We start from the raw sequence: 57,671 nt of genomic DNA on the forward strand, positions 1-57,671 counted from the left end.
GCCGTCGAGTTCGTGCAGGTTCGAGTACGTGACACCGCGACCGCCGGTGAACTCACTCCAGTCGAACGACTGCTCCGGGCCCCACTTCCGCGGATCGCCCGGCTCGCTCACCCGCCACCGCGTCAGGTTGTCGGTCTTGTGCTTCGTGTACACGGCCAGCCAGCGCCCGTCGCTGCGTCGCCACAACGCCGGCACATCATGGTCGTCGGCCTCGAACCGCTCATGCAGTACGACGACCTCCGCCGAACCGGTGCGCAACTCCACCACGGTCAGCTCGACATTGCCGGCCCGTGCGTCTCCCCCGGGCCCCTCCGGAGCCGCGATCGACCCGACGACGAGCACCCCGCCCTCCGGAGCCACCACCGCCCGCTCATCCTGGAACCAGCACCAAGCACCGTTGTCGTTGATCACCCGAGCCGCATCCATGGCCACCCAGTGTGGCAGGGAACCTGGTGCATGGGTAAGCGCTTGCCAGCATGTGGTCAGCTGAGACGACGGCTCCCCGCATCGCGAGCGGTGCGAGGATCGGGAGTATGCCGATCGACCAGCACCTTCTGCTCGCGTTTCTGCTGACCACGACGATCGCGATGATCACGCCCGGACCGGACATGCTGTTCATCCTCGGCTGCGGGATGCGCAGCGGGCCGCGGGCCGGTCTGCTGGCGACGGCCGGCGTGGCGACGAGTGAGGCGGTCCATGTCGCGGTGGCCGCGGCCGGGTTGGCCGCGTTGTTCGCGGCGGTGCCGGTCGCGTTCACCGCGGTCCGGATCGTCGGCGCGGCATACCTCGTCTATCTCGGCGTGCAGATGATCCGGCACCGCAACGACGCCGTCGACGACGGGCCGGCCGGCGACGCCGCGATGTCCGGACGGAAGGCGTACCTGACCGGACTGACCACGAACCTGCTGAACCCGAAGATGGTCACGTTCACGATCGCGTTCCTGCCGCAGTTCGTGGTGCCGGCCCGGGGGCAGGTGTGGCTGCAGTTCGCGATCCTCGGGGCGATCCTGATCGTGCTGGAGTTCCTGGTCGACGGGACGGTCGGCCTGCTGGCCGGGCGGATCGGGAACTGGCTGCGCACCCGCCGTACCGCCCGGCGCCGGATCGACACCGCCACCGGCGGCATCTTCATCGGACTCGGCGTCCGCCTCGCACTCCTGCGTTAGACCAAGCTGACCTAGACCAGGCTGAAGCCGCCGACCCAGGAGGCCTTCTCGCCGACGGCGAGGGTGAGCTGGAGGAAGCCGGTGGCTTCGAGCTCGCGGGCGCGCTTGAGCGAGCCGGCGTCGACCGCCTTCAGGCCACCGGCGGAGACGATGCCGCCCAGCAGCGCCTTGGCGTCCGCGTCGTCACCCGCGATCAGAACAGTCGTCGGGGCTTCCCCGACGTTCCCGGTCGCGACGGTGGCGGCGAAGTTGGTGTTGAAGGCCTTCAGCACCGTGGAGTCCGGGAGCTGCGCGGCCAGTTCGGCGGCCGCGGAACCGTCCGCGGGAACCACCAGCGAGTCGAAGGTCTCGAAGTTCAGCGGGTTGCTGATGTCGACGACGATCTTGCCGGCCAACTGGTCGGCCCGGTCGGCGAGCACCTGGTCGTAGGCCGGGTACGGCGTCGCGAGGATCACGACCTCACCGGTGACCGGCTTGTCCTTGTCGGTGGAGTTGAACAGCTCGACCGTGTTGCCGCCCTTGGCCACGACGGCCGCGATCGCCTGTCCCATGTTCCCGCTGCCGATGATGCTGACGTGCGTCATGTTCTCGCTCCCTTTGGTTGTACCTTCAACCATCACGATAGCGCTATTCAGTTGTAGCTACAACCATGTGTGGCAGAATGTTTCCCGTGAGCACACGGTGGCTGGACGACGCGGAGATGACGGCCTGGGTACGGCTGGCCGCCGTACTCGAGCTGCTGCCCGGTGTCCTCGACTCGCAGTTGCGACGGGACGCCGAACTGACGCACTACGAGTACTACGTGATGGCGATGCTGTCCGAGGCGCCGAAACGGACGTTGCGGATGACCGCGCTGGCGCGGCGGACGAACGCCACGCTCCCCCGGCTGTCGCACGTGGTGAAGCGCCTCGAGGACCGCGGGATCGTCGAGCGGTTTCCGTGCCCGGAGGACGCCCGCGCCACCAACGCGCGACTGACCGCGGCCGGCTGGAAGAAGATCCGCGCGACCGCGCCCGGCCATGTCGAGACGGTCCGGCAGCACGTGATCGACGTACTCACGCCCGAGCAGATCACCCAGCTCGCCGAGATCACCGGCGCGATCCTCGAATCGGTCGATCCCGAGGGCAACCTCAGCGCAGGGTCCTCAGTCACCCTCTGAGATCCAGCAGCACCTTCGACGCGACGGTGCGGTCGGTCGCGAGGTCGAACGCGGCGCGCGCCTCGTCGAGCGGGAACGTGTGCGTGACGATCGGATCGACGTACAGCCCGCCGGCCAGCCACGCGATCGCGGTGTCGAACTCGTGGTCGAACCGGAACGCACCGGTCAGCGTGAGCTCGCGGGTCATCAGCAGGCTCCCGGGGAACGCCGTGTCGCCCCCTGGCAACGATCCGACCTGTACGACGGTGCCGCCCCGGCGTACCCGCTCCAGACAGGTCCGCAACCCACCCGCCGTCCCCGACGCCTCGATCGCGACGTCGATCTCGTCCGGCCAATCCGCCGCGCCGACCTGGATGGTCTGCGTCGCCCCGACCTCACGCGCCAGCGCCAGCGGGGCCTCTTGCAGATCGGTCGCAATCACCTCGCTCGCACCCGACTGCCGCAGCGCCGCGACGACGAGCAGCCCGATCGGTCCCGCGCCGGTGACGAGCACCCGCTTGCCGTCCACAGCACCTTCGCCGGCCTGCCGTACGGCGTGGATCGCGACAGACAGCGGCTCCGCGAGTACGGCGGTCCGCAACGCCAGGTCGTCCGGCAGCACCCGCACCTGGTCGGCCCGGACGATCAGCTCCTGCACGAACCCGCCCTGGATGTGCGGGTCCCGCGCCGCACTCCCGAGATAGTTGCTGTAGGCACAGATGTTCCGCTGGTCCTGGAGGCATTCCGGGCAGGAGCCGCACGGTGTCGCCGGGTGGATCCCGACCGGCGTACCGACGGGCAGGTCGCCTGCGCTGATCCGCCCGACCACCTCGTGCCCGAGCACCAGCGGCTGCCGGATCCGGAAGTCCCCCACCCCGCCGTCGTGGAAGTAGTGCAGGTCCGACCCGCAGATCCCGCCGTACGCGATCCGCACCGCGACCTGCCCCACGCCCGGATCGACCTCCGGACGCTCCTCGACCCGCAGATCCCCCGCACCATGCGCCACACACGCGTACACGTGCCCACCACCTCTGCTCTCGACGTCCGTCGACAATAACCATGTATCGCAGCGGCATGTTCAGGCCTCCGTCCGTGTAGGGGAGGAACTGTCATGAGCAACACAGTTGGGCCACAGCGGAAGCGGACCACCGCCGTACGGCGGTCCACGCGGCGCCTGATCGTCGCCATCAACATCACCGAGGCTGTCGTCGCCCTGATCTGTCTCGTCGCGGCGTACGGCCTGGCGGAGCGGCTCGTCGCGGCGCAGGAGACCGCCGGACCGCACCGGGTCGCCAGCCAGTCGGTCGCGCACCTCGCGATCACGCTGAACATGAGTCTGCTGATCGTCGGCGCGGCCGCCGGGGCGGTCGGCAGCGTGATCCAGCAGAGTATGGCGTTCGCTCGCAACGCCGCGCCGGATCATCCGGTCGCGTGGTACATCATGCGGCCGCTGTGGTCCGCCCTGCTCGGCTCGGTCTCGGTGATCGCGGTCAATACCGGTCTGCTCAGCATCGGCGACGACAGCACGTCCAGCGCCGCGATCGCCGTACTCGTGCTGACCGGCTGCCTGGCCGGCCTGTTCACCGACCAGGTCCTGCGCCGCCTCCGCCGCATGCTCGACCGCGGTGCACGTCCACGCACCAGCTAGGACCAGCCAGGGCACTACTCAGGGGGAGAAGAGAATGGCCACGACGTACAAGATCCATCCGGCGATCGGCATCGCCCGGGTCGGCAACAGTCCGGACGAGTTCTTCGTCGGACCGGAGCACCTCGGCGAACGGCCCGAACCGCCGGGCGGATTCAAGGACGCACAGTGCCGCGTCAAACGGCAGGCGGCACGCTTCCGGATCTTCGCGCACCACGACGACGGCAGCGTCGAGGAGCTCGACGACGCCTCCGCCGAGATCTCGTGGACCGTTCACCTGGTGAACGCCAAGGCCGCGCACCCGAACCGCGGCAACAGCGAGCCGATCGGTCAGCTCACGATCGACCCGGGCGCGCGGACCCTCACCGGGCCCGATCAGCGCGAGCTCTTCGACACCGGCACGATCGACTTCTCCGGAGAGCCGCCGGTGACTGTGCCGCTCGGCGAGATCCGCAGCGACGACGACAACCACCTGCTCGTCCTCGGCGGGCACGGCGCCGCCGCCTCACCGGCCGGCAACGTGATCGGCAGCTTCTGGGGAAACGCCGGCTGGTACGACGATGTGTCGGACGGACCGGTGACCGCGACGATCACCTTGCGGTCGGACAACTCGACGCCACCGGTCGAGGGCGCCTGGGCGATCGTCGCGCCGCCGAAGTTCGCGCCGCACCAGGACAGTGTGACTACGCTCTACGACCGGGTCCTGCAGCACATGATCGATCTCGGACTCGTGGCGGCGCCGACCACGACGTCGTACACGAACGACGTCTATCCGATCCTGCAGCGCGCCCGCGACATGCGATGGGTGGAAGGGATCTTCGGCGCGCACAGCTGGCCGGACCCGGTCACGTCGCAGCCGCTCGTCGACGCGATCTTCGCGCGGCTGCGACCGCCCGGCGACATGCCTCGGCTCAACGGCGGCGACTCCGCGCTGACGCCGACCCAGTATGCGCACATGCAGCGCTGGCAGGCCGGCAACTACGCCGCGGACTGGACCGGCGTACCGGAACCGCAGACCGACCTGACCCCGGACGGCATCGATCGCGCGGCCCTCGAGGCCTGCGTCGGCGGCGCGTTCTTCCCCGGTATCGAGGCCGGCGGACTGTCCGCGGGCGACCGGCCGATCATCGAGACGTCGTACGCCGAAGCGTTCCGGATCGCGTCCACCATCACCGCCGGCACGATCAGCCAGGCGATGGCGTTGCCGTGGCACGCCGACTTCAAGGCGTGCGGTGACAACTGGTGGCCGGTCCCCCGGCCGAACGACGTCATCGCGCAGGACACCGGCAGCCAGGCCCGCTGGGATCGCGACGTCGCGAGCATGGACGACATGGTGACGCTGTGGCACACACTCGGGTTCGTCGTCGAGCAAGGGGCCGAGCACGTCGAGGTCGAGCACTGCGACGAGTCGTCGATCACGCTGCTCACGCCGGAGTTGCGTTTCATCGACGTACCTCAGGGGCCGATGGGCATGGTGCGCGAGGCCGCGCTGGCGATCAGCTTCGAGGTGCTGTCGCCCGGATCGGCCGTCACGCTCGACTACGCGCCCGGTGGTGCGCCGGCGCATCCTCAGTTGGTCGCCGCCACTACCTCGGTCACCGTCGGCCCGACCGCACCCAACGGCGTGGCGACTGCTCGGCTGTGGGTCGTGTACCGGACCGGCGCGGCGCCGTCGTCCATCCCGCCGCAAGTACTCACGGTCCGCGAGGCCGCGTCCGGTCAGACCTGGGACGTGACGGTCACCGGCAACACAGTTGCGCGTACGACGGCCGCCACTGCGCTGGTGCTCGACCGCTCGGGCAGCATGAGTGAGGACCGCGGTGACGGTCAGAGCAAACACGTGGCGCTGCAGCAGGCCGCGAACATCTTCGTCGACCTGATGCTCGAAGGCGACGGTGTCGGGATCGTCCGCTACAACGAGGACGCGCAGCCGTTGCAGTCCGTCCTCGAGCTCGGCGCGGGCGGGCTGTCCGACGTGAACCGCAACGCGACCCACGACACGATCAACGGCACCGGCCTCGATCCACAGGGCGCGACCTCCATCGGTGACGGCATCTTCGAGGGCCGCGCGCTCCTCGACGCGGCACCGCCGTACGACGTGAAATCGCTGGTCGTCCTCACCGACGGCATCGAGAACAGTCCGCGCGCGATCTCGGACGTCGCCGCGCAGATCAACGAGCGCACGTACGCCGTCGGGCTCGGGCAGCCGCAGAACATCAGCGTGCCCGCGTTGCAGACGATCTCCGGCAACAACGGCGGGTACCTGCTGGTGACGGGCGCGATCACCACCGACAACAGGTTCCTGTTGCAGAAGTACTTCCTGCAGGTGCTGGCGGGGATCAGCAACGCAGAGGTGGTGCTCGACCCGGACGGTGAGCTGGGCGTCGGCGCGGTGCACCGCATCCCGTTCCAGCTCTCGGACGGGGACTCAGGTGTGGACGTCGTACTGCTGACGCCGCGTCCGGAGGCCGTCGACTTCCGGCTCCAGACACCGAACGGCCTGCTGATCGAACCGTGGCGGGCACAGGCGGAGCCGGCGATGCGGTACGTGACCGGCGACGGCGTCGCGTACTACCGGATCACGCTGCCCGTCCAGCTTCGGCCGGGCCGTTTCGACCAGGCTGGGACCTGGCACGCGTTACTGACGATCGGGCGACCGCATACCGGGAGGACCCCTGATGACTCCGATGGCGTCGACCTGTCGATCCTCCGCGGCCGTGCCAACCAGCCGGTGCGGTCGGCTCCACCCACGCGGCGGCCGTTCGAGTTCGAGCGAGCCTTCGCGGTCGCGAACGAGCCGGCCGGCGGCGAGCAGCCGGGGCGGCGCGGTCTTCCGTACAGCCTGGTGGTGCACTCCTACTCGAACGTGTCGCTGCGCGCCTCGGCCGACCAGCGATCCTTCGAGCCGGGCGCCGAGGTGACGATCAACGCCACGCTCACTCAGTCCGGCGTACCGGTCGACGGCGATCCATCTGTCTGGGCCGACGTCACGCGCCCGGATGGATCGCTGGCAACGCTGGTTCTGGACGAGGTCGCGGCCGGTGAGTTCGCGGCCGGCTTCCGTACGACGCTGCCCGGTGTCTACCGGATCCGCGTGCGCGCCCGCGGCCGTACTCGCGTGGGACGGCCGTTCACCCGGGAACGTACGCTCACCGCGGCCGTGTGGCGTGGCGGCGACAACCCACAGGCTCCTCCGGTCAGTGATTCCTTCTGCGAGTTGTTGTCCTGCCTGTTCAAGGGCGGGGTCATCGACGAGAAGCTGATCGAGCGGCTGCGGCGGCTCGGGTTCGACCTCGACGCACTCCGCAAGTGCCTGCGCGGTTGCGGCTGCTGACCATGTTCACGGCGTACGACGTCGTTGTCGCCGGCGGGGGCCCCGCCGGCGCAGCGACCGCCCTGCGACTGGCGCGGGCCGGACACACCGTCGCGTTGCTGGAGCGCAGCCGCTTCGACCGTCCTCGCGTCGGCGAAACGCTTGCCCCCAGCATCCAGCCGTTGCTGCGCGACCTCGGAGTCTGGGAACAGTTCGTTGCCTTGGGCCCGTTGCCGTCGTGGGGCACCCGGAGCATCTGGAGCAGCACGGAACCGGCCGCGCACTCGCATCTCGAGAGCGGCTACGACAGCGGCTGGCATGTTGATCGCCGGTTGTTCGACCGGATGCTCTGCGACGCGGCAGCCGCGGCCGGCGCAGCGGTGTCCCTCGGCGCGTCCCTCATCGGTTGCCGGTACGACGGCAGGTGGCAACTCACCTGCTCCGGCGGCCGTCGCGTCACGGGCCGCCTCTTGATCGACGCGACCGGCCGCTCGGCCACCATCGGGCGGTCGCTGGGCGCTCGTCGCATCGCCTTCGACCGCCTGGTCGGGATCACCGCGCAATGGAGCGGCGTGGACGTCACTGCCGAGCAGTACCTGCTGATCGAGTCGGTTCGCGACGGCTGGTGGTACACCGCACCGCTCCCCGGGGACGTGATGGTCGGCATGTTCATGACCGACGCCGACATCTGCCGCCACCACAACCTGGCTGCCTCGGGACCATGGCGCACCCACCTGCAAGCCACCACGGCAACCGCACTCCGCCTGGACACCGCACTCCGCTCAACTACGTCCGACGGCGCACGCCTGCCCACCGCTCCGCGGGTGTATTCGGCGGCCAGTCATCGACTGGTCCGGCACGGCGACACCCGCCCGTGGCTCGCAGTCGGCGACGCTGCCCTGGCCGTCGACCCCATCTCAGGCAGCGGCGTACCCCGAGCCCTCCGCACCGCCGAAGCCGCCGCAACAACAGCCGCCCGCCTGCTTCTCCACCCCGCCGACGCCGCCCCTCTCACCTCGTACGAGGCCACCCGAAACACCGAGTGCACCACCTACCTGTCGACCCGCGCCGACTACTACGACGTAGCCCTCCCCCACCCAACCCCCTTCTGGACCCGCCGAAAACTCCCCACCCCAGCCTGATCCCGACAACCGCTCACCGAGTCGTGAGATGCGGCTGCGAAAACCGACCACGATCCACGACTCGCCGTTCCCACCACCAACCAAACGCCACGACTCGACGCGCGTACGGGCGTACGGGCGTGAATCCGCCCCGGTCCGGCCGGTGATCGCCGGGAACACCGTCATCTGAACGCGGTCGACCAGGCCGGCGGCCGCAACCCTCCACCGTCTACGAACTCCCCACAGCCGATCCGACACCGGTGTGCAGGTAGAGGTCCCGGAGTAGGCAGATCTCCGCGCCGTGGTGGATCAGCTCGACGTTTTCGTACAGCATCTTCTTCGCCATTGGCGCGTGGGCGAACGCGGGCGGCTCCCCCTGAGGCTCCGCGAGTCCCGCCGTTCCGAGCCGACGTACGCCGTCGATCCAGATCCCGTACTCCGCATCAAGCTGCCGCAACGCCTCCTCGGCAGTCCCTGCGTAGCAGTACGTCTCCTCGCTGACCGGCGTACGCCCGAACTGCTTCCCGTTCGTCGACGCGAGTCCACCGATCAAGTGCGCCATCCGCCAGGCGATCGTCGTCACCGGCTCCCGCTCGTACGGCGGCTCGGCGTAGTCCATCGTGAACTCGCCCGCCCCGAAGGAGATCGCCGCCGAACTGCGCCCGCGCCGACTCACCGTCCAGCAGTCGGCCACCGGCTCCCAGAAATACTCGTCGTCGGTCAGCCCCTCCAACCGGGGCCTGAGCCGCTCCCGCCAGTGCGCGTCGATCTGATCAACTACCTCGGCACCCCAGTCGACATCCATCCCCAGACCGTAGCCGCCACGAGGGCTGTGGATTGGTCAGCGGAAGTCGCGGGATTTCGTGCGGGCGGCCAGGGGAAGGCGTTGGAGATGGTCGGCGGAGAGGTTGGTTACTTCGCCGGCGCGTTCTACCCGGCCGCGGATGATCATGGCGGCGGCGTTGCGGGCCACAGCGGCATGGCGGTGCCAGCAGCCGACGGTGATGACGATGTTCGCCATGCCGGTCTCGTCCTCGAGGTTCATGAACGTGACCCCGGAGGCAGTCGCGGGGCGTTGGCGGTGGGTGACCACGCCGGCGACCCGGACGCGGGCGCCGTTCGGGGCCGCTTTCAACTCGGCCGCCGACAGGATGCCGTCGGCGCGGAGCCGGTCGCGGACCCGTTGCATCGGATGGCTCTCGGTGGTGATCGAGGTTGACCACAGGTCGGCCATGTCGGCCTCGATGTCGCTCATCCCGGGCAGCGTCGGCGGCGGGCCGGCCGCGGTGATCCCGGCCAGCTGACCCGGACGTTCCTCGGCGGCCCGGCCCGCTTCCCACAACGCCTGCCGCCGGTCGAGCCCGAAGCAGTCGAACGCCCCCGCGGTCGCCAGCGCCTCGACCTGTGCCGCGGTGATCCCGGTACGCCGGACCAGGTCGGCCATCTCGGTGAACGGCCCGCCCCGCTCCCGCTCCTCGACGATCAGCTTCGCGCCCTTCTCCCCGACCGTGCGTACTTCGGACAACCCGAGCCGGACCGCGAACACGCCGTCCCGGCGATGCACCGTGGTGTCGAACGGCGCCTTCGGATCGAACGGACCCACCAACGGCTGCGGGTCCGCCAAACACTCGTCCAACCCGGTCGGCCCGGTCCGCTGCTGCCCGTCGACCAGCAACTCGAGCCCCGCGTCGACCCCCGACAGGTGCAGGTGCGGACGTCGTACCTCGACACCGTGCCGGCGGGCGTCGGCGACCAGGGACTGCGGTGAGTAGAACCCCATCGGCTGCGCCCGGAGCAGTGCGGCCAGGAACGCGGCCGGGTAGTGCAGCCGCAGCCACGTGCTGGAGTAGACGAGCAGCGCGAAGCTGATCGAGTGCGACTCGGCGAACCCGAAGTTCGCGAACGCCTCGATCTTGGCGTAGATCTCGTCGGCCAGCTCCCCGGTGATCCCGTTGCCCGCCATCCCGGCGTACAGCTTGTCCTTCAGGGACGAGATCTTCTCGATGCCGCGTTTGGAGCCCATCGCGCGGCGCAGCAGGTCGGCCTCGTCGCCGTCGATCTCGCCGACCGCCATCGCCATCTGCATCAGCTGCTCCTGGAACAGCGGGACGCCCATGGTCCGCTCCAGCACCGGCTCCAGCTTCGGGTGCAGATAGGTGATCGGCTCCTCGCCGGTCCGGCGGCGGATGTACGGATGCACGGCGCCGCCTTGGATCGGGCCGGGCCGGATCAGCGCGATCTCGGTGACCAGGTCGTAGAACCGCCGCGGTTTCAGCCGCGGCAGGGTCGCCATCTGCGCCCGGGACTCCACCTGGAACACGCCCACCGAGTCCGCGTGGCAGAGCTGGTCGTAGACCCCGGCCTCCTCCCGCGGGATCGTGTGCAGCTCCCACGACTCCCCGAGCTGCTCGCGGACCATGTCCAGGCAGTACTGCAGCGCGGCCAGCATGCCGAGCCCGAGCAGGTCGAACTTCACCAGCCCCATCCACGCGCAGTCGTCCTTGTCCCACTGCAGGACCGTGCGGTTCTCCATCCGGGCGTGCTCGATCGGCACCACCTCGCCGACCGGACGCTCGGTCAGCACCATCCCGCCGGAGTGGATCCCCAGGTGCCGCGGGAACTTCAGCAGCTCGGTCGCCATCCCCACCACCTGCGGCGGGATGTCGTGCTCGGTCGACGTGATCTCCGGGCTCCAGCCGTCCACCTGTTTCGACCACGCGTCCTGCTGACCGACGGAGTACCCCAGTGCCTTGGCCATGTCCCGTACGGCGGACTTCGGGCGGTAGGAGATCACGTTCGCCACCTGGGCCGCGTTGTGCCGGCCGTACTTGGTGTAGACGTGCTGGATCACCTCCTCGCGGCGTCCGGAGTCGAAGTCGACGTCGATGTCCGGCTCCTCGGCGCGGGTGGTGGCCAGGAACCGCTCGAACGGCAGGTTGTAGAGGATGCTGTCCACCGCGGTGATCCCGAGCGCGTAGCAGACCGCGGAGTTCGCCGCCGATCCCCTGCCCTGGCAGAGGATCCCGTTGTGGTGGGCGAACCGGACGATGTCCTCCACGATCAGGAAGTACCCCGGGAAGCCCTTCTCCTCGATGACGTCGAGCTCCCGCTCCAGCCGCTCGTACGCGTCCGGGCGCGCCGCACGCGTCCCGTACCGCCGGGCGGCGCCGGTGAAGGTCAGCTCCCGCAGCCACGACATCGGGTCATGACCGTCGGGTACGTCGCGCAGCGGCAGCTTCGGTTTCGCCCGGGCGAGGTCGAACGCGAGCTGGTCCGCCAGCGTCACCGAGCGCGCCACCGCCCCGTCGTACCGCTGGAAGCGGGCGGTCATCTCCGCGCCGGAACGCACGAACGCCATCCCGCTCGACGGCAGCCAGCCGTCCATCGCGTCCAGGTCGCGACGCGCCCGTACGGCGGCCAGCGCGGCAGCCAGCTTGTGCTGGGCCGGGGTCGCGTAATGAACGTTGTTCGTGGCAACTACCGGGAGGCCGCGGTCGGCGGCCAGGCCGGCCAGGACCCGGTTCCGCGTGGTGTCGGCGGGGACGTGGTGGTCGATCAGCTCGACGACCACCCGGTCCTTGCCGAACAGCGCGGTCAGCCGGTCCAGCTCGCGACCGGCCGCCGCCGGACCGTCGGCACGCCCGCCCAGCTCCAGCGCCTGCCGGACCAGTCCCTTACGGCACCCGGTCAGGATCACCCAGTGGTCACGACCCTTGTCGGCCAACCGCTCCAGCGAGTAGACCGGCTTCCCCTTCTCCCCGCCCTTCAACTGCGCCTCGGTGATCTCACCGGCCAGCTTGTGGTACCCCTCCTGCCCCTCGGCCAGCACCAGCAGGTGACTGCCCTCAGGGTCCGCCACCCCGTTCTGCGGGCCGGTCAGCCCCAGGGACAGCTCCGCCCCGAACACGGTCGGCAGCGAGTACGCCGCCGCGGCCTCAGCGAACCGCGCCGCGCCGTAGAACCCGTCGTGATCGGTCAACGCCAGCGCGTGCAGCCCCTGCCGGACGGCTGCCTCGATCAGCTCCTCGGGCTGGGAGGCGCCGTCGAGGAAGGAGAAGTTCGAGTGGACGTGGAGCTCGGCGTACGGCACCGCGTGCTCCGGCCTGACGGCCAGAGTCTTCGAAGGCACATACGGCCCGCGATGCTGCGACCACGCCGGACTGTCACCGCCGTCGCCCGTCACCGGGCGACCACCGTGGCTGCCCGGCCGCGAGCGATCCGACAGCTTGCGCTCCAGCTCCGACCATTTGATCGGCGGATTGTTGTATCCCATGCGCCGCTCCCGAACATCACCTGGGAACATATTAGAACATAGGTTCGACTGAAGCCCGGACCCCGGGAGGTAGCCTGCTGGTAAGTCGAGGGGACGCGGCGGGTGGACGAGCACACGGACAACCTCACCCTGGCGCGGCAGGCCCACGCGGCAACGGACTGGGCCACCGCCGCGGCGCTCTTCGACGTGATCGCGACCGAGCGGCTCACCGCGGACGACCTCGCCGCGTACGCCGATGCCGCGTGGTGGCTCGGCCGGATCGAGGACACCCTGCGGTTGAACGCCGCTGCGTGCGACGCCTTCCTGGCCGACTCCCGGCCGGTCGAGGCCGCATGGACCGCCATGGTGCTGGGCATCTTCCACCTGGGACGCGGCGACGAGCCACAGGGCATGGGCTGGATCGGCCGTGCCGGACGTCTGCTGCAGGGAGTACCTGAGTGCAAGGTGCACGGGTACCTGCTGCACCTGACGGAGGTGGAGACGAACCTGCAGGCCGGCCGGCCCGGAGCGGCGGCGGATGCGGCCCGCCGGACACAGGATCTCGGCCGCTGGCTCGGCCAGCCGGACCTGGTGGCTCTAGGCCTGAACGGCGAAGGCCGCGCCCTGATCAGGTCCGGCCAGGTGGCCGATGGGCTGAAGTTGCTCGACGAGGCGATGGTCACCGTCCTGGACGGCCGGCTCGACCCGTTCGCATCAGGCACCCTCTACTGCCACACCATCGCGACCTGTCACGAGGTCGCCGACATCCGCCGGATGAGCCACTGGATCGGCCTGACCGAGCAGTGGCTGGCCACCTTCCCCGCCGCCGTCGCGTTCGGAGGCCTGTGCGCGGTGCACCGGGCGCAGCTTCAGTTGCTCCGCGGCGAATGGGACGAGGCCGAGCGAACCGCGCTGCGGGTCGCGGTGGAACTGGACGTCAACCGGATCGACTACGCCGCGGAGGCCTGGTACGTCGTGGCCGAGGTACGCCGGCTGCGTGGCGACCCGAGCGCCGCCGATGCATACGACGAGGCACATGCCCGCGGGCGCGACCCGCAGCCGGGACGTGCGCTGTTGCAACTCCGGAAGAATCAGCCTGCGGCCGCCGCGACGGCGGTGCGCTCGGCTCTGGCCGCAGTCGGTCCTGACCCGTTGCGCCGGGCCCCGCTCTGGTCTGCCGCAGTCGAGATCGCGATCGCCGCGGGCCGGCTGGACGATGCGTCGGCCGCAGCTTCCGAGCTCGCAGCGACGGCATCGACGTACGCCACATCGGGGCTCGAGGCGATGGCGGCCGCGGCACGCGGCGCGGTGTTGCTGGCCCAGGATCGCGCCGAGGAGGCCCTTCCGGTACTTCGCGACGCGTGCCGGCGCTGGCACGGACTCGGCGCGGCGTACGACGCAGCCGCGATCTGTGTCCGGCTCGCTGTCGCCTATCGGGCCTTCGGCGACGAGACGTCCGCCGCTGCGGAGGTCGCGCGGGCCGAGACGACGTTCGAGCGACTGGGAGCCTACCGGCAGGCGCCGGGCTCGCCCGACGGGTTGACCGGGCGCGAGTGCGAGGTGCTGTCACTCGTGGCCGACGGCCGCTCCAACCGGGAGATCGGCCAGGCGCTGCACATCAGCGACCGCACGGTCGCGCGGCATCTGACGAACGCCTTCCACAAGATCGGTGTCGCCTCGCGGACGCAGGCCGCGCGCTACGCCATCGACCACGGGCTGACAGCCGGTCGGTGACGCGGCTACGCACAACCGCGTAGATCGACCGCCGGCAGTTGGTCAATCGCACGGATGCCGAGGCTGCCGCGCGCGACCTAGCGTCTCGGTACACGCACCTGTTCAGGAGGAGATCATCATGACTGACGAGCGGATCCACCGAGCCGTCTCCGCCGACGGCACCGACATCGCCGGACGAGTACAGGGCCGGGGGCCGGCGCTGGTGCTGGTCCACGGCGGGATCGGTGACGGCGACCTCGCCTGGGAGGCGCTCCTCCCCCACCTCACCGACCGGTTCACCTGCTACCTGCCCAGCACCCGCGGCCGCGGGCTGTCGGGTGACAACCCGGACCACTCGCCCGTGCGCCTGGAGGAGGACGTCACCGCGTTCGTGGAGAGCATCGGAGCGCCCGTCTGCCTGGTCGGCTGGTCGGGCAGCGGAGCATGGGTGCTCGGGGCGGCCGCGCGCAGCAGATCGGTGGCTGCTGTCGCCGCCTACGAGCCCGGCGTGATGTCGGTGATGCGAGAAGAAGACCGCGCCCGTACGTTCGCGGCCCTGGCGACAATGGGTACGGCGACCGCAGAAGGGCGGTTCGTGGACGCCATGCGCGCGTTCGCCCCGTGGATCTGCACCGACGACGAGATCGCCGCCTTGGCGGAGACGGACTTCTCCGCGCGATGGGCAGGCTGCACCCTGGGGATGCTCCGGTTCATCCAGGCCGACGCGGCCTACGACGGACTCCGATCCACCGACCCCGCGGCGCTCAGGACGATCGGCGTACCGGTCCTGCTCCTACGGGGCGGACAGACTCTGCTCGACAGCTGGTTCACCGACGCGGCACGGTACATCGCCCAGTACGTCACCGACGTACACATCCGTGAACTGCCGGGCGTTGGCCACTTCGCCCCGCTGGTCGCCCCGAGCCCTCTCGCTGACGAGCTGATCTCCTTCTTCGAATCGGCCCGGCAACCCAGTCTGAAGTAAATGGCTGGCCGGTGTGACGAGCGGGTTGGTACCGTGCCGTGGTCCGTGACATTCACGCCTGGAGGTGAGGCCCCGATGAACGCAGTAGCGCAGTGGGTGCTCCCCTTCCCGTGGTCACGGGCGGGCGATTGACGTAGGTGTCGCCGGGAGCGCCTCGAGAAGCACTCCCGAGAGGAAACACCTATGGACACTTTGCCTTTCACGATCTCTCGCGTCGCCGACAACCAGTGGCACGCGATCGAGAACGACCTGGTCGTCGGCCGCGGTCACGCAGCGCGGCGACTCGACGGCCGGACCTTCCTCAGCATCGACACCTGGCGCGACGCTGTCTTCGGTCGGCTCGCCGCCGCCATGGCGACCGACCAGCCGCAGTACACGGTGGTCGACGAGACCGACCACAACCTCATGACCAATTGGGTACTCGCGGGATTCACGACATCGCGTCGCGAAGCGGAGTTCGTCGTACCCACCGCCCCAACCCGGGCAACCGTGCCGTCCGGGGTCACCATCACGACCGCCACCGAGACCCCACTGCGTGAGCTGGACCAGGCGATTCGCGACGAAATCGAGTCCACCGTCGGCTGGCACACGATGCCCGCGGAGGTGCTGCCCTGGCAAGGCGGCACGAGGCCGATCGACCCGTCGAACTACACGGTCGCGGTCCGGGATGACCGGTACGTCGGACTGGTCCGGGTAGCCACGATGACCCGGCGCCCGCGCATCGGCCTGGTCGCCGTACTGGCGGCCGAGCAACGGCACGGCATCGGCCGGGCGTTGCTCGATCACGTGCTGGACGGTCTGCACAGCTGGGGATTCGAAGCCGCCACGGCGGAGGTCGACGAGACCAACACGGCCGCGCTGGCACTGTTCGAGGGGCTCGGCGCACGCCGTACGGGCAGCAGTCTGGAACTGGTCCGCCGGCCGGGAAAGGCGGCCTGACGATGTCCAGAGCAGCAGGCGGCATCGAGGTCGAGGGCACCGTGGTCGAGTGCCTCCGGAACGCCAACTTCCGGGTGGAGCTCGCCAACGGGCACAAGGTCCTCGCCCACATCAGCGGAAAGATCCGGAAGAACTACATCAAGATCCTCCCCGAGGACCGCGTCCTCGTGGAGCTCAGCCCCTACGACCTGACCCGGGGCAGGATCGTCTTCCGCTACCGGAACTGACCTCCTATCGCACACACCGTCCGCCGGGATCAAGACTAGAACATATGTTCGATGAAGCGGTAATCTGAAAACATGCTTGGTCGGTTCACGGTTCGGCCGTCCGACGACGGATCCAACAGGTTCGGCGTCTGGGACGGTGCGGTCAACGGGTGGCGTGCAACAGGGATCGACGACGAGGGGCAGGCGCGCGAGCTGGCCGCCGATCTCGACGTGCAGTACGACGCCCACGGCCCCCGCGCCGCGGACGCCGTACGGCACGTCGATCCTGCGCAGCCGGTGCAGCGGGCGACCTGGTCGACCGGCCGGCTGGACGTCTGGATCCGCGACAAGGGGGTGTGGCTGGGGCGGTTCCGCGACGAGGACGGTCAGATCACCTGGGTCCCGGGAACAGACCTCCGACCCCTCTAGCGCGGCTTGGGTTTCGGTTTCTTCTCGGGTTCGGCCGGCTTCGGGTTCGGGTCGCCGATCAGCTTCTTCGGCGGCGCGACGAACCGTTCGACGGGGAGGCCGCGGAGGGCGCCCTGCATGGCGGTCTGCCAGAGCGGGCCGGCGGTGCCGGAACCGGTCGGGTCGGCGATGTCCTTGCCGTTCAGCGTGTGCCGGTACATCAGGTTCGTGTACGGCAGGTTCGCGTCCGCGACCACCGCGGCCGCGGCCAGGTTCGGCGTGTAACCGGCGTACCAGACGGCCAGGTTCTGCTGGATCGTTCCGGTCTTGCCCGCCATGTCGCGGGTGCCGAAGCGCAGCCGGCCGCCGGTCCCGCCCGGCATCATCACGGCGCTCAGCACCCGGTTCACGCCGTCGGCGACCGCCCGCGGGAGCACCTGCTTGCAGTTGAATCCGGGACCGGGGACCGGACGCCCGGACTTGTCCCGCACCGACGTGACGACAATCGTCTCGCAGTACTTCCCGCGCGCCGCGAACGTCGCGTAGGCGTTCGACAGCATCAGCGGCGTCACGTACCCGACCCCGAGCGTCATCGAGACCACCTGGTCGAGCGGCTGCAGCGTCTGCGCGTTGTACATCCCGAGCTTGGCCGCGATCGTCGCGATCGAGCACAGCCCGGTCCGCTGCGACAGCTGCAGGAAGTAGGTGTTCGTCGAGTACCGCGCGGCCTCGACCATCGTCAGGTTGCCGCTGCGCGTCGAGTTCTGCGGCTGGTACGTCGGGTCACGCGTCCAGCCCTTGCAGGTCCGGAACTTCTTGGAGCGCAGGTCGATCTGGTCCGGCGAATTGATCCGGTAGTCCATCGGGATGCCCCTGGACAGCGCCGCCGCGATCGTGAACGCCTTCATCGTCGAGCCGTTCTGGAACCCGCCGTACCCGCCGGCGTACGACTTCTCGACGTTGTAGTTGTAGTTCGTGTGGAAGCTCCCGTTGCCGTACGGGCGGCTCTGCACCATCGCCTTCACCAGGCCGGTGCCGGGCTCGACGACGCTGATCGCGGCGATCGCGGAGTCGCTGCGCTTGGTGTGCTCGTCGATCGACGCCTGCGCCGCGGCCTGGGTCTTCGGGTCGATCGAGGTCCGGATCAGCAGGCCGCCGGTCTTCAGGTAGTGGTCACGGTCCTTGACGGTCGCGCCGAGCTCCGGGTTGGCGAGCAGTTTGGAGACCACGTAGTCGCAGTAGAACGGGTACCGCGAGTTGGCGCACCCGTTCGGCACCGGCTCGACGTTCGCCAGGTCGATCACCGGCGTCCGGAGCGCCCGGTTCGCCTGACCCACCGTGATCGCGCCGAGTTCGAGCATCCGCTTGATCACCACGTCCCGGCGGGCCTTGGCCCGGGTCAGGTCGTTGGTCGGGTCGTAGCCCGACGGGTTCTTCACCAGCCCGGCCAGCAGCGCGGCCTGCGGGAGCGTGAGCTTGTCGGCCGTGGTCCGGAAGTAGTGCTGGGCCGCGGTCTGCACGCCGTACGTGCCGTCGCCGAAGTTCGCCAGGTTCAGGTACCGCTCGAGGATCTCGTCCTTGGACAGCTCGCTCTCGACCGCGATCGCGTACCGCAGCTCGGCGAGCTTGCGTTCGTACGAGACCTCGGTGGCCTGCTGCCGCTCGGCCGCGGTGCGCGCCTTCTCGACCAGGCTCATCTTCACGTACTGCTGGGTGATGCTCGACCCGCCCTGCTGCACCTCGCCCTCGGTCTGGTTGCGCACCATCGCGCGCAGCGTGCCCTTCAGGTCGAGCGCGCCGTGGTCGTAGAACCGGGAGTCCTCGATCGCCACGATCGCCTTGCGCATGATCGAGCTGACCGCGGTCAGCGGCACCGGCACCCGGTTCTGCTCGTACAGCGTCGCGACCAGGGTGCCGTCCGCGGCCAGGATGCGGCTGCGAACGGCCACCGGATCGATCTCGAGTTCCCGTGGCAGGCTCTGAACGCTGTCGGCGACCTCAGCCGCGCCACGTCCGGCGAAGCCGGCGAACGGGACCACGAGCCCCGCCGCCAGCGCACCAGAAAGCGCGCTCACGCCGATGAACGTGATCAACGACCGAGCCCAGCTGCGACCGCCCCTGTCGGTACGCACTCGTCCAGGGTAGGCGAGAGATCAAACTCCCGGTACCCCGGAATTGATTGCCTCGATCAACTTCGGCCGCAGTTCACGGGCGCTGATCACCGCGTCGACGGACCCGACCTCGCGGGCCCGCTCGATGCTGTGCACCCGGTCGAACTCGGTCGCGACCTCGCCCAGTTTCTCTGCCCGTACGACGGTTCGCACGTCCGCGAGCTCCGTGGCCAGCGCCGCCCGTTCCGCGCCGGCGGCCTCGCCGACCCGCTCGGCCAGCGACGCGACCCGCGGATCCGCGGCGGTCCGCGCGTCCACCTCGGCCGCGAAAACCACCGCAGCGGCCGGCGCGCCGCCGAGCACCGAGGCGAACGATCCCTCCACCGCGAGCACCGTCATCGACGGGTTCAGCGACTTCGAGAACACCACGAACGCGCCGCCGTGGTACCGCGAGACGACGCAGAACACGATCGGCCCGCGGAAGTTCACGATCGCCCGCCCGATCTCGGCGCCGTACTCGAGCTGCAGGTTCCGCATCGAGTCCGGCGACCCGTCGAACCCGGACAGGTTCGCCAGCACCACCAGCGGCCGGTTCCCGCTGGCCGAGTTGATCGCCCGCGCGACCTTCTTCGACGACCGCGGGAACAGCGTCCCGGCGGTGTAGGTGTCCGGCCCGTCGGTGGGTGGGAAGCCGCGCCGCGGCACCGACCGCGACTCGATCCCGACCAGGCAGACCGGGAACCCGCCGAGCCGCGCGTCCTGCACGACCGCGGTGTCGGCGTCGGCCATCCCTGCCCAGCGCTCCAGCACCGGGTGGTCCTGGTCGGTGACGGCCCGCATCAACGTGCGGATGTCGAACGCCTTCTTCCGGTCCGGGTTCGTCGCCGCCGAGAAGATCTCGCCGATCGTCTTGAAGTCGCTCCCCGCGACGTCGTGCGGGTACGGCGTGACATCGCGATCCACCGGGTCGGACGTCTGCGCCCGCCGTGGCCCCTGCTCCCCCGGTGCCACGTAGGTGTGGTCGTAGTACGTCATCAGCACGTCCCGGGCGCCCTTCAGGTCCGGAGCCCAGTACTGCGCCTGCCCGTTCGGGCCCATCACCCGGTCGTAGCCGCCGATGCCGAAGTTGTCCTCGGCCGAGACGCTGCCGGAGAAGTCCAGCGTCTGCTTGCCGGTCAGCACCATCGCGCTGTCCGGCGTCATCACCAGGATGCCCTTGGTGTGCATCAGCATCGTCGCCTCGGCGTTCCAGTACGGCTGCGCGCCGACGTTGATGCCCGCGACCACGACGTTGATCTCGCCGCCGGCCTGGGTGAACTCGACGATCCGCTTCAGCGCCTTCGCGACCCAGTCCATGTTCTCGGTGCCGGAGTCCATCGAGATCCGGGCGCCGGCGGACAGCGAGTACCACTCGACCGGCACGCGCAGCTGCTCGGCGAGGTCGAGGGCCGCGATGATCCGCGAGCACTCCGCCTCGGCCACCGCACCGAGCGCCATGGTCGGGTCGCCGCTCATCGCGACCCGGGTGACGCCGTCGGGGTACCGCGTGGTCGGCGTGGTGACGATGCCGACGATGATGCCGGCCTTGTTCAGGCCCTTCGCCCGGTCCACCGGGACCAGGTGGCCGGCGTCGTCGAGGTCGTGCTCGACGAACGAGCCGCCCTGGCCGGCGACCATGCCACTGACCTCGTACGGGTAGATCGTGTTCCGCCGCCGGGACCGCTGCACCTTCTGCGCGTAGTCGTCGAGCGGGAGCAACCGCCCGGTCGGCGGCTGCTCGATCGACATGACGACGCCGGCGCCGTGCTGGTAGTAGAACCGGGCCGCGACCGGGTTGATCGAGCCGTCCGGCGCGACCACGTCGCCCTGCACCAGGACCTCCTCGATCCCGGCGCCCGCGGTCATCGGGGCGATGTTGCGCTGCAGCGCGGTCACCTCGTCGACCTGGACGTCGACCGCCGGCCAGATCTGCACCCAGACGTGGTTCATGTCCAGCTTGGCGCCGGCCGCGCCGCGGGCGGTCCGGGCCCGGCGGATCGCCTCCAGGCAGTTCGAGATCGCGCGCTCCGCATGGGGCAGCGACGTGACCTGCCCGTCCTCGTCACGGACCACGACGAACTGGCGGACCTGTGCCAGCGCCACGAGCCGCCGGTCGGCCTCGTTGTTGCGGGCGACGCAGTAGTAGAGGAGCACGTCCTCCGGCGCGTCGAGGCGGGTGATGCGGAAGTCGCGCAGCCGCCACAGGTTCAGGCGGCGGCCGACCATCGGGTGCACGCCGCGGACATTGTCGTCCTCGGTCATCGATCCGCCGGCCGGGCGGTACGTGAAGTACGAGACCGGTCGGCCCTGTCCCGGGGCGACCGCGACCGAGATCCGGCGTAGCCGCTGGGCGACCGGCAGGTCGGCGACCATCCGGCGGTACAGGTCCGAGGCGTCCTGCTGCGACTCGGGCAGGTCCGGGCCGTACAGGTAGAGCTCGAGGACGGCCTCGTGTCCCGCCGTCCGGGCGTCGATCCGATCGGTCAGCGCGCGCGACAGGCCGCTGTCCCGGTCAGCCAGCTCGGCGACCGTGCCGACCGTCGTGACGAGGTGGCTCGGGCGGTCGTCGATCGAGTAGTCGGCGGTCGCGAACGGCCGCCCGTCGACGGCGAACTCGCGCAGGTCGTGCAGCTCGTACTCGCGGTAGTGCCGCCGGACGAGCACCTCGAGCATCGGCTCGCGCTCGCCCCAGCCGCCCTCCAGCCGCTGGGCGAGGAACCGGACGATCGGCTCCGGGATCGCGGCCAGTGCGTCGATACGCCGCTGCCGCTCCGGCGAGTCCGGATGCGTCGCCAGGTCGGCGACCTCGTCACCCACGCCCGCGATGATCGACGCCCGCTCGGCGTCGACCTGCGGCTGGTCGAACCACCGGAACCGCACGCTCCGGGCCAGGTCACCGACCACCGGGAACCGCAGCTGCGTGGCCAGCACCAGCCGGTCCAGCAGTTCGTGCACGCACTCGTCCAGCGGCGCTTCCGGCAGCGACTCGGCGATCCACCGCTGCAGCACGGACGTCACCAGCACTACGTCGGGACTCGAGCGCTGCTGCGCCAGGAAGATCCGGAAGACCGCCTCCTCCAGCTCGGGACTCCGCTCCAGCCCGGTCACGCCGTAGTGGCTCAGCACCCGGGTCAACCGGGCCTGGAACTCGCCCGGCAGCGCGCCGCGGTCCGGATCCAGGCTCTGCAGGTACGTGTAGAAGTACTCGCGCGGGCTGTGCACCCGGTTCTCGATGGTGGTGTCCGTCCCGGCGGGCCGGTTGCGGCTCAGCTCGGCGAAGTCCGCGAACACCGTCAGCAGCTCGATCTCCGGACCGACCGGCGGTCCGGAGCGCTGATGAGCGAGCTCGGACCGCGCAGCGAGGTAGTCGGCCAGCATGCCGCCCTCGTCCCGCGGGTCGATGTCGAACCCGAGCAGCATGCTCCGCAGGTCGTCCAGCCCGCGCTCCACCCGCTCGGCCGCGGACTTCTCCCCGGTCCCGTTCGGCAGATCCAGCTGTACGCCGTTCTGCACCGGAGCGGCCTCCTCGGCAGCGGCGTCGTCCGCCACCGGCTCCAGCCGGAGCAGCGGTGCACCCGTCTCCACCTGGCTGCCGGTCGAGACCAGCAGCTCCTTCACGGTCGCCTTGAACGGCGCGTACAGCACCGTCTCCATCTTCATGCTCTCAAGCACCAGCACCGGAGCGCCAGCCTCGATCTCGGCACCGGTCTGCACCGGCGTCGCCACCACGAGCGCCGGTGCGGGCGAACGCAGTACGCCGCCCTCGTCGCGACTCACGCGGTGGGTGACGCCGTCGACCTCGACCAGATGCACCGGGCCGTGGGTCGCGGTCACCAGACGGAACCGCTGCCCGCCGACGACCAGCCGGCTCGTGTACTCGTCCAGCCGCTCCAGTTCGGCGTCCACCACCTTGAGGTGGTCGTTGCCGTTGCCGACGCCGACCCGGAACCGCTCCGGACCGATCCGCGCCACCGTCACCCGGTAGCTCGCGCCGCGCAGCTTCAGGTCGATCGCGCGACCGACCTCGTGCTGGACCTGCGGGCGGCCGCCGTGCGCGGTCTCGTACAACCGGGTGCGCTCGACCTGCTCGGCGTCCTCGTACCCCTCGATCGCGGCCGCGACCAGGGCGATGCCTGAGTGCCGGTGCGAGATCAGACGGCCCTCACCGCGGACGCGGTCGATCCAGCCGGTGTCGGCGCTGCCGTCGATCACCTCGGGCTGGTCGAGCAGCTCGAGGATGAAGCTCTTGTTGGTCGCGCCGCCCTCGATCAGGACGGTCGTGGCCTGCATCGCGCGCCGCAGCCGCGCCAGGGCCTCCTCGCGGGTCCGTCCGTACCCGATGATCTTCGCGATCATCGAGTCGAAGTCCGCCGGGATGCTGTCCCCCGCGCTCACGCCGGTGTCGACCCGGATGCCGGGTCCTGCGGGCAGGTCGAGGACGACGATCCGCCCGGGCGACGGCGCGAAGTCGCGGTCGGGGTCCTCGGCGTTCAGCCGGGCCTCGACCGCGTGGCCGTTCTCGAGCGGCCGGGCGCCCTCCAGGCGGCCGCCGGACGCGACGTGCAGCTGGGCCTTCACCAGGTCGAACCCGGTGGTCAGCTCGGTGATCGGGTGCTCGACCTGCAGCCGGGTGTTCACCTCGAGGAACGCGAACGACTTCTCCCCCGGGTGGTACAGGAACTCGACCGTCGCGGCGCCCCGGTACCCGACCGCGATCGCCAGCCGCTCGGCCGACGCCTTCAGGTCGTCGACCTGGGACGCGGACAGCAACGGGGACGCGGACTCCTCGATCACCTTCTGGTTGCGGCGCTGCACCGAGCAGTCCCGGACGCCGAGCGCCCATGCCGTACCTTCACCGTCCGCGATCACCTGGACCTCGACGTGCCGCGCGCCGGTGACGAGGCGCTCCAGGAACACCACGCCGCTGCCGAACGCACGGGCCGCCTCGTCACTGGTCCGCGCGTACGCGTCCGACAGCTCGTCGGCGGAGCGGACCACCCGGATACCGCGGCCACCGCCGCCGGCCGTTGCCTTGAGCATCAACGGGTACCCGATCCGGTCGGCCGCCGCGAGCGCCGCGTCCAGCGACTCGACCGCTCCGCGGCTCCATGGCGCGACCGGTACGCCGACCTCCTCGGCGATCAGCTTCGAGCCGATCTTGTCGCCGAGCTTGCGCATCGCCTCGGCCGACGGGCCGATGAAGGTCACGCCGATCCGGTCGCACAGCTCCGCGAACGCCGGGTCCTCGGCGACGAACCCCCAGCCGACCCAGGCGGCGTCCGCCCCGGTCTCGCGGAGCGCGCGCTCCAGGACCTCCAGGTCCAGGTACGGCCGGGCCGACGCCGGGCCGAGCGGGTACGTGATGTCCGCCGCGCGCACGAAGGTCGCGGTGCGCTCGCCGTCGGTGAACAAGGCCACGGTCTCGATCGGGTCACCGCCTTCGGCGTTGACTTCGCGGACCGCGTTGATGAGCCGCATCGCGGCTTCACCCCGGTTCACTATTGCGATACGCTTGAACATCGACCGCCTCCGTGTCTCACCCTGCCTTGTGCAGCTGGGATCGCCAGCTGCTGGCACAGGTTTTCAGCCCAGGGCCGTTACCGTCGAGTCGGCCCCCCAATCAGGCGTGTTTCCACCCTGACCCTGGCGTGTGGAAACCTCCAGGGCAGGGTTTCTGGGAGGGGATGACGAACGTGACTGACGCGTTGATCGGCCGGCTGCGGGGCGAGGTCGCAGGACCGGTGCTGACACCGGGTGACGAGGGGTACGACGAGGAGCTGTCCGGGTTCAACCTGGCGGTGACGCACACACCGGACGTCGTGGTCGGGCTGACGTCCGAGGACGACGCCGTCGCGGTGGTCCGCGCCGCGGCCGAGACCGGTACGCCGGTCCGCGTGCTGGCGACCGGCCACGGCATCCCGAACCCGATGCAGGGCGGGATCGTGGTGACCACCCGGCGGATGACCGGCGTGAGCGTGGACGCCGAGGCACAGGTCGCGCACATCGCCGCGGGTACCCAGTGGGCCGAGGTGATCGCGGCGGCCGCGCCGTACGGGCTGGCGCCGATCACCGGCGGGTCCGACGCGGTCGGCTGCATCGGGTACACACTCGGCGGCGGCCTCGGCCCGCTCGCCCGGACGTACGGCTTCTCGTCCGACTGGGCCCGCCAGTTCCGGGTCGTGACAGCGGCCGGCGAGGTCGTGACCGCGAACGAGACCGAGCACCCGGACCTGTTCTGGGCGCTGCGCGGCGGCAAGGGCGGGTTCGGCATCGTCACCGCGATGGACTTCGCGCTGGTCGAGCTGCGCACCCTGTACGGCGGTTCGGTGTTCTTCGACGCGGAGCACATCGCGTCCGCGCTGACCACCTGGTCCGAGTGGACGAACTCACTACCGGAGAGCGCGAACTCGTCGGTCGTGATCCTGCGGCTGCCGCCGCTCGAGTTCATCCCCGAACCGCTGCGCGGCAAGACGGTGCTGAGCGTCCGCTTCGCGTACGTCGGTGACGCGGCCGACGGCAAGAAGCTCTTCCGGCCGATCCGAGCCGCCGCTCCAACGCTGATCGACGCCGTCGGCGAGATGCCGGCCGGCGACATCGCGCTGATCCACAACGACCCGAAGGACCCGACGCCGTCGTGGGACCGCGGGCTGATGCTGGACGAACTGGACGCCGAGTTCATCGGAGCGTTCCTGGACGTGGCCGGCCCGGAGCAGCAGATCCCGTTGATCGCGGTCGAGCTCCGGCACCTCGGTGGCGCGACCGAGCGCGACGTCCCCGAGGGCAGCGCGGTCGGCGGCCGCAGCGGGGCGTGCACGCTGACGCTGATCGGCGTACCGGATCCGAGCCTGTTCGAAAAGGTCCTTCCGGCAACGGTTGACGGGATCCTCGGGCGGCTCGAGCCGTGGGTGGGCGAGGAGACCACGGTGAACTTCTCCGGCGGTTTCGCGCTGCCGGGGTCGTACGAGCGGTCGTGGCCGGCGGACACGTTCGCGCGGCTGGCCGACGTACGGTCGACCTACGACCCGGACACGCTCTTCCCGTTCGGGCCGCGCCAGGAGAACTCCGGTTCGTAACCGAGCAGGCGGCGGGCCTTCTCGATCGACAGCAGTGTGTCGTTCGGGCCGAACGGGCGCTTCACGGGTACGCCGGGGAACACCTCGGCGAGGAGCTCCTCGTTCGGCCGGGACATCACCGTGTCGGCGTTCGCGACGATGAAGACGTCCGTCCCGGTCACGTCGTACTCGAGCGCCTTACGGACGGCCTGTGCGCCGTCGCGGGCGTCGATGTAGCCCCAGAGGTTCCACTTCCGGGCGTGGGCATCCGCGTCGAACGCCGGGAACCGCGCGTAGTCCTCCGGGTACATCACGTTGGAGAAGCGGAGCCCGATCAGCTTCAGGTCCGGATGCCACCGGCACAGCTGCCGGGCCAGCTCCTCCTCGAGCGTCTTGACCAGCGAATACGTGCTGTTCGGTCGCGGTGGGTAGTCCTCGTCGACCGGCACGTACGGCGGGAACTCGTCGAACGGCAGCCCCAGCACGGTCTCGCTCGACGCCCACACGATGTTCCGGACGCCGGCCCGCAGCGCCGCGGAGAACACGTTGTACGTCACGGTCATGTTGTTCTGGAACGTCGCCGCGTTCGGCCGCAGCCCCGGCGCCGGGATCGCGGCGAGATGCACGACCGCGTCGACGCCGTCGTGCCGGTCGTCGATCCCGGCGATCGCCTCGTAGGTCTGGCCGAAATCGGTCAGGTCCAGCCGCGTCGACGTCACGTCGGCGCGTGCTGGTGCAGCCTGGTCGAGGGCGACGACGTGCCAGCCCTGGTCCGTCAGATGATCGACAACGGCCTTGCCGAGCTTCCCGCTGCTCCCGGTGACCGCAACCCGCCTCGCTTCGTTCACCCTCGGATCATCGCACTAGGGTGTGACATGCCACTTCGGAAGGACACATCGTGAAACTTGCTGGCCGGATGGATCGGCTGGGGACCGAGTCTGCGTTCGAGGTTCTCGCGAAAGCCAAGGCCCTGGAGGCCCAGGGCCGCGAGATCGTGCATCTCGAGATCGGCGAACCGGACTTCGACACGCCGCCGCACGTGATCGCCGCCGCGCAGCAGGCCCTGGACAAGGGGTTCACGCACTACGTGCCGGCGCCCGGCATTCCCGAGCTGCGGACCGCGGTCGCGGACTTCCTGGGCCGCACCGGCCGGCTGCGCACGACCCCCGACCGGGTGCTGATCACGCCCGGCGCGAAGCCGATCATGTTCTTCACGATCCTGGCGCTCTGCGAGGAGGGCGACGAGGTCCTCTACCCGGACCCCGGGTTCCCGATGTACGCGTCGATCGCGTCCTTCGCCGGCGCGAAGCCGGTGCCGGTGCCGCTGCGCGAGGAGAACGGCTTCGTCATCGACCCCGAGGAACTGCGGTCGCTGGTGACCGACCGGACCAAGCTCCTGATCCTCAACTCCCCGCACAACCCGTGCGGCAGCGCGTCGACGCCCGAACAGCTGCAGGCGATCGCCGAGATCGCGATCGAGCACGACCTCGTTGTCCTCAGCGACGAGGTCTACTGGGCGCTGCGGTACGACGGGGAGCACCACAGCGTGCTCGACGTCGACGGCATGGCGTCGCGGACCGTGCTGCTCGACGGCTGGTCGAAGACGTTCGCGATGACGGGCTGGCGGCTGGGCTTCGGCGTGTTCCCGGAGCCGCTGGTGGAGCCGGTGACGCGGCTGATGATCAACTCGGTGTCGTGTACGTCGGCGTTCAGCCAGCACGCCGCGATCGCCGCCCTCGAAGGACCGTGGGACGACGTCGATCGGATGCTCGAGGCGTTCCGCGAACGGCGCGAGGTGATCGTCTCCGGGTTGAACGCCGTACCGGGTGTGTCGTGTGTGGAGCCGGGTGGAGCGTTCTACGCCTTCCCGAACATCAGCGAGCTCGGTGTGTCGGCGGCGACGCTGTCGGACCGGCTGCTGGACGAGGCCGGCGTCGCCTGCCTGCCCGGTACGTCGTTCGGCATCTACGGCGAGAACCACCTGCGCTTCTCGTACGCGAACTCGGTCGAGAACATCCGCAAGGCGCTCGACGCCTTCACCGAGCTCGTCACAGCGCACTGAGGTAGTCACGGCTCTCTCGTAGCGCTGTCATGACATCGGTGTCGCAGCGGTCCAGCTCGACGATGTGCCAGGCGACCGACGAGTTCGCGTCGAGGATCGCCGGGACGTCCAGGCTGCCCTGACCGACCGCGACCATCGCGTCCTCTGGCTCCTTCGCCGGCCCGTCCTTGACGTGCAGAAACCGGACCCGGTCACCGAGCTCGCGCACCACAGCGGCCGGATCAACACCCGCCACCGCCGCCCAGTACACATCGACTTCGAGCAGCACGTCCGGGCTGAGCCGATCCAGCAGTACGTCGTACGCACGCCGCCCGTCGGCCAACCGAGAGAACTCCGACCAGTGGTTGTGATACGCGATCTGCATCCCGTAGGCCTTCGCGTTCACGGCGCCCTCGTTCACCCGCTCGACTCCGCGCGCGATGCTGTCCTCGGTCGCGAACTCCTCCGCTTCGAGGCTCCATGCGAGTACCGGTGCGCCGAGCTCGCTCTGCTCGTCCAGGACGCGCCGCGCATCCGGTCCGGCCGGGAACGGTGCGTGCGAGCTGCACAACTCGAGTCCGAGGTCATCGAGCAGCTGCCGAACAGCGGTTGGCGACAGGTCGTGCAGTCCGAACGCCTCGACCCCGGCGTACCCCATCTCGCTGAGCTGCCGAAGTACCCCTGGAAAATCGTCCAGTGTGAAGACCGACCAGAGCTGTACTGCGATCGGCCGCCTCATGTGGGCAGGGAGAAGGTCGTGGTCAGCTCCTGTGCTTGACCGGTGCGCGCGGCCTCATCGGCCTTGAGCATGATCTCCAGGACGTGCCGGGCGTGCTCCAGGTTCAGCAGCGGCCGCGTCCCGGTGGCGACGCAGTCCGCGAGGTGATCGACCAGGACTGCGCGGTGCAGGCCCACCAGCCGTCGCATCGGCGCATCGCCGTCAGGCATGTCCGGAGCGATCCATCCCCGCAAGCCGCCGACCGCGTCCAGCCGGAAGATCTCGAGCGGCGGTCCGTCGCCGCCGAAGGGCCGTCCGCTGAGGTTGATGGTCCCTTCCCGGCCGTAGATCTCCAGCTTCGGGCCCCGGGCGGCGTTCACGTTGAACGTGCCGTCGACGACCGCGAACGTCGACTCGCCGAAGTCGAGCAGCATCAGCACGTTGTCGTCCGCGGTGACGTCGATCGTCTTCCCCTGGAACGGCCCGCCGCGAACCGTCCGGGTCGGCTCGGTGATCCCCGCGAAAGCGACTACCCGCTTGGCCGGACCGAGGATCCCGGTGATCTCGTGGATCCCGTAGACGCCCATGTCGAACAGCGGCCCGGAACCTTTCTGGTAGAACCAGGTCGGGTCCGCGGGCCACGCTCCGGAAGCAGGTCCACCGTGCGACGACCGCACCCGCGCGAACGCAACCTTGCCGATAGCACCTTCCCGGACCAGCCGGCGAGCCTCGGCGCGATCCGGGTACAACATGTTGAACGGCGCGCAGACAACGGTGAGCTCGTGTTCGGCAGCGAGCTCACAGATCCGGTCGGCGTCCTCCATGCTCGTCGCGAGCGGCTTCTCGGTCGCGAGATGCTTGCCCGCAGCAAGGATCTCGGCACAGGTCGCGCCGTGCACCGGAATCGGCGTCAGGTTGACCACAGCGTCCAGCTCGACACCGTCCAGCATCGCGCCCAGATTCGTGAAAGCGTGCGGGATGCCGAAGGTCTCCGCAACAGTCCTGGCCAGATCAGGTACGACGTCCGCGATCGCGACGACCTCGGCCTTGTGGCGGATCGGGTCCAGGTTGGGCAGCACGCCCCCGCCCCCGGTCGCGATCATCCCCGCACCGAGTACGCCGATCCGCAACGGGCTCATGCCGGATCCTCCCGTGGGCTGATGGTCCGGCCGGCGTTGACCGATTCGTAGAAGGCGATACACGCGGCCAGGTTGTGCCAGGCATCCTCGACGGTTGCCACCGGATCCGATTCCCCACGGATGACAGCGGCCCAGTGATCGAGGTCAGCAGCCTGGTCATGTCTGCCCGGCGGCGCGACCTCCACCCATCCACTGAAGGGCTCGACCTCCCCGCTGACCAGAAGCCGCCCTTGAATGCCGTCCATCCGTACGGCGCCACCGCTGCCGACCACCGTGTAGCTCGACTGGAACCCGCCGTCCGGTGCGGTCCACGTGTTCTCCAGCGTGGCCACCGCTCCCCCGGCGAACGTCGCCGTCGCCGCCCCGTAGTCCTCGACCTCGAGTTCGGGGTGGGCGTGCTTGGCCGTCTGCCCGCTGATCGCTACGACCTCCTCGCCGAGGAGCCAGCGCAGCAGGTCGATCTGGTAGATCGAGTGATCGACCCACCCGCCGCCGACGGTCCGCGCCGGATCGACGAACCATCCCGGTGTGCGGTCGTCCGGCCATTGCGCCGGCAGCCCCGCCCAGGTCGTCATCGCCGCACTGGTGAGCTGACCGATCCGGCCGTCCTGCAGCCAGCGCCGGAGCCACTGCGCATTCGGCCCCAGCCGCTGCCGGGACTCGGCCGGCAAGAAGGTGACGCCCGAACCGCGGACGGCCTCGACCACGCGCGAAGCATCCTCCGACCGAAGCGCCAGCGGCTTGTTGGCGATGATGTGTTTGCCCGCCTTCGCCGCGGCGACACACACCTCGGGGTTGAGGTCCGGGCTGACGAAGCTCAACACCGCGTCGATCCCCGGATCATCCACCAGCGCGCGCCAGTCCGCCTCGACCCGGCCGACGTCGTACCGCTGTCCGACGTACGCGGCGCGAGCCGGATCGGCGTCCCACACACCGGCCAGGCTCAGCCCGGCTCGCGACCGTGCCCCGTCCGCGAGTGGAAGCGCCGCATACCAATGGTCCAAGCCCACCAGTGCGACCCGAAGTTCCGTCATCGATCCTCCGTTGCTCCCGCGCGCGGGTCGGCCGGTGCTACCCACGCGACCGCGTTGGCTATCACCTTGCGTACTTCGGACTGCCGGTACACCGGGTACTGCTGATCTCCCGGACTGAAGTAGAAGATCCTGCCGTCCCCGCGGCGGAAACAGCACCCGCTGCGGAAGACGGCCCCACCACTGTAGGAGCTGATGAACACGAGCTCATCCGGCTCCGGCAAGTCGCACGGCTCGGCGTACAACTCGTCCGCGGGGATGACGATCGGCGACGGCACACCTTCGGCGATCGGGTGCCCGCGCTTGACCGTGTAGACCCGCTGCTCGTTGTTCGGCGCCCAGTGATCGAGGGCGCAACTGGTGCCGAGCAGCTCGAGACTGACCTTCGAGTAGAGGGCGGAGTGGAGCAGGACGAGTCCCATGCCCTGCTCCACTCGGGTGATCACGCGGTCGACCACCTCGTCGCAGACCTGATCGTTCGCGATATGCGACCACCAGACCAGGACGTCGGTCTGCCGGACGACGTCCGCCGGCAGACCTTGCTCGGGCTGGTCCAGTGTGGCGGTGGTGACGACGGCATCGGGTCCCAACCCGGTTCTGATGCCGTCAGCAACCACCTCGTGAATGCCTTCCGGGTACACCCGTTGGACACTCTCGTCCTTGCCCTCGTGCACGTTCTCGTTCCACACGGTCACCCGCAAGGCACTCACTGCCCCGCCGGCTTCAGCCGCAGGACGACGATCTCCGCCCCCGGCGTGTACGGCGCGGCCGGCGCGTACGGATCCTCCGGCGTCGGCCACCCGGTCACCTTCGCCGACCGGTACATGGCCCAGTCGACGCTGTACACGAGCGGAATGATCGGCGTCTTCTCGACCATCGTGGCCTGCAGACCGTGCAACGCGGTCAGCCGGGCGTCGTCGGTAGCCGCGGACTCGTAGTCGGTCAGGAACTTCTGCGTGGCCGGGTCGTTGAACCGCTCGACGTTGGTCGTGGCGTTCGAACCGACCGGTCCGGACTGACTGTTGTCGAGCCAGCCCTGGTACGCGACGAACGGCGAGGCGCCGGTGTTGGACGAGCCCAGCGTCAGGTCGTAATGGCCCTGTGCCACGCGCTGCGACCAGTCGTCGCCGGAGACGCCCTTGACGGTCACCGAGATGCCGACCGTCTTGAGTTGCTGGGCGATGATCCCGGAGCTGTTCATCCAGTCCTTGTAGCCCGACGGAACGGTCAGCGTCAGCGAGATCGGCTTGCCGCCCTTCTCGTAGACGCCGGACTTGTTCAGCGTGAAGCCGGCGCCTTCGAGCAACTGCTTGGCCTTCGCCTTGTCCTCGACGATCTGGAGATCCTTGTACTTCGGGTCGAGAGCCGACTCGTAGTTCGGCAGCAGCAGCCCCGTGGGTGTCTTCACCGGTGGGTTGAACGTGTACTGGCCGAGATCGCAGATCTGCTGCCGATCGAGGGCCGCACTGATCGCTTGCCGCACCGGCAGCTCGCTCAACGGCCACACGGTGTTGTTCGGCACCAGCGAGACGACGCCGGTCGGCGGGTACCAGAAGTGGTTGTCCTTGTTCTTGTTGACGAACTCCTTGTTGCTGCCGGTCGTGAAGAAGTAGTCCGCCCAGTCCAGCTCACCCGACAGCAGCTGGATACCGGCCGTCTCGAAGCTCAGGCCGTGATAGTTCAGCTGCTGCACCTCGGGCTTGCCCGGCTGCCAGAACTTGTCGTTCTTGGTCAGCACCAGGAGCTGCGGGTTGTACGACTTGTAGACGAACGGACCGGTGCCGATCGGATTCGGATCCAGGAACTTGGCCGGATCCGGTACGGCGGACCACTCGTGCTTGGAGACGATCGGCGTCAACCCCGCGATCGCGTACAGCTGGGTGAACGCCGGCGTCTTGAACGTCATCACGACCGTCCTGTCGTCCGGCGCGGTGATCGTCGCGAAGTCGACCCCGTTGACGTTCAACGCGGCGTACTTCTTGATCAGTTCGAAGGTGAAGACCACATCGGCACTGGTGAACGCCTGGCCGTCGGACCACTTGACCCCGTCGCGGAGCTTGAAGGTCAGCGTCTTGTCGCCGTCGGACCAGGTCCACGCGGTCGCGAGCCAGGGATAGGTGCTGCCCTCCTTCAGGATGTTGAACTGGACCAACGGCTCGTAGATCATGTTCACCGCGCTGTAGGCGTTCAGCGCGCTGGTCGGCAGGAACGGGTTGAAGTTGGCGGCCGGGCCGCCGCCGGTCCCGGTGATCTCCAGGGTCGGCAGCTCACCCGCCTTGGCCGGTGGCGCCTCTTCCGTGCACGCGGCGGCGCCGAGGACGAGCGCGACCGCGGCGGCCAGGCAGGCGATCGCTCTCCCAGATCGAATCTTCATGTCAGGTGCTCCTTGCTGGCTGCTGAGGAGGTCTCGGCGCTTGCGCTGTACAGCCAGCACCTCGTCCAATGGCCGGGGCGCAGCTCGGTTGTGCCGGGCGCCTCGGTGCGGCAGATGTCCATCGCGTGCGGACATCGCGGATGGAACCGGCAACCCTCGGGCGGGTTGACCAGGCTCGGCGGCTCACCCGCGTCGAGCAGCTCCGGATCGCGGCCGGCGCGATCCGGGTCGGGGGCGGACGCGAGCAACAACTGGGTGTAGGGATGTGCGGGGTTGCGGACGAGCTCCTCCGACGGCCCGCCCTCGATCACCCGGCCGGCGTACATGACGAGCGTCGTCGTCGCGAAGTACCGGGCCGAGGCGATGTCATGGGTGATGTAGAGCATCGCCAGGCCGAGCGACTTCACCAGGCCGGCGAGCAGGTTGAGGATGCCGAGCCGGATCGACACGTCGAGCATCGAGACGGGTTCGTCGGCGAGCAGCACCTCGGGTTCGGCCGCCAGTGCGCGGGCGATCGCGATCCGCTGGAGCTGGCCGCCGGACAGTTCGTGCGGGTACTTCGCCAGGTACTGCTCCGCCGGGGTGAGGTTGACCTGCTCGAGCAGCTCCACCGTCGCTGCCCGGGTCGCGGCCCGGCTCTTCGCGAGGCCGTGCACCTTCAGGGGACGGGTCAGGTGGTACGCGATGGTGTGAACCGGGTTCAGCGAGCCGAACGGGTCCTGGAAGACCATCTGCACGCGACGGACGTGCTCCCGGAACAGCCGGCCCCGTGTCGCCCGTACGGTCGCACCTCCGATGGCGATCGTTCCGTCGGTGAGCGGGTAGAGGCCGGCCAGCAGTCGAGCCACTGTCGACTTGCCGGAACCCGACTCGCCGACGAGCGCGGTGACCTCTCCGGACCGCAGCGTCAGCGAGACGTCGTCGACGGCGTGCACGACCTCACCGCGGCCACGCAGCCGCTGCCGGATCCGGTGCACCGGGAAGTGCTTGACCAGACCCTGGGCCTCCAAGGCCGGCGTTTCAGAGCTCATCGTCATCGCTACTCCTCGGTTGAGTCAGTAGACACGCGACCTGGTGGCCCTCCGTTGTTGCCAACAGCAACGGCATGGTCGTGGTGCAGGCTGCGATCGCCTGGCCGCAGCGCGGCTGGAAGGGGCAGCCCGGTGCAATGATCCGCAGATCCGGAGGCGTGCCGGGGATACCGGTCAGGACCTTGCGCGGTCCGTGCAGGTGCGGGAACGAGCGCAGCAGACCGTCGCTGTACGGATGCTGCGGTGATCGGTACAGCTCCGATGCCGAGCCGGTCTCGATGACGCGACCGGCGTACATGATCGCGATCCGGTCCGCGACCTCGATCAGCAGCGACAGGTCGTGGGTGATGAAGACGACCGCGAACCCGAGCTGTTCGCGCAGAGCCATGATCTGGTTCAGGATCTGACGTTGTACGACGACGTCCAGCGCGGTGGTCGGCTCGTCGAGCACCAGGACATCCGGCTCCAGGACCAGTGCCATCGCGATCAGCGCGCGCTGGCGCATACCGCCGGACAGCTCATGTGGGTACGCGTCGGCGCGATCGGCCGGCAGACCGACCATCGTCATGACCTCGACGACCCGTGCATCCCGTTGCTGGCTGGTCGTCCCGGGTCGATGCGCGGTCAGCGCATCAGCCATCTGCACCCGCAGCGTCAGCACCGGGTTGAGCGAGTTCATCGCGCTCTGGAAGACGATCGCCAGCTCAGCCCATCGGAACGCGCGCAGTTCGTCCGCCGACATCCGCAGTACGTCGACCGGCTCCTCGCCCCGAGGCCAGTAGTGGATCGAGCCGGACACGACCTCACCGGGTGGGCGCAGCAACCGGGTGATCGCGTAGGCCAGCGTCGACTTGCCCGAGCCGGACTCACCGGCAATGCCGAGCACTTCACCGCGACGCAGTACCAGGTCCACACCGTCCACGGCCTTGACCGCGTCCGGCCCCTCGCCGTAGTTCACGTGCAGGTCGGTCACCTCGAGCACCACGTCGGTACGTCGTGACGCCGGCAGGGGCCTGGACTTCGCCATGGGCATCCGGCGGGCGCGCTTGGGGCCGAGCTTCTGGACGCGAAGGCGAGGGTTCACGAACTCGTCGATGCCGAAGTTGATCAGCGCGAGCGCCATGCCGATCACGGCGATGCACAGCCCCGGCGGAACGAACCACCACCACGCGCCGGACTGCAGCGCCTGGTTGTTCTGTGCCCAGTAGAGGATGCCGCCCCACGACCAGGTGGTGACGTCGGACAGACCGAGGAACGCCAGGCCGGCCTGGGTCAGGATCGCGAAGACGATCGTGAACAGGAAGCTCGAGGCGACGATCGCGAACTCGTTCGGCAGGATCTCGAACAGGATGATCCGGATCGGACGCTCACCGGTCGCCCGCGCCGCCTCGACGAAGTCACGCCGTCGGATCGACAACGTCTGGGCTCGCAGGATCCGCGCGCCCCACGACCAGCCGGTCAGACTGATCACGACCGCCACGGTCAGCGAGCCGCGCGTCGGCAGATAGCCGGCCAGCACGACAACCAGCGGCAGCGCCGGGATCACCAGGAACACGTTGGCGAGCGCGGAGAACAGCTCGTCGGTCAGACCACCGACGTACCCGGCTGTCAGTCCGACGAGCAACGAGAGGACAGTCGCCAGAACGGCCGCGGTCACGCCGACGAGCAAGGACACCCGGGTCCCGACCAGCACCTGGGCGAGGATGTCCTGCCCGGTCTGGGTGGTGCCGAACCAGTGCGCGCCCGATGGCGGCTGGAGGATGTCGTTCGAGAGGGCCGACGGATCCTTCCGCCACACCAGCGGGCCGAAGGCGCCCGCGAGGACGAAGACGCCGAACATCACCAGACCGGTCATCGTCTTCGCCGACCGCAGTCCGGCGAACCGGGAGCGCGTGGATGCCTTCGGACCCGGCTGCGCGGTCGGCACCGCGTCCGCTATGGCCTCAGCAGACATCTACGCCTCCACCCGGGTCCGCGGATCCAGCCAGACATAGACCAGATCGGCCAGGAAGTTCGCCAGCAGGACGACGAACGTGATGATCAGGAAGATCCCCTGCATCAGCGGGAAGTCCTCGTTGATCACTGCCTGGTACAGGTTGTTGCCGATCCCCGGATAGCCGAAGACGATCTCGGTCAGCACGGCGCCGCCGACGACGAAGCCGAGCGACATCGTGAACGTCGCGACCGACGGCAGGATCGCGTTGCGGGCCGCGTAGTTGAGCATCACCCGCCGCGGTGCCAGCCCCTTCGCCTCGGCCAGTACGACGTAGTCGTCCGACATCGTCGTCACCATCATGTTCCGCATCGGGATCAGCCAGCCGGCGATCGAGGCGATCACGATCGTCAGCCCGGGCAGGATCGCGTGCTTGAACGCGCTGGACAGGAACGCCCAGGAGAAGTCGACCGACAGCCAGGACGAGTACCCGCCGGAGAGCGGGAACAGCCGCAGTTCGCCGCTGAGGACGAACAGCACGATCAGCCCGAACCAGAAGTACGGGATCGACGAGAAGAACGTGGTGATCGGCAGCAGCTGATCCCATCGCGAACCGCGCTTCCAGCCGGCGACGATTCCCAGCAGTGTCCCGACGACGAAGCTGACCACCGTCGCGATGCCGACCAGGACGATCGTCCACCACAGGCTGTCCATGATCACCGTGCCGACCGGAGTCGGGAAGAAGGTGAACGACAGCCCGAAGTCGCCCTTGCCGAGGTCTGCCAGATAAGTCCGGTACTGCGACCACATCGACTCGTTGTTCAGGCCGAACATCGCGGTCAGTGCCTCGGTGGCCCGCGGGTCCAGCCGGCCGCGGAAGCGGGACAGCAGCGCCTGCGCCGGATCACCCGGCATCAACCGGGGAATCAGGAAGTTCAGCGTGAGCGCTGCCCACGCCGTGATGAGGTAAAAGGCGAAGCGCCGAGCCAGATAACGCATTCGGTCCTCCCTGGCATCGCGACGAGGTACGTCGAAGTGACATCAACCATTCGTCGCTGTGTTCGGTAGCTTAACAAACTCCCAGAACGTTGTCGATGGCCCGTAGCTCCGATTCGTCCGGTCGCCATCGGACCGCGTGGACGTTGGCGCGCACCTGCGCCGGCGAACTCGCTCCGGCGATCACCGAACCCACGCTGGGCTGCGCCGCCAGCCAACCGATCGCCAGCTCCAGCAGGGTGCGGCCGTTCGCCTCGCACCACTTCGTCAGGCGGTCGACTCGATCGAGGCGTTCCTCGGTGACCAGGTGACTGCGATCCGCGATCCTGGTGCCATCGGGCAACGGCTGGCCGCGGCGGACCTTTCCGGTCAGCATGCCTTCGGCGAGTGGGTAGTAAGGCAGGACACCGACGCCGTAGTGCTCGGCGGCCGGGACGAGTTCGGACTCGACGTCGCGGACCAGCAGCGACCAGTTGTTCTGCGCGGAGACGAACGGCGTGAGCCCGTTCTCGCGGGCGAGATGATCCGCTTGGGCGAGCTCCCAGCCGGCGTAGTTCGAATGGCCGAGATAGCGAACCTTGCCCTCGACAACGAGTTCGTGCAGGGCCGCCAGCGTCTCGAGGATCGGCGTGGCGCGATCAGGCATGTGGATCTGGTACAGATCGATGTAGTCGGTACCCAACCGGCGCAGGGAACCTTCCACCGCACGCCGGATGTAGGCCCGCCCGCCCTTCGCTCCGGCCGCGGGGCCGAACCCCATGTCGACCCCGGGATGACCGAACTTCGTCGCCAGCACGACCTGGTCCCGACGGCCCTTGAGCACCTCCCCCAGCACCCGCTCGGAGCCACCGTCCGGACCGTAGATGTCGGCGGTGTCGAACAGGGTGACGCCGAGGTCGATCGCGGCATCCACGACCGACCGGCCGGCGTCGACGTCCATCCGGCTGCCGAAGTTCAGGCAGCCGAGGCCGACCACCGAGACAAGCTGACCGGACCGTCCGAGCGCTCGGTACTCCATGTCTGCTCCGGGTCAGTAGGGGTAGTGGACAGGGCTGCCGGCAACGGTCAGCCAGCGGCGTTCGGTGAACTCGTCGAGGTTGGAGTCACCACCGGCACGCCCGCCGAGACCCGATTGCCCCGTCCCGCCGAAGGGCGCCGACGCTTCGTCCTGTGGTGTCGCATCGTTGATGTGCACCATCCCCGCGGACAGCTCCCGGGCGATCGCCAGGCCACGGCCCAGGTCTGCGGTGAGCACGGAGTCGACCAGGCCATAGCTGGTGTCGTTGGCTACCTGCAGCGCTTCCGCGTCGTCGTCGACCACAAGTACCGGCGCGATCGGCGCGAAGATCTCCTCGGTCCACAGCCGCATCCGCGGTGTCACGTCCACGACCACGGTCGGCCGGAAGTACGGCGCCGTACCGGATCCTCCGGTGACGATCCGCGCTCCTTCCGCGACTGCCTCGACGAGCAGTTCGTGCGCCCTGGCCCGTTGCCTGGTGTTGATCATCGGGCCCAGACCGACCGTCGCGTCGAGCGGATCTCCGACGGTGATCGCCTCGGCGCGGGCGGACAGACCGGCGACGTACTCCTCGGCGATGTCGCGTTGGACGATATGGCGGCCGGCTGTGATGCAGGTCTGGCCTTGGTAGTGGAAGCTCGACCAGGCTCCGATCATCGTGGCTTGCTCGAGATCCGCGTCGTCCAGGACGATCAGCGCGTTGTTGCCGCCGAGCTCCAGCGACACCTTCTTCAGCAGGCCTCCGGCGGTGGCGGCGATCTCGCGGCCGACCTTGGTCGATCCGGTGAAGTGGATCATCGAGATCCCGGGATGCTCGACCAACCGGCGACCGACCTTCTCCTCCCCCGGTACGACGTTCAGGATCCCCGCCGGAGCGCCCGCCTCGGCGAAAAGGTCCGCGATCGCGAGCCCGCCACTGATCGGCGTCTCCGGCGACGGCTTGAGTACGACGGCGTTGCCGAGCGCGAGCGCCGGTGCGATCACGCGCATACCCAGCACCAGCGGGAAGTTCCACGGGGTGATGACACCGACGAGACCGACCGGGATCCGCTCCGACAGCGAGAGCCGATCAGCATGGTTCGAAGCCAGCACCTCACCGACCGGCCGGGATGCCAGACTCGCGGCGGCCATCAATTCACTGCTCGCGGCGGAGATCTCGTAGTCCGCTTTCCCAGCAATACAACCTGTTTCCCGGATCAGGAGTTCGCGGAAGTCCGGCGCCCGGTCGGTCAGCACCGCGGCCACCGTCCTGAGCACATCCGCGCGTTCGGCGTACGTCCGTCGCGCCCAGTCCCGCTGCGCGACGACTGCCGTCTCGACCGCTTCGTCCACGTCGGACGGATCGGCGAGTCCGGCGATCGCGAACACCTCACCCGACGCCTTGTCCCGGACGTCGATCCCGGCCTTGCCCGCCGGTTGCCGGAACTCCCCGTTGACGAACACACTCTGCTGCCAGTGCTGGTTCTGGATCGTCACGCGTCTCTCCGTATCCTCCGCGATCCGAGGGCCGCGGTCACCGGTCGTTGCTGGGGGCAATGGATCGGACCAGTGCGGCCGCCTTGGCGATGCCGTCGTCGTCCGCGAAGAGCGGATCGCCCTGCTCGATGCACAGGTCGCCGCTGTAGCCGATCTCCATCGCGCTGGCGACGAAGTCCTTCCAGAAGTCGACCCCGTGCCCGAAACCGACGGTGCGGTGCACCCAGGTCTTGTCGGTCCAGGCCAGACCCGCGACCGGATTGAGTACCCCGGCCTCGGCCAGGTTCTGCGGACGGAGCTGACTGTCGTTCAGATGGATGCGATGTACTGCGGGGCCGAGGTACCGCACGGCGGCCGGGATGTCGATCTGCTGCCAGAACAAGTGACTCGGATCAACGAGCGCGCCGATCGCCGGACCGACCGCGTCCCGGAGTCGCATCAGCGTTCGCGGATTGAAGACGACGCTGCCCGGATACAGCTCGAGGGCGACTCGTACGTCATGATCGGCGGCGAACGTCGCCGCCCGCTCCCAGTACGGCAGGACCCGCTCGGACCACTGCCAGTCAAGGATCTTCGCGAAGTCGTCGAGCGCGAACATCGAGATCCAGTTGGGATAGCGCGCCTCCTCGGAGTCACCCGGGCAACCGGCGAACTCCGTCACCGTGGATACGCCGAGCAGCGCGGCGAGCTCGACCGTCTTGCTGAACCGGTCCTGCTGACGCAAGGCTCGCCCGGCATCGGGATGCAACGGGTTGCCGTAGCAACCAAACGCGCTGATCTCGAGGCCGGCCGCCTCGACCCGGGCGAGCAGTTCCTTGCGCTGCCGTCCGTCGGCGAGCAGATCGTCCAGCCGGTACTCGAAGGCGACGAACTCGCCGAACGTCCCGACCTCGAGGCACTGCACGTCGAGCCGGGAAAGGAAGGTGAGCGCGTCGTCCAGCGCCCAGCCGCGGAGACACTCCAGGAACACGCCGGTCTTCATACAAGCCTCCTGGGATTCTGTGTTCGGTAGATTAACAAACTCAGGCTGTCGCAGCAACAGCCTGTTCTTGCGTTAACATGGATGGGCTGTGCGTGATCACGTTCGATGTCAGGAGCCTGTTGTGAACCCAGCGCCGACGCCCCCGAGCCGACTGGACCTGCCGGAGAGTTCGCGTGGGGTGCTCCGGAGGCTGGCGACGCACGGGCCGGCGACCCGGCCGCAGCTGGCCAAGGTCCTCGGCCTGTCCCGTCCGACGATGTCGGCGGTCATGCCCGAGCTGATGGACCTCGAACTGGTCAGCAGCGGAGGCTCCTCGCGCGGTGCCACCGGTCGCAGCGCCGTGCTGTACTCGCTGGCCGCAGGCGCCGGTCACGTTCTCGGTGTCGAGGTCGGCGCGACCCGTGCACGGGTCGTCGCCCACTCTCTGGACGGCGAGCAGATCGCCGCCCGGGAAGAGCGCATCTCGGCCCGTCGGCGCAACATCACCGACGCGGCGGTCTCCACCACGATGGAGCTCTGCGAGAAGGTGCTGGCCGAGGTCGGCGACGGTCACGGCCCGCTGCGCGACGTCGTCGTGGCCGCACCGACCAAACCGAGCACGAAGCCGACGGCCGTCAGCACCAGCGGTCTGCAGCCCGACGGCGTCGAGCAGCTCGCCGCCGCCCTGCCGGTGCCGGACGACGTACCGGTCATCGTGGAGAACAACGTGAACTGCGCCGCCATCGCCGAGCACCGGCTGGGGGCCGCGCAGAACCAGGACACCTTCGTCTATCTCCAGGTCGGTGTGAAGATCGGCCTCGGCATCGTGGTCGGCGGCAAGCTGATGCACGGAGCGCACGGCGCCTCCGGCGAGGTCGCGATGATGCCGTTCCCCTGGTCGCCGGGCGAGGAGCCGGCCCGTGCCGGCCTCGAGGAGTACCTCGGGTCCGAGGCGCTGATGGCCCGGTGCGCGGAGGTGTGGACCAGCGGCAACGGTCCGGTGCCGAAGGACGCGGAGGCTTTGTTCCAGGCCGCGGCGCGCGGCCAGTCGACCGCACGGCGGCTCGTCGATCAGCACGCCACCGATATCGGCCGCCTGGCCGTGGGCGTGATGAGCGTCCTCGACCCCGGTCTCGTCGTACTCGGTGGCGGCGTCGGTCAGAACCAACTGCTCCTCCCCGGCGTACGGCGGGCAACGACCGCGCTGGCCTGGGACACCGAGATCACCGTCGGCGCCCTCGGCGAGCACGCCACGGTCCTCGGCGCGGTGCACATCGCCATCACACGGGCGTTGGACCGCCTTACCTGACGTGGTCATGGCAGTGCCCGCTCTCGGGCGCCGGTACGTCGAGCGTCGGGTTGCGGTCGAAGAACCCTGATGGTCGCAGGGTGAATCCACAGCGTTCGACCGGCATGACCGGCCAGTCCTCGGTGCGCGGGAAGTGGGTCGGCCCGAAGGTGTGCCACACGACGATGTCCTCGCCGTCGATGGCGCGGTCGGCCGCGACGTAGCTGGGTAGTCCGGCGCCTCCCGGATGCTGGTTGACGTAGTCGCCCGCCGGGTAGCGCTCGTCCGGGTCGTACTGCGTGACCCAGAGATGCTTGGTGGCGAACGCGGCCCGGCGGTGCAGCGTCGATGACTCAGCCGCGAGCAGCGGCGGCGCCGGCTGCGGATGCAGTGTGTAGGCCGTCGGTCGGCCGAGCCGGTTGTTCTGCTGGGTGCTGACGATGCTCCACACCCGGCCGCGTTCGGTGCTTGCCAGCCGGGTCGCGTCGGTCTCGTGCGACAGCCGGGTGATCGTCCGGGTGATGGCGTTGCCGTACGGATTGTCGGGTCCGATCGGCCGGCCCTGGACGTCGATCTCGTCGACCGCGTTGGAGGTCCCGTCCACCATCATGTCCAGCCGTACGCCGAACAGGTGTTGATGTGCCGGGGCGCCGAGCCCAGGCGCGACCTCCGCGCCGTACGGATAGTCCTGCGGGTAGCTGGAGGTCCAGATCACCCCGGTCAGCTTGATCTCCAGCTCGATCGTGCCGTCCAGGTACAGGTACCAGTAGTAGCCGTAGTCGTAGTTGCCGACCGTGGTGAAGAACGAGATCACCAGCCGGCGCTGCCGGCGCGTCTGGGACGATCCGTTGAAGATGTCGGTGTGCTTCCAGAGAATGCCGACGTCCTCCTCGTGGATGCAGACGGCGTTGCGGATCGTCTTCGGCCGGCCGTTGTCATCGGCAACGATCGCGTCGAGATAGGCGATCTCTCCCAGGCAGTCGCAGCCGAGCTCGAGCGAATTGGCGAACTTGCCGATCAGGTACTCACCGTTGTCGAAGTACGTCTGGAAGTAGCGCGCCGGCCCGGGATCGCCGTACGGGACCACCATCTCGGGGACCGAGGCGCGGTAGATCACCGGTCGGCCGTCGACGCCGATCTGGTGCAGGGTCAGGCCCTCGCGGGCGTCGAAGCCGATGCGCAGCGACCAGTTCTGCCACTCCAGCAGGTGGCCGTCCAGAGTGAAGCTCGGCCCTTCCGGCTGGGTGATCTCGATCGGCTTCAGCGTGGTCCGCGGCTCGACATCGGAGTAGTCACCGGACTCCGCCGGGATCGGCAGGTCGGCCTCGTCGACCAGCTGGTACACCCGGCCCTTGACCAGATCGACGTACGCCGCCAAGCCGTCGATCGGATGCGCCCACGCGAGATCCGAGTCATGCTCCTGGACGAACGCGAGCACCCGAACGATCCGGCGACCTGCCTCGCCGGCGTGACCGTACCAACCGGCTGTCAGCGGGCAGACCCGTACCGTCGACAGGTCGGTCACGCCACGACGCAGTACCGCCTGCTGCCACTCAGGGTCCGCGTGCACGATCTCGTCCACCCGGGCGAAGTCCTCGTCGAGGATCGGCAGCTGACCGTCCCGCGCGGGATCGAGCTTGCTTTCGCGGACTACCTCACCGCGGCTGAGAGACACCACGACATCGGCAACCTCGCCAGTGGTGACATCGATCAGGTACGCCCGGATCCTGCGCTCGCTCGACGTACCGTCCAGGACCTCGCGCTTCGGTGGTTCCTCGAGGCCGACGTACGCAAACCGAGTGCTCGGCCTCAACAGACCGGCATCGTCCAGTACGGCGCGTGCTGCTGTGTACTCGTCGGCCGAAACCGGGTCGAGCGGGTGACTGCTCGCCATCGCATCTCCTATGTGCGCGCCGGCACCTTGGTGTCGTCCTGGTGGTGGAGGAATCCGTCGATCCCCAGTCCGCGCAGGCGCGCCATCTCACCGGCGAGCAACTGCACCGGCAGGATCTCCAGCACCGCTCGGGACATGGTGGGTGCCTGAGGCACCATCATCACGACGAGATTGTCTTCTTCGTCGACCGCTGCAGGCGTCACCAGGACGGTCGGGATCCCGGCACGCGCGAGGTACTGCGCAAGGGAGACCTCGCGACCGTGGCCGATCAGCAGACAGGCATTCGCCGACGGCCTGAGCGGCTCCATCGGACCGTGCAGATACTGATACGTCTCGTACGTCGAAGTGCAGATCCTGGTGGACTCGCGCAACAACAACGCTGCCTCCGCAGCCGCCGCGTACGACCCGGCCGCACCGACGACGTCGATCGATTCCGCCAGGGCGAAGACCGCCGCCGCCTCTGCCGCCGACGACGCCTGCCGGTCCAAGGTCCGCGACGCCAGCTCCGGCAACCGATGCCAGTCGTCACCGTCGTCCCGTCCGGCCAACGCATCGGCGAACAGCCCGCACGCCTGCAACGTTGTGGTGTAGCCGACCGTGTAGACGCGGCTGTCCTCCCCGGCCTCCAGCGCCACGATCGCGTCGACATGCTCAGCCATCGGGCCGTCCGGAACGTTGGTCAGCCCAAGCCTGGCGCCGACCGGAACCAGATCCGCAGCCGCTATCGTCTCCCGGCTGCGACCGCCTTCGGAGATGAACAGGTAGGAATCCGCCGGTCCCGCGAAGAGACCCGCACGAGCCAGCGCGAAGACATCCGACCCGGCCAGGTTGACCGATCGCCGCCCGTCGCGCGCCAGGCGGAAGACCAGAGCATTGCCGGCATGGGTACTTGCCCCCATCGACACCACGCCGAACGTTCCCTGCCGCCAGGCGTCGAGGTCGAGTTCGTGCAGTTGCGTCCGTACGGCGGCGGCCGAGCGCTCCAACGCCGACGGCTGACCGGCGACCGCTTCGTAGTAGTCCATCAAGATCCCTTCGGTGCTGTCAGGCTGTCCCCGAGAGCAAGAGCTCCGAGGACCGGTGCACGATCAAGAAGGTGGACGGTCACGTCTGGGTGGTGTCCGCGAAGAGCAGCCACGAACGCGTCCTGCAGTCGACGTTGCCCGAGTAACACGCTGCCTCCGGCAACGACCTGGTCGGCGGCAACACCGCGGTGCAACAACCGATCGACGAGAGCGGCCAGCTGCCGTGCGGCCTCGCCGATGACCTCGACAGCCAAGGCCGAACCTTCGTCGGCGGCGTCGAAGATCTCGATGGCCCATTCACCGAGCCACGCAGGCGAGGCCGAAGCCGTAACCGCCATGGCCAACTGGGCGCCGTCGGTGGCTTCGAAGGCGGTCAGGAGTCGCCTGCCGAGGGGGTCGGCCGGCTCACCGCTGTCCAGCTGACCGAGCACCGCGCGTGCGGCTTCCCGTACCAGCCCGGCCGCCCCGCCCTCGTCGCCGAGCACCCAGCCCCAGCCACCGGCCGTGACCAGCCCGCCGTCCATCCGCGCGACCGCGATCGAACCCGTGCCGGCGATCAGCCCGATGCCGTCGCGCTGAGCCGCGGCCGGGACGAGCAGCTCCGCATCGTTGACGACCAGGACACCGCCGACGAAGTACTTGCGGAGGGCGGCTGCGAAGTCATCGCACTGCTCGGTGCTGTCGCAGCCGTGCGCGCCGACGACCAGTGGGACACGCAGCGCCTCCGGGCCGAGCCATTCACTGATGAGGCGGTGCAGGGCTACTGCGTTGTCACGGAGCGAGTGTGTTCGCCAGGTCGGCGTACTCACGGTCCGTTCCTTCGTGACGCTCTCGCCGTACCCCAGCGCGAGGTGGGTCTTGGTGCCTCCGACGTCCACGCCGATGATCTCCCGCGGATGGGGCGAGGCAGCTGCCATCGTTCGATCACCGAACCCTTGATTGGTCCCCAAGAGAGGAGAGCCCCCTACTTGCGGACATTCAGACCAGCGAACTCCCGATCGATCTCCTCGCTGTGTTCGGTAGCTTAACAAACTTAGATGATCGGCGACAAGGGTTGCTAGATTCGGGACCATGAGCGGCGAGGGGAATCAGCACGGGCACACGCATCGGCTGGATCTGGACGATGCGTCGGTGCGGGAGTGGGATGCGACGGTCGTCGGGATGGATCCGGAGCGTGGGATCGTGCTCGACCGGTCGGCGTTCTATCCCGGTGGTGGCGGACAGCCGCCGGATGAGGGCGTGCTGCTGTGGGGCGGCGTCAGGACGCGGATCGTCGGGACGGTCCGCGGTGACGACCCGTATCTGGTGCCGCACGACGGCGACCCGGTGCCTCCGATCGGTACGGCGGTGCGCGGGGCACTCGACGACGAACGGCGTACTCAGCTGATGCGGACGCACTCCGGGCTGCATGTGCTGACCGGCGTGGTGTTCCGCGACTTCGGCGCCCTCGTCACGGGCGGGAACATGGAACCGCTGTCGGCGCGGATGGACTTCGATCTGGCCGACGTACCGCCGGACTTCAAGGACCGGGTCGCCGAGGCGGTCAACGCGGAGATCCGCACCGACCGCCGGATCACCACCAGCTTCCTCCCGCGGGAGGAGGCGTTCGCGATCCCGGACATCATCCGGACGGCGACCAACCTGCTGCCGCCCGATATCGAGATCGTCCGGATCGTCGACATCGCCGGCCTCGACACCCAGGCCGACGGCGGCACGCACGTCGCCTCCACCGCCCTCATCGGCCGCATGGAGGTCGTCAAGATGGAGAGCAAGGGCAGAGGCTTCCGCCGCCTCCGCGTCCGGATCACCTGACGGCGGCCCGGATTACTGGCGCGGCTTCTTCTTCAGCTCGGCCTCTTGCCGGCGGACCTCCGCCTGCGTCGCGCGCTCGTGCTCCAGCCAGTCCGGGTTCTCGTCCCGGATGGCCTCGATGTCGTCCGTGGTCAGCGCCTCGGTGATCCCGGCCCGGGCCAGCCCACTGATCGAGACACCGAGCCTGGCCGCCACCACCGAGCGCGGGTGCGGCCCGGTACGCCGGAGCTCCCGCAGCCACTCGGGCGGGTCCGCCTGGAGCGCGTTCAGTTCGTCCCGCGACACGACGCCCTCCTGGAACTCCGCAGGCGTGGCCGGGAGGTACACGTCCAGCTTCTTCGCCGCCGTTGCTGGCTTCATCGTCTGGGGTGTCTTGCGCGCCGTCATGGCAGCAGCGTAACGCCCGGTAACCTCAGAGCCGTGACCGGATTCCGGCTGGGCTACGTTCCCGGCGTGACACCCGCCAAATGGGTTCGGATCTGGACGGAGCGACTCCCCCGCGTCCCGCTCGAACTCGTCCAGGTCTCCGCCGCCGAAGCCCCCGATCTGGTACGCCGGGGTGAGGTCGACTCGGTCCTGCTGAGGCTCCCGATCGACCGCACCGGACTGCACGCGATCCCGCTGTACGTCGAGCAGACGGTTGTCGTGGTGCCGAAGGATCACCTGGTCACCGCGGCCGAGGAGGTCACCGTCGACGACCTCGCCGAGGAGTTGATGCTGCACCCGCAGGACGACGTACTCGACTGGGACCGCCCGCCCGGCCGGTTGATCGACGAGCGCCCGGTGCGGACCGGCGACGCGATCGAGCTGGTTGCCATGGGCACCGGGCTGCTGGTGGTACCGCAGTCGCTGGCCCGGTTGCACCACCGCAAGGACCTGACCTACCGCCCGCTGACCGGCGTACCGGAGTCGCAGGTCGCGTTGAGCTGGCCGGAGGACGAGACCAGCGAACTGGTCGAGCACTTCATCGGCATCGTCCGCGGCCGGACCGCGAACAGCACCCGCGGTCCCGCGACGCCCAAACGGCAGAAGAAGCCCGCAGCCCAGGCTCCCAAGCAGCCGGCCCGGCCGAAGAAGCCCCGTCGCCGACGCTGAGCACTGGAAATAAGTTGAGGCTTCAACTAACATCGGTGGTATGGCGATCTTCCGGTTGAACCACGCGGTCCTGTACGTGCGCGACGTCGCGGCGAGCGTCGCGTTCTACCGAGACGTCCTCGGCTTCGGCTACACCGAGACCGGCGACGCCATCCCCGGCGCGGCGTTCCTCCGCGCGCCCGGGTCGAGCAACGACCACGACCTGGGGCTGTTCCAGATCGGGTCGCAGGCCGGACCGTCGGGCGCCGGGCGGACGACGGTCGGCCTCTACCACCTCGCCTGGGAGGTGGACACCCTCGGCGACCTCGAGGACCTGGCCGGCGCGCTCAGCGAGCACGACGCCCTGGTCGGCGCGTCCGACCACGGGACCACGAAATCCCTGTACGGCAAGGACCCCGACGGCCTCGAGTTCGAGATCGTCTGGATCATCCCCGCCGACCTCCTCACCGACGAGGACCGCAGCAAGACCGGCATCTCCCGCCTCAACCTCCCCGCCGAAATCACGAAGTACGGCCGCGAGGCCCGCAGCGGAGTAGGCATCTCCCGGGTCAATTGACCCTCAACCACGCACGATGTGGTCGGCGATGCGCAGGGCGCCTGCCAGGACAGTAAGGACTGGGTTTACGCCTCCGTTGGTGACGTGGACCGACGCGTCGGTGATCCAGAGGTTGTCGTGGCCCCAGACGCGGCCGCGTGGATCGGTGACCGATCGGGCCGGGTCGTCGCCCATCCGGCAGGTTCCGGCCTGATGCTGACCGGTGCTGGCGGACCCCACCGTGCCGACCTCGCCGACGGACGTGCGGATCGCGCCCGCTTCCTCGAGCCAGGCCTTGGCCTTGGCGCTCATGAAGCGATGGGAGCGGACGTCCTCGGGATGGATCGACCCACTCGTCACCACCACCGGATTGCCGAACCGGTCGACGACGGACGGATCGACGCGGACACGTGATTCCGCCGACGTGACCTCCTGGATCGGACCGACCACCCGGAGCATCCGCCGTACCTCACGCCGCATCGCCTGCACGCTCTCCGCACCGGCCGCGGGGATCAGCCCGGCACCGGTCAGATAGTCGTACGCCGACGCGGGCGTCGGCACGAACTCGTTGGCGAGCATGCCGCCGCCGACGATCCCGTCGTTCCCGTGCCGGAAGTCGCAGGTCGCGATCGAGACACCGGGACCGAGGAGATCGACCACCTCGTCCTCGAACAGCCCGACCGCACCGGCGTACACGTGCGCCTGCAGATGCCGGCCGACCTGATCCCGGTTGTTGCCGATCCCGTTCGGCTCGGCGTCGTGTGCACTGTTCAGGAGCAGCCGCGGCGTCTCCGAGGCACCCGCGGCGACCACCACCTCTTCGCACGAAACGGTCCGTCGCCAGATCCCGCCATACCCGTCGCTCGAGACCAGCGCGACGCCGACGACCCGGCCGGTCGCGTCGGTGACGAGTCGCTCGGCCGTCATCTCCGTGACCAATGTGCAGTTCCCGGTCGCGAGCGCTGCGGGCAGCGCGGTGTTGTGCGTCCCGGCCTTCGCCTCGACCGGGCAGGCGAACCCGACGCACAGGCCGCACCGCACACACCCGGAGCGGCCTTGGTAGTCGACCGAGTTGATCAGCAGCGGTACGTCGAGAGTGCCCCAGCCGAGCCGCTCGGCGGCTCCCGCCAACAGGTCAGCCGGACCGGTTCTAGGCAGCGGCGGCATCGGAAGCGGGATCGACCGCGGCCCGTGCCACGGGTCCACGCCACCACCGCTCACCCCGAACCGTTGCTCCGCCAACGAGTAGTAGGGCTCCAGCTCGTCGTACGAGATCGGCCAGTCGGCGAGCGCACTTCCCTCCGGTACGCCGTACGTCGTGGCCATCCGGAAGTCCTGCGGCACGAACCGCCACGCCTGCGCGCCGTACACCCGCGTGCCGCCGCCGACCGTGAACGCGTTGTTCCCCCACCCGCCGTCCGGCGGCAGCACCTCGCTCCGCACACCGTCCACCACTGACACCCTCGGCCGCCCCGCCGGGTCCGGATCCGTCACCGCCGGCAGACCAGCCACCGACCGGGGATTCCGCAGGTGGTCGCGCGCCAACGACTCCGTCGACGGGTAGCTGCCCAGTTCGACGACCAGCACCGACCGCCCGGACTCCGCCAGCACCTGGGCCGCCGCACCCCCACCGGCACCCGAGCCGACCACCACGCAGTCGTACCGCTCCCCCAACTCGTCCCGAGGCGTCACGCGCAACTCGGTCTGCACCGAGCCGAACTCCCCACTCCGCCACCCGACCGTCTCCCAGACCGCCGGCTCCGCGTAGTACCCCTGCGCAAGCAGCCGCACCAGCCAGGCCCGGTCCGCACCCGCCTCGTCCGCCAGCGCACGCTCGACCCGCCCGGCCCAGTCCGGCCGATCCTCCGTCAGCACCCGCTCGACAAACTCCGCCGCCGCCCATCCCTCCCCCGGCAGCACGATCTCCGCCAACCGCCCCAACTCACTCCGCTGCTCCTCAGACAAGCGCACGAGCAAAATCCTTTCACGCACCACCGCCGCCCGCAGCTTTGTACTTGCGGGTCCATTTTTCGCGAGGAACGCTGTGGGTATGGCACTTGACGACTACTACCTGCTCGGGCGGTCGGGGCTGCGTGTCAGCCGGCTCGCACTGGGCACCATGAACTTCGGGCAAGCCGGGTTCCACGCGCCGTACGGCAAGACCGAGGACGAGGCGCGGGCGATCTTCCGGGCCTATATCGATGCCGGTGGCAACTTCATCGACACCGCCGACTTCTACACCGCGGGTGAGAGCGAACGGATCCTCGGCCGGCTGATCGCCGAGGCCGGTGTCCGGGAGCGGATGGTTCTCACCACGAAGGCGACCAACAGCGTCGACTCCGGCGACCCGAACGCGGGCGGCAACAGCCGCAAGCACCTGATCCGCGCGCTGGACGAGTCCTTGCGCCGGCTCGGCACCGACTACGTCGACCTGTTCCTGCTGCACACCTGGGACCGCATCACCCCGGTCGACGAGGTACTGCGGACCCTCGACGACCTGGCCCGCGCCGGCAAGATCAGGTACGCCGGGTTGTCCGACGTACCCGCCTGGTACGCCGCTCGCGCGCAGACTCTCGCCGACGCGCATTCGCTGACCCCGATGGTGAGCCTGCAACTGCCGTACTCGCTGATCGAGCGGACGATCGAGACCGAGCACGTACCGGTCGCCCAGCAACTCGGACTGGGTGTCACCGCGTGGAGTCCGCTCGGCGGCGGCTTCCTGACCGGGAAGTACCAGCGCGACGACGCCCAGCAGATCGCGGGCGAAGGCCGTCTCACCGGCGACGGCGCGACCGGGCGGACCTGGTCCGACCGCGAGTGGGACCTGCTGACGACCGTGCGCGACGTGGCCGAGAAGCTCGGCGTGACAATGGCCCAGGTCGCCGTCAGCTGGACCGCCACCCAGCCGGGCGTCGCGTCCGCGATCGTCGGCGCGAGCCGTCCGGAGCAACTGGAGTCCAGCATCGCGGCCCTCGGGTTCGAGTTGCCGGGCGAGCTCCGCGCGGCCCTCGACGACGCCAGCGCCGTACCGCCGTCGTCGGTCTACCGGATGTTCACGCCGGAGTACCAGAACTGGATCATCAACCCGGGCGCGAAGGTCGCCGACAAACCGGCTGGCTACCGGCCGCCGGTCGTCAACTGGCGTTAGTCCGCAGGTAGTCCAGGCACAGGTCGAGCGCGTACTCCAGATGCGTCGACGTTCCCGACGACATCAAGATCGCGACGCCGCCCTGGATCGCGGCGATCAGCGCGGCCGAGGCGCGGGCGGGATCCACAGCGGCACGGATCTCGCCCGCGGCCTTCATCTCTTCGATGCCGAGTTCGAGCCGGTGCTGCCATTGCGCGAGCAACTGAGCGGTCACCGCTTGCGCGGCCGGAGTGTGCCGGCCGATTTCGGTGATCAGTACGCCGAGCGGACAGTTCACGCCCTGCCGCCGGTACTTCTCGACGACGGCGTCACGCCAGTCGTGCCACGCGTCCCAGCTGGTCAGCTGCCCGAGGTGCGGCTCCTGATCCTCGAGCACCTGCTCGGCCTCGCGCTCGGCGACCGCGAGCAGCAACTGTTCCTTGCCGTCCGGGAAGTAGTGGAACAGCTGACTCTTGCCGGTCCGGCTGCGCCGGCCGATGTCGTCCAGCTTCACCGAGCTGATCCCGCGCTCGCGGATCTCGGCCGCGGCCGCCGCCACGATCCGCTCCCGCGTCGCCGCACCCTTCGCCGTCAGCACGCCCTCAAATGTACCCGCAGGTTCAGCTCCGCGACTCATTCAGGCTGCCCAGCGCAGCGAACACCGGTTTCGGCTCCCAGTGCCCGTCGTCGTCGACTGCGACCAGCCCGTACGACGAGAGGTCGAGGTCATGCTCCGGGTCGTCCGGCCGGTGCGGCAACGCGAAACCCGCGAAGCTGAACCAGAACGCCGCGGCCAGTTCGATCCGGTCGAACTCCTCGACGAGTTCGAACAGGTACTCCACTTGTTCCTCCTCGTTCCGCTCGAACGCGCCGTTGATCGCCGGCGGGTCGACGCTGCGGTTCACGATCATCCAGCCGGTCCCGCCGCGGTCCGCCGCGCCGCGGTACGCGCAGCAGCCGAACTCGGTCGCGACGACCGGCTTACCCCACTTCTTCCGTCCGGCCAGTTCGTCGGCGAAGGTCGCCGCGTTGGCCGCGTCCCGGTACGCGTCGACGCTGACGATGTCGAACAGGTCCCAGTTCACGTCCTCCCACATTCCTGCGGCGTACGTGATCCGGCCGCCGAAGACGCTCCGCGCGGCGGCCGACAGTTGTTCCTGTACGTCGCCCCAACGCGCAAGCCCTGCCTGCAGTTGAGTGAGCTTGGCCGGATCGGTCCAGGTCGCTGGATCGGCCATCAGTGCCAGCCGCTCCCCCGAGGTCTCACCAGGGATGAATCCCTTGCAGAACACGGAAAGCTCGCACCCCAGCACCAGGACGACCTCGCCTCGCCCCGACTGCCGCAAGGTCTCCGCGCGGCGAGCACAGTCGGTCAGGAAGGCGACGAACTCGTCCGGGTCCAGATCCATCGGCACCGGCGAGAACCACAGGTCGAGCCCGGCCGCCAGCGCCGCGTCACCCGCCAGCACGAGCCGGTCCGGATCGTTCCCCGACACGCGGACCGCCGGCGCGTGCAACTCGTCCGCGATCACCGTCAGGTCGTGGCGCACCGCCGCCGGTTCGAAGCGCTCCCGCGTACTGCGGCCGTCGTACCGGAGACCGGTGTCGTAGTTCACCCCGATGGAAAGCATGCCCAGCACGATAGCAATCAAAGTCATACTCAGTACATCTTTTTATCCAGTATGGTTGGCGTCATGGAGCAACTGGGGCGCCGGGAGCGGAAGAAGGCCGAGGTCCGGGCCCGGATCTCGGAGTTCGCGACCGCGATGTTTCTCGAGCGCGGGTTCGACGCGGTGTCGGTGTCCGAGGTCGCCGAGGCGGCGGACGTGGCCCGGCCGACGGTGTTCGCGCACTTCGCCCGCAAGGAGGACCTGCTGTTCGACCGGTACCCCGAGGCCGAGGCCCTGATGGTTGCCGCGATCAGCGACCGTCCGGACGGCACGTCCGCGGTCCAGGCACTGTCCGATCTGCTCGTCAGGCTCGCCGACGAGGGCCATCCGCTGTCCACGATCCGCGGGCAGTTCCGCCGCTTCTGGGAGGTCGTCGCCGAGTCGCGGGCGCTCCAGTCCCGCGCCCGCGAGCTCCTCGAGCAGATCGAGCAGGCGATCGCCGCCGCGATGGCGCGCACCGCCGTCCCCGAGCCGCAACTGACCGCCGCGCTCGCCGTCGCCGCCTACCGCACCGTCCATCTGACAGCGGTACGGCGGATCCTCGACGGCGAGGACGACACGGTCGTGGCGGCGGACCACCGCGCGCAGACCGTTCACGCCCTCGCCGTCGTCGACGGTCACCTCGCGGGCCTGCGGAACCAGACCACGGCCGCGGCGACCGCCAGGTAGCCCAGCGGGATCGCCGGCGACGCCCCGAACAGGAACACGTTGGTGGCGCTCGCGCCGACCATCAGCCCGACCAGACCGAGCGCGGCCAGCCGGCACAGTCGTGGGATCAGCAGACCGATCGCCCCGGCGAGTTCGAGCGTCCCGACCACGTACCGCAGCCATTGCCCGGCACCGATCTCGGCGAACATGTCGACCATCAGCGGGTCGCCTGTCAGCTTCGGCACGGCCGCCATCACGAACAGCACGGCCAGTACCGCCTGCACCACCCACAGCGCCACGGTCCGCGGACGGACGGTCCGGCGGGTCGTCACCGTCGTACTCATGAGCTTCTCCTTCGTCGTCGTGTTTCCGGTACGACGAAGATCTCGCCGGCTGCCCGCAGCGGGCATCCGTGGCGACTACGGATCCACTACGGAGCGAGGTTGGTGGCGATCGTCCGGGCGCAGTCGACGGACTCGGCGTGCGAGCTGTCCACCTCGACGTCGTACGTGACGCCCTCGTGGACGACGTACGCCTGCTGCTCGGCCATGCCGCGGGCGCGGTTGCCGCGCGCGAGTTCGCGGCCCGCGGCGATCTCCGGGGCGCAGTGGACGCCTACGAAGACGGTCTCGACGTCCCCGATCGCGTCCAGCCAGCGCTGCTGCGAACCGGCGCCGCCGAGGAACACGTCGTCGACGATCACCCGGCCGCCGGCCCGGCACATGGCCACGATCCCGGCGGTCCAGGCCGCGTCCAGCTCCCGGAACGCGGGCCCGACCGACACCTCGCCGCCCGGCCCGATCTCGATGCCGCCGTCCATCACAGCGGGCAGCGCGTCCACGAAGTCGTCCACACTGAACCCGAGCCAGGGCTCCGGCAGCACCGCCTGCAGACACCGCACGATCCCGGTCTTCCCGGAACTGGACCCACCGTTGATGATGATCAGTCGAGCCGTCACGCCCGCAAGGCTAGGGCCTTACCGGCCGCGTCCTCGACAGATTTCCGCCGCGCCAGCCCCAGGATCGGCAGGGCGAGCGCCTGGATCCCCGCCGACACCAGGTACGCCGGTCCGTAGCCCCAGACGTCCGCGGAGCGACCGAGCGTCGGCTGGATCACGACCCCACCGGCCGAGCCGAGCAGACTGTCGAACGACAGCACCGTCGCCCGCTGCGCCGACGGGATGTGACTGTTCAGGTACGCCTGCCGCACCGGCGACATCGCGGCGAACAGCGTGCCCCACACCATCAGCAGCACCAGCGCCACCCCGAACGACGTCACCACGCCCATCACCGCGATCACCGTCCCGGACGCGGCGATCGCGCCGATCAGGATCCCGATCCGATCGTGGATCAGACGCGAGAGGTACGACGCGGACGCGCCACCGGCGATCTGTGCACCGGCGACGATGCCCGCCGACAAACCGGCGATCGCGTACGAGCCGGTGTGCCCGTAGAGCTCGAGCAGATACGGCTGCGCGGCGTAGAAGCCGTAGACGCTCACCCCGGCCGTGAACGGCCCGGCGAGCATCACCCAGCGGACCCGCCGGTTGAGCAGCCCGTGCCGGAGCGACGCCCGGACGATCCCGGCCATCTCGACCCGCACCGACGTCCGCGGCGCCGGGGTGAAGCCGATGTCCCGCATCGACCGCCACGCGACCACGAACGTGGCCATCAGCAACAACGCGCGAACGACGTACGGCGTCCCCAGGTTCGTGAGCTGCGCCAGCACTCCGCCGCCGATCGAGCCGCCCATCATCGCGATCCCGCTCGCCACCTGCCCCTTCGCGAACGCCGCGTCCAGCGACCCTTCGTACCGGGTCGCGTGCAGCCCGTCGACGAGCCAGGCCTCGGTCGCGCCGCTGAAGAAGGTGAACCCGAGACCGAGCAGCATCGACACCACTGCCCAGAGCACGAACGGCGCGTGGGTCCGCCACAGCACCAGGTAGAGCAGGGTGGTCCCGATCAGGGTGGCTGTGCCGAGAAGGTACGACGTACGCCGTCCGACCGTGTCCGCGACAACGCCGGTCGGCACCTCGAACAGCACCATGCCGGCGGTGAAGAACGCGTTCGCGGCGAACGTCTTCCCGATGCTCAGCCCGGCGTCGAGCAGGAACAACGTGTTGATGCCCCAGATCATCGACGACGCCCCCGTCGACACCGCGACCAGCGTCAGGTAGGTCCGCAGTACTCGCTCGGCTGTCATATCAGGTACGTCGGAGCCGTGGCGGACGGCTCGACATGCGCTGCGCTCGCTCCCCGGGCGGGTATCGTGCCGGGACGTGACGGATCAGCAGGCGGAGACGGCGGAGGCCGCGGAGACACCCGCGCCGAACGCCCACAACACGGCCAAGCTCGCAGTGATCGTCGGCGCACTCGGTGTCGTGTTCGGCGATATCGGGACCAGCCCGATCTACACCCTCCAGACGGTGTTCAACCCCGAGGACCCGCACCCGGTGCCGGTCAGCGACAACAACGTCTACGGCGTCGTGTCGCTGATCTTCTGGTCGGTGATGATCATCGTCACCGTCACGTACATCTTGCTCGCGATGCGCGCCGACAACGACGGCGAGGGCGGCGTGATGGCGCTCATCACGCTGCTGCGCCGCTGGCGTTCGACGCATCCGGGCCGCCGGGCCGCGGCCGTCCTCGCGGCGGTCGGCCTGTTCGGGGCGTCGCTGTTCTTCGGTGACGGCATCATCACCCCGGCGATCTCGGTGCTGTCCGCGGTCGAGGGCCTCAAAACCGTCGAACCGTCGCTGGCCGAGTACGTCGTACCGATCACCGCGGTGATCATCACCGTGCTGTTCCTGGTCCAGCGTCGCGGGACCGAATCGGTCGGCCGGGTCTTCGGTCCCGTGATGATCGCCTGGTTCACGGTGATCGGCGCAGCCGGGATCGGCGGCATCGTCGAGGACGCGGCGATCCTCAAGGCGCTCTCCCCGACGTACGCGATCGCGTTCCTGGCCGGGCACTTCCACATCGCGTTCTTCGCGCTCGCGGCGATCGTGCTCGCGGTCACCGGCGCGGAGGCGCTGTACGCCGACATGGGCCACTTCGGCCGCCGCTCGATCAGTCGCGGCTGGCTGTTCCTGGTCTTCCCGGCCTGCACGCTCAGCTACCTGGGTCAGGGCGCGCTGATCTTGAAGGACCACGACAACGTCAGCGGCCCGTTCTTCCTGCTGGTCCCGGAGTGGGCCCGGCTGCCGCTGGTACTGCTCGCGACCGCGGCCACCGTGATCGCGTCGCAGGCGGTGATCACCGGCGCCTACTCGGTCGCGTCGCACGCCGCGCAGCTCGGGTACCTGCCGCGGCTCCGGGTGACGCACACCTCGGCGACGACGGTGGGCCAGATCTACGTCCCGTTCGTCAACTGGCTGCTGTTCGTCTCGGTACTGACGCTGATCTTCGCGTTCCGCAGTTCGGGCGCCCTGGCGTACGCGTACGGCATGACGGTGACCGGCACGATCAGCATCACGACCTTGCTGTTCTTCTACGTCGCGCACTACCGCTGGAACGTCCCGAGGTGGCTGATCGCGCTCGGAGCGGTGCCGCTGCTCACGGTCGACCTGCTGTTCATCGGAGCGAACCTGACCAAACTGGTGCACGGCGCGTGGCTGCCGCTGCTGATCGCGCTGATCGCATTCACGGTGATGACGACCTGGCAGCGCGGCCGCGAGGTCGTGACGGCCGAGCGGGAACGCGCCGAGGGTTCGCTGCAGGAGTTCATCGACCAGATGCGCGCCGGCACGATGCCGATCCGCACGGTTCCGGG

At 69.1% G+C, this 57,671-nt stretch carries 49 protein-coding genes (2 of these 49 cut by a window edge); 20 read left to right on the top strand and 29 right to left on the bottom strand.

Going from position 1 to position 57,671, the window contains the following annotated elements:
* A protein-coding gene (locus tag E0H45_RS19035) for a BNR-4 repeat-containing protein (RefSeq protein ID WP_131339042.1) crosses the window boundary here: on the bottom strand, window positions 1-426 show its 5' end (the start). 870 nt of this gene lie to the left of the window's left edge; 426 of the gene's 1,296 nt are visible here — the first part of the coding sequence; its start codon is at window positions 424-426; the stop codon falls past the left edge of the window.
* A 107-nt stretch (window positions 427-533) separates the two neighbouring features.
* Between E0H45_RS19035 and E0H45_RS19040 the strand changes: the two genes are divergently transcribed.
* A complete protein-coding gene (locus E0H45_RS19040; RefSeq protein WP_131339044.1) occupies window positions 534-1,166 on the top strand; it encodes a LysE family translocator in 633 nt (210 codons plus the stop codon).
* A gap of 11 nt (window positions 1,167-1,177) precedes the next feature.
* On the opposite strand, the gene E0H45_RS19045 is transcribed toward E0H45_RS19040, so the two are convergent.
* Window positions 1,178-1,750, bottom strand: a complete 573-nt coding sequence (locus E0H45_RS19045; RefSeq protein WP_131339046.1) for an NADPH-dependent F420 reductase — start codon at window positions 1,748-1,750, stop codon at window positions 1,178-1,180.
* Window positions 1,751-1,836: 86 nt separating this feature from the next.
* Between E0H45_RS19045 and E0H45_RS19050 the strand changes: the two genes are divergently transcribed.
* Window positions 1,837-2,325 carry a MarR family winged helix-turn-helix transcriptional regulator gene (locus tag E0H45_RS19050; protein WP_202872395.1) on the top strand — a complete coding sequence of 163 codons (489 nt, stop codon included), beginning with the start codon at window positions 1,837-1,839 and terminating at the stop codon, window positions 2,323-2,325.
* Here the strand turns inward: E0H45_RS19050 and E0H45_RS19055 are convergent.
* Window positions 2,315-3,322, bottom strand: a complete 1,008-nt coding sequence (locus E0H45_RS19055) for an L-idonate 5-dehydrogenase (RefSeq protein WP_131339048.1) — start codon at window positions 3,320-3,322, stop codon at window positions 2,315-2,317. The two genes, E0H45_RS19050 and E0H45_RS19055, sit on opposite strands and share 11 nt — an antisense overlap.
* 93 nt (window positions 3,323-3,415) lie before the next feature.
* Between E0H45_RS19055 and E0H45_RS19060 the strand changes: the two genes are divergently transcribed.
* The 4 genes from E0H45_RS19060 to E0H45_RS42510 are packed head-to-tail and all read left to right on the top strand — an operon-like array spanning window position 3,416 to window position 8,573.
* Complete coding sequence (locus E0H45_RS19060; RefSeq protein WP_131339050.1) at window positions 3,416-3,952, top strand: hypothetical protein; 537 nt, start codon at window positions 3,416-3,418, stop codon at window positions 3,950-3,952.
* A gap of 34 nt (window positions 3,953-3,986) precedes the next feature.
* On the top strand, window positions 3,987-7,283 hold the full coding sequence (locus E0H45_RS19065; RefSeq protein WP_131339052.1) for a LodA/GoxA family CTQ-dependent oxidase: 3,297 nt from the start codon (window positions 3,987-3,989) through the stop codon (window positions 7,281-7,283).
* Window positions 7,259-8,404 (top strand): NAD(P)/FAD-dependent oxidoreductase, encoded by a 1,146-nt coding sequence (locus tag E0H45_RS19070; protein ID WP_131339054.1) that lies wholly within the window; start codon window positions 7,259-7,261, stop codon window positions 8,402-8,404. The genes E0H45_RS19065 and E0H45_RS19070 overlap by 25 nt, the downstream gene beginning before the upstream one ends.
* Window positions 8,405-8,432: 28 nt before the next feature.
* Window positions 8,433-8,573: a hypothetical protein gene (locus E0H45_RS42510; RefSeq protein ID WP_165546515.1), complete on the top strand. Its 141-nt coding sequence runs from the start codon at window positions 8,433-8,435 to the stop codon at window positions 8,571-8,573.
* A 39-nt stretch (window positions 8,574-8,612) separates the two neighbouring features.
* On the opposite strand, the gene E0H45_RS19075 is transcribed toward E0H45_RS42510, so the two are convergent.
* Entirely contained in the window at window positions 8,613-9,188 is a 576-nt protein-coding gene (locus E0H45_RS19075) for a DinB family protein (RefSeq protein ID WP_131339056.1), read from the bottom strand.
* A gap of 36 nt (window positions 9,189-9,224) precedes the next feature.
* Window positions 9,225-12,656, bottom strand: a complete 3,432-nt coding sequence (locus E0H45_RS19080; protein WP_131339058.1) for an error-prone DNA polymerase — start codon at window positions 12,654-12,656, stop codon at window positions 9,225-9,227.
* 102 nt (window positions 12,657-12,758) lie between these two features.
* Between E0H45_RS19080 and E0H45_RS19085 the strand changes: the two genes are divergently transcribed.
* From E0H45_RS19085 to E0H45_RS19105, 5 genes are all read left to right on the top strand, one after another.
* Entirely contained in the window at window positions 12,759-14,369 is a 1,611-nt protein-coding gene (locus E0H45_RS19085) for a response regulator transcription factor (protein WP_131339060.1), read from the top strand.
* Between the two features lie 118 nt (window positions 14,370-14,487).
* Window positions 14,488-15,333: an alpha/beta fold hydrolase gene (locus E0H45_RS19090; protein WP_131339062.1), complete on the top strand. Its 846-nt coding sequence runs from the start codon at window positions 14,488-14,490 to the stop codon at window positions 15,331-15,333.
* A 183-nt stretch (window positions 15,334-15,516) separates the two neighbouring features.
* A complete protein-coding gene (locus tag E0H45_RS19095) occupies window positions 15,517-16,272 on the top strand; it encodes a GNAT family N-acetyltransferase (RefSeq protein WP_131339065.1) in 756 nt (251 codons plus the stop codon).
* 2 nt (window positions 16,273-16,274) lie between these two features.
* Complete coding sequence (gene infA / locus E0H45_RS19100; protein WP_131339067.1) at window positions 16,275-16,499, top strand: translation initiation factor IF-1; 225 nt, start codon at window positions 16,275-16,277, stop codon at window positions 16,497-16,499.
* 72 nt (window positions 16,500-16,571) lie between these two features.
* The gene (locus E0H45_RS19105) at window positions 16,572-16,907 is read left to right on the top strand and encodes a hypothetical protein (protein ID WP_131339069.1); all 336 of its coding nucleotides are present in this window, start codon (window positions 16,572-16,574) and stop codon (window positions 16,905-16,907) included.
* Here the strand turns inward: E0H45_RS19105 and E0H45_RS19110 are convergent.
* Window positions 16,904-19,018: a transglycosylase domain-containing protein gene (locus E0H45_RS19110; protein WP_131339070.1), complete on the bottom strand. Its 2,115-nt coding sequence runs from the start codon at window positions 19,016-19,018 to the stop codon at window positions 16,904-16,906. The genes E0H45_RS19105 and E0H45_RS19110 overlap by 4 nt on opposite strands.
* Window positions 19,019-19,039: 21 nt before the next feature.
* Window positions 19,040-24,556: an ATP-binding protein gene (locus E0H45_RS19115; RefSeq protein WP_131339071.1), complete on the bottom strand. Its 5,517-nt coding sequence runs from the start codon at window positions 24,554-24,556 to the stop codon at window positions 19,040-19,042.
* Window positions 24,557-24,720: 164 nt separating this feature from the next.
* Here E0H45_RS19115 and E0H45_RS19120 point away from each other — a divergent pair, with 164 nt between their 5' ends.
* A complete protein-coding gene (locus E0H45_RS19120; protein WP_131339072.1) occupies window positions 24,721-26,109 on the top strand; it encodes an FAD-binding oxidoreductase in 1,389 nt (462 codons plus the stop codon).
* Here the strand turns inward: E0H45_RS19120 and E0H45_RS19125 are convergent.
* Window positions 26,052-26,936 (bottom strand): NAD-dependent epimerase/dehydratase family protein, encoded by an 885-nt coding sequence (locus E0H45_RS19125; RefSeq protein ID WP_131339073.1) that lies wholly within the window; start codon window positions 26,934-26,936, stop codon window positions 26,052-26,054. The genes E0H45_RS19120 and E0H45_RS19125 overlap by 58 nt on opposite strands.
* A gap of 50 nt (window positions 26,937-26,986) precedes the next feature.
* On the opposite strand from E0H45_RS19125, the gene E0H45_RS19130 reads away from it, so the two are divergent.
* Window positions 26,987-28,150, top strand: coding sequence for a pyridoxal phosphate-dependent aminotransferase (locus E0H45_RS19130; RefSeq protein WP_131339074.1), 1,164 nt, complete (start codon window positions 26,987-26,989; stop codon window positions 28,148-28,150).
* Here the strand turns inward: E0H45_RS19130 and E0H45_RS19135 are convergent.
* The 11 genes from E0H45_RS19135 to E0H45_RS19185 form a co-directional block, all read right to left on the bottom strand.
* Window positions 28,137-28,868: a sugar phosphate isomerase/epimerase family protein gene (locus tag E0H45_RS19135; protein WP_131339076.1), complete on the bottom strand. Its 732-nt coding sequence runs from the start codon at window positions 28,866-28,868 to the stop codon at window positions 28,137-28,139. The genes E0H45_RS19130 and E0H45_RS19135 overlap by 14 nt on opposite strands.
* The gene (locus E0H45_RS19140) at window positions 28,865-29,986 is read right to left on the bottom strand and encodes a Gfo/Idh/MocA family protein (protein WP_131339078.1); all 1,122 of its coding nucleotides are present in this window, start codon (window positions 29,984-29,986) and stop codon (window positions 28,865-28,867) included. Before E0H45_RS19140 ends, E0H45_RS19135 begins: the two co-directional genes overlap by 4 nt.
* A complete protein-coding gene (locus tag E0H45_RS19145) occupies window positions 29,983-31,020 on the bottom strand; it encodes a Gfo/Idh/MocA family protein (RefSeq protein WP_131339080.1) in 1,038 nt (345 codons plus the stop codon). Before E0H45_RS19145 ends, E0H45_RS19140 begins: the two co-directional genes overlap by 4 nt.
* Complete coding sequence (locus tag E0H45_RS19150; RefSeq protein ID WP_131339082.1) at window positions 31,017-31,727, bottom strand: ThuA domain-containing protein; 711 nt, start codon at window positions 31,725-31,727, stop codon at window positions 31,017-31,019. Before E0H45_RS19150 ends, E0H45_RS19145 begins: the two co-directional genes overlap by 4 nt.
* Entirely contained in the window at window positions 31,724-33,391 is a 1,668-nt protein-coding gene (locus tag E0H45_RS19155; RefSeq protein ID WP_131339084.1) for an ABC transporter substrate-binding protein, read from the bottom strand. Before E0H45_RS19155 ends, E0H45_RS19150 begins: the two co-directional genes overlap by 4 nt.
* A complete protein-coding gene (locus E0H45_RS19160) occupies window positions 33,388-34,428 on the bottom strand; it encodes an ABC transporter ATP-binding protein (protein ID WP_131339086.1) in 1,041 nt (346 codons plus the stop codon). Before E0H45_RS19160 ends, E0H45_RS19155 begins: the two co-directional genes overlap by 4 nt.
* A complete protein-coding gene (locus tag E0H45_RS43270) occupies window positions 34,412-36,376 on the bottom strand; it encodes a dipeptide/oligopeptide/nickel ABC transporter permease/ATP-binding protein (RefSeq protein WP_131339088.1) in 1,965 nt (654 codons plus the stop codon). Before E0H45_RS43270 ends, E0H45_RS19160 begins: the two co-directional genes overlap by 17 nt.
* Entirely contained in the window at window positions 36,377-37,354 is a 978-nt protein-coding gene (locus E0H45_RS19170) for an ABC transporter permease (protein ID WP_131339090.1), read from the bottom strand.
* Window positions 37,355-37,424: 70 nt separating this feature from the next.
* Window positions 37,425-38,369, bottom strand: a complete 945-nt coding sequence (locus tag E0H45_RS19175; protein ID WP_131339092.1) for an aldo/keto reductase — start codon at window positions 38,367-38,369, stop codon at window positions 37,425-37,427.
* A gap of 12 nt (window positions 38,370-38,381) precedes the next feature.
* Window positions 38,382-39,845 (bottom strand): aldehyde dehydrogenase family protein, encoded by a 1,464-nt coding sequence (locus E0H45_RS19180; RefSeq protein WP_131339094.1) that lies wholly within the window; start codon window positions 39,843-39,845, stop codon window positions 38,382-38,384.
* Between the two features lie 37 nt (window positions 39,846-39,882).
* On the bottom strand, window positions 39,883-40,827 hold the full coding sequence (locus tag E0H45_RS19185) for a sugar phosphate isomerase/epimerase family protein (RefSeq protein WP_131339096.1): 945 nt from the start codon (window positions 40,825-40,827) through the stop codon (window positions 39,883-39,885).
* Between the two features lie 121 nt (window positions 40,828-40,948).
* Between E0H45_RS19185 and E0H45_RS19190 the strand changes: the two genes are divergently transcribed.
* Window positions 40,949-42,115, top strand: coding sequence for an ROK family transcriptional regulator (locus E0H45_RS19190; protein ID WP_131339098.1), 1,167 nt, complete (start codon window positions 40,949-40,951; stop codon window positions 42,113-42,115).
* Here E0H45_RS19190 and E0H45_RS19195 read toward each other — a convergent pair.
* The 3 genes from E0H45_RS19195 to E0H45_RS19205 are packed head-to-tail and all read right to left on the bottom strand — an operon-like array spanning window position 42,108 to window position 45,930.
* The gene (locus E0H45_RS19195; RefSeq protein ID WP_131339100.1) at window positions 42,108-43,988 is read right to left on the bottom strand and encodes a primary-amine oxidase; all 1,881 of its coding nucleotides are present in this window, start codon (window positions 43,986-43,988) and stop codon (window positions 42,108-42,110) included. The genes E0H45_RS19190 and E0H45_RS19195 overlap by 8 nt on opposite strands.
* An 8-nt stretch (window positions 43,989-43,996) precedes the next feature.
* Window positions 43,997-45,013, bottom strand: a complete 1,017-nt coding sequence (locus tag E0H45_RS19200) for an SIS domain-containing protein (RefSeq protein ID WP_131339102.1) — start codon at window positions 45,011-45,013, stop codon at window positions 43,997-43,999.
* A complete protein-coding gene (locus E0H45_RS19205; RefSeq protein WP_165546516.1) occupies window positions 45,013-45,930 on the bottom strand; it encodes an N-acetylglucosamine kinase in 918 nt (305 codons plus the stop codon). Before E0H45_RS19205 ends, E0H45_RS19200 begins: the two co-directional genes overlap by 1 nt.
* Window positions 45,931-46,084: 154 nt before the next feature.
* Between E0H45_RS19205 and E0H45_RS19210 the strand changes: the two genes are divergently transcribed.
* The gene (locus E0H45_RS19210; protein ID WP_131339106.1) at window positions 46,085-46,825 is read left to right on the top strand and encodes an alanyl-tRNA editing protein; all 741 of its coding nucleotides are present in this window, start codon (window positions 46,085-46,087) and stop codon (window positions 46,823-46,825) included.
* A 12-nt stretch (window positions 46,826-46,837) separates the two neighbouring features.
* Here the strand turns inward: E0H45_RS19210 and E0H45_RS19215 are convergent, their stop codons facing one another.
* The gene (locus E0H45_RS19215; RefSeq protein WP_131339108.1) at window positions 46,838-47,212 is read right to left on the bottom strand and encodes a DUF5997 family protein; all 375 of its coding nucleotides are present in this window, start codon (window positions 47,210-47,212) and stop codon (window positions 46,838-46,840) included.
* 33 nt (window positions 47,213-47,245) lie between these two features.
* Between E0H45_RS19215 and E0H45_RS19220 the strand changes: the two genes are divergently transcribed.
* Window positions 47,246-47,920, top strand: a complete 675-nt coding sequence (locus tag E0H45_RS19220) for a LysR family substrate-binding domain-containing protein (protein ID WP_131339110.1) — start codon at window positions 47,246-47,248, stop codon at window positions 47,918-47,920.
* A 40-nt stretch (window positions 47,921-47,960) separates the two neighbouring features.
* Entirely contained in the window at window positions 47,961-48,476 is a 516-nt protein-coding gene (locus E0H45_RS19225; RefSeq protein WP_131339112.1) for a VOC family protein, read from the top strand.
* 3 nt (window positions 48,477-48,479) lie between these two features.
* Here the strand turns inward: E0H45_RS19225 and E0H45_RS19230 are convergent, their stop codons facing one another.
* Window positions 48,480-50,426 (bottom strand): GMC family oxidoreductase, encoded by a 1,947-nt coding sequence (locus E0H45_RS19230; protein ID WP_202872396.1) that lies wholly within the window; start codon window positions 50,424-50,426, stop codon window positions 48,480-48,482.
* 79 nt (window positions 50,427-50,505) lie between these two features.
* Between E0H45_RS19230 and E0H45_RS19235 the strand changes: the two genes are divergently transcribed.
* Window positions 50,506-51,603, top strand: a complete 1,098-nt coding sequence (locus E0H45_RS19235) for an aldo/keto reductase (RefSeq protein ID WP_131339116.1) — start codon at window positions 50,506-50,508, stop codon at window positions 51,601-51,603.
* Here E0H45_RS19235 and E0H45_RS19240 read toward each other — a convergent pair.
* Entirely contained in the window at window positions 51,590-52,180 is a 591-nt protein-coding gene (locus tag E0H45_RS19240) for a TetR/AcrR family transcriptional regulator (RefSeq protein ID WP_131339118.1), read from the bottom strand. The genes E0H45_RS19235 and E0H45_RS19240 overlap by 14 nt on opposite strands.
* A 22-nt stretch (window positions 52,181-52,202) precedes the next feature.
* A complete protein-coding gene (locus E0H45_RS19245; RefSeq protein WP_131339120.1) occupies window positions 52,203-53,213 on the bottom strand; it encodes a hypothetical protein in 1,011 nt (336 codons plus the stop codon).
* A gap of 63 nt (window positions 53,214-53,276) precedes the next feature.
* Here E0H45_RS19245 and E0H45_RS19250 point away from each other — a divergent pair, with 63 nt between their 5' ends.
* The gene (locus E0H45_RS19250; protein WP_165546518.1) at window positions 53,277-53,921 is read left to right on the top strand and encodes a TetR/AcrR family transcriptional regulator; all 645 of its coding nucleotides are present in this window, start codon (window positions 53,277-53,279) and stop codon (window positions 53,919-53,921) included.
* On the opposite strand, the gene E0H45_RS19255 is transcribed toward E0H45_RS19250, so the two are convergent.
* From E0H45_RS19255 to E0H45_RS19265, 3 genes are all read right to left on the bottom strand, one after another.
* Window positions 53,870-54,244, bottom strand: a complete 375-nt coding sequence (locus E0H45_RS19255; protein ID WP_131339124.1) for a DoxX family protein — start codon at window positions 54,242-54,244, stop codon at window positions 53,870-53,872. The two genes, E0H45_RS19250 and E0H45_RS19255, sit on opposite strands and share 52 nt — an antisense overlap.
* Window positions 54,245-54,330: 86 nt before the next feature.
* Window positions 54,331-54,858 carry a chloramphenicol phosphotransferase CPT gene (gene cpt, locus E0H45_RS19260; RefSeq protein WP_131339126.1) on the bottom strand — a complete coding sequence of 176 codons (528 nt, stop codon included), beginning with the start codon at window positions 54,856-54,858 and terminating at the stop codon, window positions 54,331-54,333.
* Entirely contained in the window at window positions 54,855-56,102 is a 1,248-nt protein-coding gene (locus E0H45_RS19265; RefSeq protein ID WP_131339128.1) for an MFS transporter, read from the bottom strand. The genes cpt and E0H45_RS19265 overlap by 4 nt, the downstream gene beginning before the upstream one ends.
* A 76-nt stretch (window positions 56,103-56,178) precedes the next feature.
* On the opposite strand from E0H45_RS19265, the gene E0H45_RS19270 reads away from it, so the two are divergent.
* A protein-coding gene (locus tag E0H45_RS19270; protein ID WP_131339130.1) for a potassium transporter Kup crosses the window boundary here: on the top strand, window positions 56,179-57,671 show its 5' portion. 460 nt of this gene lie beyond the right edge of the window; the window shows 1,493 of its 1,953 coding nt (coding positions 1-1,493); the start codon lies at window positions 56,179-56,181; the stop codon falls past the right edge of the window.

Source organism: Kribbella soli (assembly GCF_004331345.1).
In the GTDB taxonomy this organism is placed as follows: Bacteria; Actinomycetota; Actinomycetes; order Propionibacteriales; family Kribbellaceae; genus Kribbella; species Kribbella soli.

Excerpts from the sequence above, each read along its gene's own strand:
- E0H45_RS19185 (WP_131339096.1), bottom strand. The coding sequence starts at position 40,827 with ATGAAGACCGGCGTGTTCCTGGAGTGTCTCCGCGGCTGGGCGCTGGAC.
- E0H45_RS19210 (WP_131339106.1), top strand. The coding sequence starts at position 46,085 with ATGAGCGGCGAGGGGAATCAGCACGGGCACACGCATCGGCTGGATCTG.
- E0H45_RS19225 (WP_131339112.1), top strand. The coding sequence starts at position 47,961 with ATGGCGATCTTCCGGTTGAACCACGCGGTCCTGTACGTGCGCGACGTC.
- E0H45_RS19265 (WP_131339128.1), bottom strand. The coding sequence starts at position 56,102 with ATGACAGCCGAGCGAGTACTGCGGACCTACCTGACGCTGGTCGCGGTG.
- E0H45_RS19105 (WP_131339069.1), top strand. The coding sequence starts at position 16,572 with ATGCTTGGTCGGTTCACGGTTCGGCCGTCCGACGACGGATCCAACAGG.
- E0H45_RS19235 (WP_131339116.1), top strand. The coding sequence starts at position 50,506 with ATGGCACTTGACGACTACTACCTGCTCGGGCGGTCGGGGCTGCGTGTC.
- E0H45_RS19145 (WP_131339080.1), bottom strand. The coding sequence starts at position 31,020 with ATGACGGAACTTCGGGTCGCACTGGTGGGCTTGGACCATTGGTATGCG.
- E0H45_RS19160 (WP_131339086.1), bottom strand. The coding sequence starts at position 34,428 with ATGACGATGAGCTCTGAAACGCCGGCCTTGGAGGCCCAGGGTCTGGTC.
- E0H45_RS19135 (WP_131339076.1), bottom strand. The coding sequence starts at position 28,868 with ATGAGGCGGCCGATCGCAGTACAGCTCTGGTCGGTCTTCACACTGGAC.
- E0H45_RS19245 (WP_131339120.1), bottom strand. The coding sequence starts at position 53,213 with ATGCTTTCCATCGGGGTGAACTACGACACCGGTCTCCGGTACGACGGC.
- E0H45_RS19065 (WP_131339052.1), top strand. The coding sequence starts at position 3,987 with ATGGCCACGACGTACAAGATCCATCCGGCGATCGGCATCGCCCGGGTC.
- E0H45_RS19155 (WP_131339084.1), bottom strand. The coding sequence starts at position 33,391 with ATGAAGATTCGATCTGGGAGAGCGATCGCCTGCCTGGCCGCCGCGGTC.
- E0H45_RS19250 (WP_165546518.1), top strand. The coding sequence starts at position 53,277 with ATGGAGCAACTGGGGCGCCGGGAGCGGAAGAAGGCCGAGGTCCGGGCC.
- E0H45_RS19040 (WP_131339044.1), top strand. The coding sequence starts at position 534 with ATGCCGATCGACCAGCACCTTCTGCTCGCGTTTCTGCTGACCACGACG.
- E0H45_RS19140 (WP_131339078.1), bottom strand. The coding sequence starts at position 29,986 with ATGAGCCCGTTGCGGATCGGCGTACTCGGTGCGGGGATGATCGCGACC.
- E0H45_RS19115 (WP_131339071.1), bottom strand. The coding sequence starts at position 24,556 with ATGTTCAAGCGTATCGCAATAGTGAACCGGGGTGAAGCCGCGATGCGG.
- E0H45_RS19090 (WP_131339062.1), top strand. The coding sequence starts at position 14,488 with ATGACTGACGAGCGGATCCACCGAGCCGTCTCCGCCGACGGCACCGAC.
- E0H45_RS19195 (WP_131339100.1), bottom strand. The coding sequence starts at position 43,988 with ATGGCGAGCAGTCACCCGCTCGACCCGGTTTCGGCCGACGAGTACACA.
- E0H45_RS19060 (WP_131339050.1), top strand. The coding sequence starts at position 3,416 with ATGAGCAACACAGTTGGGCCACAGCGGAAGCGGACCACCGCCGTACGG.
- E0H45_RS19215 (WP_131339108.1), bottom strand. The coding sequence starts at position 47,212 with ATGACGGCGCGCAAGACACCCCAGACGATGAAGCCAGCAACGGCGGCG.
- E0H45_RS19255 (WP_131339124.1), bottom strand. The coding sequence starts at position 54,244 with ATGAGTACGACGGTGACGACCCGCCGGACCGTCCGTCCGCGGACCGTG.
- E0H45_RS19205 (WP_165546516.1), bottom strand. The coding sequence starts at position 45,930 with ATGGCAGCTGCCTCGCCCCATCCGCGGGAGATCATCGGCGTGGACGTC.
- E0H45_RS42510 (WP_165546515.1), top strand. The coding sequence starts at position 8,433 with ATGCGGCTGCGAAAACCGACCACGATCCACGACTCGCCGTTCCCACCA.
- infA (WP_131339067.1), top strand. The coding sequence starts at position 16,275 with ATGTCCAGAGCAGCAGGCGGCATCGAGGTCGAGGGCACCGTGGTCGAG.
- E0H45_RS19120 (WP_131339072.1), top strand. The coding sequence starts at position 24,721 with ATGACGAACGTGACTGACGCGTTGATCGGCCGGCTGCGGGGCGAGGTC.
- E0H45_RS19045 (WP_131339046.1), bottom strand. The coding sequence starts at position 1,750 with ATGACGCACGTCAGCATCATCGGCAGCGGGAACATGGGACAGGCGATC.
- E0H45_RS19170 (WP_131339090.1), bottom strand. The coding sequence starts at position 37,354 with ATGCGTTATCTGGCTCGGCGCTTCGCCTTTTACCTCATCACGGCGTGG.
- E0H45_RS19075 (WP_131339056.1), bottom strand. The coding sequence starts at position 9,188 with ATGGATGTCGACTGGGGTGCCGAGGTAGTTGATCAGATCGACGCGCAC.
- E0H45_RS19080 (WP_131339058.1), bottom strand. The coding sequence starts at position 12,656 with ATGGGATACAACAATCCGCCGATCAAATGGTCGGAGCTGGAGCGCAAG.
- E0H45_RS43270 (WP_131339088.1), bottom strand. The coding sequence starts at position 36,376 with ATGTCTGCTGAGGCCATAGCGGACGCGGTGCCGACCGCGCAGCCGGGT.
- E0H45_RS19095 (WP_131339065.1), top strand. The coding sequence starts at position 15,517 with ATGGACACTTTGCCTTTCACGATCTCTCGCGTCGCCGACAACCAGTGG.
- E0H45_RS19200 (WP_131339102.1), bottom strand. The coding sequence starts at position 45,013 with ATGGACTACTACGAAGCGGTCGCCGGTCAGCCGTCGGCGTTGGAGCGC.
- E0H45_RS19175 (WP_131339092.1), bottom strand. The coding sequence starts at position 38,369 with ATGGAGTACCGAGCGCTCGGACGGTCCGGTCAGCTTGTCTCGGTGGTC.